The following is a 49,265-nucleotide window of genomic DNA, read 5'->3' as shown; positions in this document are numbered from 1 at the left end:
CTCCTGCAATTGGGCTACAAGTGCAGGGTTATCAATAGCAGGGGATGTATCGGGTAAGATGCTAACTCTGGTAAAGCCGCCAGCAGTAGCAGCGTGTAAAAAAGACAATAGGGTTTCCCGTTCTTCAAATCCTGGTTCACCGGAGTGGCTGTACAAATCCACTAACCCAGGGCCGAGAACTAATCCCTGACAATTTCTAATTTGAGTATTGGGATGAATATCAGCAATGTGCGAAGCCACTTCTTGGATATAACCATCAGCAATCAGCACATCAAAGAGTTCATCGATTTCAGAAACTGGGTCAATCACCCGTACTTTTTGCAGCAGTTCAGTCATAAAACTTTTTAGTTAGGAGTTAAGAATAAAGTTAGGAATTAGGAGTTATAAGTTATGAGTTAGGAGTTATCAGTTATTTGTTCCTTGCTCATCATTTTTAACTTTATTCATCACTCATATTTATCACTCCTAACTTTATTCGTTACTCTTGTACAGATGCGATTAATCGCGTCTGTACTCCTCACTTCTTTACAATGCTCCTGCTGCTGTTTTATCTAGTACGCCTCCACCAAAGTGAGCGGTGATGTTCATGGCTTGCAATACTGGTAAACCATCGATTCCAGAAGGGTAGTCGATAACGCTGACTGCGCCATTACCCTGACGGAAATTCCAAAAATTTTCTAGCGATAAACCCAGAATGTGACAAAGTAGAGTTTTATTTGTAGCATCATGAGCTACTACTAATACAGTTTTGAATTGATTGGTTAATGCTGCTTCTACAATTGATTGCCAAGCTGCAACACTGCGTTCCCAAACCTCTTGTAAATTTTCCCCTTCAGGCATTTGCACTTGAGCGGGTACTAAGCGCCAGCGCTGCAACTCTCCGGGAAATTCTTGTTCTATTTCTGTTTCTAATTTTCCTTCCCAGAGTCCGTGGCTGATTTCTCTTAAACCATCTTGCAAGTCTAACTTTACATTAGGATGCTGTTTTAAGATAATTTCTGCTGTTTCTTTTGGGCGTAGCATTGTGCTACTTACAGCAAAATCAATCGCTACCTCTTGAAGAAATTTGCCTGCTTTTTGCGACTGTTCTCTACCGTTGTCATTGAGGGGGACATCAATTTGTCCTTGAAACCGGGTTTGGCGATTCCAGTCGGTTTCGCCGTGACGCACTAATAACAACCGGACTCCTTGATGATCTGGTCGCAATGAGGGTAAAGTTTCTCCAGTATGTTGCGTCTGATTTAAAGATTCTAGCTGGACTGGTTCGCCCAATCCTCCAGCAAAATTAAGTACGCTGATGCCACAGTTAGATTGCTGGATTGAATGGTAGCGACTTGCAGGGATTCCCAAAGCTGTACTAATCAGGGCGCGATTAATGCCGTTATGTCCAACTATCAGAATAGTTTCGCCTTGATGTTGAGACAAAGTTTCTTGCCAAAACTGCCGTGCTTGTTCGTATAAAGCAAGAACAGGAAAATGTTCTCTTGTTCCCTCTGCATCATTTAGCAGCATCCGCAGTTCGTCGGGGCGTTGATGCCAAGTGCGGTAGTCTTCGGCAAACTTCTGCTTGACTTCGGCAGTTACCAGCCCTGCCCATAAAGGGAGGTCGATTTCTAGTAGCAAATCAGAAACTTGAATTACAGCAGATTGTTCGGGATGAGTAGCTAACTCACTATGGATAATATCTGCTGTGTGTTTTGCTCGTTGCAGGGGACTGCTGTAAATAGCATTAAATAAAATATTGCTGAGGGCTTTGCCAGCTTTACTGGCATCGTTACGACCTTTCTCGGTTAATGTTGACGCATCAGTGCGTCCCTGAATACGCCGCTCGGTGTTATAACCACTTTGACCGTGGCGCACAATGATGACACGAGTCATCTCAAAGCCCTCCTGTATCTAGACGATTAATTTTACTGCAAAATGATTGCAGAATTACCGACTCAGGAAAGCCGATTTAGTTAAAAGGGTAGTTAGGAATCGCAACTATACACTCAAAACCCACCTCTGTGGGTTTCAAACCCTCAGTTATTTCCCTAATCAAGCTAGTGGTTCATGTCATTAAGGTGTTCAGATTCCCCACTTCTTAAAAAAGCCCAGGATCTCGAACCCAGTGCATTAAAGGTAGGTTGGGTGAAGCGGAGCGCAACCCAACATAATATAGGACTTACGCAAATTATCTCTCAAACTCTGATTTCTCTGTGCCCTCTGTGGTTCGTTATTCCGTAACTCGTGCGTAAGTCCTCATATATCAGAATGTTGGGTTACGCAAAGCCTCCACCCAACCTACTAGCGCGGCAAGCTCAACTTTATACCTGATTATTCTCTCCCTAAATCTAACTGTACTTGCAATCCATCATTGTCATTGCCAGACTGAGCAGGTGTTAAAAAAACAGAAGTGTCTGGCTGTGATAATGTCTCGTTAAAGCGGATTTTGACTGGAGTTTTGTCTGTTCTATTATTGTTAGAGATTGTTGATGGATTAGTTTGCTCAAAAAACTTTCCAAAGTCATCTTGGGCTGTTCTATTATCAATTCCGACTAGAGAATCACCAGTTAATCTGTATTGTCCTGGATTTAAGCTTGATGCTGGTGACTGGGCGTACACCTGGCTTCCTAAGCTTGTAAAAGCTGTGGTAATTCCCAACAAAGCAATAATTTTGGCGTTCATTTTTTTGTCCAAATTATCTTTAATATTGCTTGTCTTTATTCTCTGGGCAAATTATTTTAATTAACTCTATCGTTAGGTTCTACTACAATAATTGTATTGCGTATATACTTGACTCGTCAATTATTTCTGCTCTATGTTGATAGTAATACATTTTAAGTTAAGTAAGTTGGCGTAAATAATTGTCGTTGGGATTGGGCAATAGGCAATAGGCTAGTTCATTTTTTTTTACATAGTTATGATTTTATTGTGCAAACTTACTTAATTATTCAGGAGGTGTGTTAAGTGTGTGGTTCTGGTCAAAAGATTCAGGTGAATATGAGATATTCAAGCAATACGAACGAGCATTAGTAGCCATTGGGGTAAATTTTTCCCTTGATGGAGTCCAAACTGCCCTTGAAGGCTGCACTTATGGGCTAGAAGATGCTTTGAGAAGAACAATTGAATACATAGTGTGGTTACAAGAACAGGAAAGAGAGGTTTTCCCAAACGCTATTTTAATTCGAGCTTTGCAGGAGCAATGGAAACCTGTGGCATGGCGTGATGAATACATGGAACTACCACTATTGCAATCGGCAGGTCAAAGGTGGTGGAATGCCGCAGTTTCCAAATGGGGGTATGATGTGCGTAATCGGCTAGTTGCTGATGTTTTTTATGACAACGGGCAAGAATTTATTCAATTCACCAACGGCAAAGAAATATTGGTAGAGACTGCTTGGCATTGGGAGTGGGAACGATTGCTGGAATATGCTCTTTAGTTGAAGTGCGATATCTACGACGGGCTGCGCCCACGCAATTTCTTTCAAGCAGCTAGCTTTCACTAATTAACTGTAACAAGGCTTCTGTTGATATCTTGCCACTCATCTCGGTACCTTCCAATAGGCTATCTGCCAAATCTCGTTTGTGGTGATGTAATTCTACAATTTTTTCTTCGATAGTATCCTTTGCTACTAAGCGATAAATTGTCACCGGGCGTTGTTGCCCAATGCGATGGGCGCGGTCTGAGGCTTGGTCTTCCACTGCGGGATTCCACCAAGGATCTGTATGAATCACATAATCAGCAGCAGTTAGATTAAGTCCTGTACCCCCTGCCTTGAGACTAATGAGAAAGACATCTCCTGAACCAGCTTGAAATGCGTCTACCCGTTTTTTGCGCTCTGCCACGGAAGTACTGCCATCTAGATATTGATAATTAATACCTTGTTGTTCCAGATAATCGCGGATGATGTGCAAATGGTCAACAAACTGACTAAACACTAACGCTTTATGACGATTTTCCAGCAGTTCACCCAGCACCTCACCAAAAAGTTGCAACTTAGAACTGGGTAATTCAGTACCAGGCATAACGAGGCTGGGATTACAGCAAGCACGACGCAGCTTCATAATCTCAGCTAAAACCTGCAAATGTTTTTTTCCTGCTTCTGCATCACTTTCGGTAAGTTTAGATATGGCCTGACGGCGCAACGCTTCATAGAATGCTTTTTCCTCTCGACTTAACTCTACATGAAGGAGAATTTCGGTACGAGATGGCAACTCTTCTAATACTTGATTTTTTGTCCGCCGCAACAGAAATGGTTGAATAAGTTTTTTGAGTTTATTACGTGCAAGTTTATCTTGATATTTTTCAATGGGGGTAGCAAAGCGTTGATTGAAGCTTTCAAAAGAACCCAATAACCCAGGATTAATAAAGCGGAACAAATTCCACAACTCACCCAGGTGATTCTCAATGGGAGTCCCAGTAGTCAGCAACTTAAAATTAGATTTTAGGTTCATGGCTGCCTGAGAACGTTTAGTAGTCATATTTTTAATCGCCTGGGCTTCATCTAGGACAATAGTTTGCCACTGTACCTGAGAAAGCATTTGCGCTACTTCTTCCTGCTGTAATAAACCATAACTGCATACCAACATATCTAAAGGTTGTAACCCATCCAATAATTTTTGGCGGTTAGCACCAGAAAATTGAATAATATTGAGAGTTGGGGCAAACTTCTGGGCTTCACTCACCCAATTCATACACACAGAAGTGGGGGCAATAATTAGGGTTGGTCCTTCATGGGCATTTCTGAGAATGACCGCCAATGCTTGCAAGGTCTTACCGAGTCCCATTTGGTCTGCTAAACAAGCACCCACACCCCAATGTGCTAGCCGCGCCAGCCAACAAAAACCCTCCATCTGGTAGTCACGTAGTTCTGCTTGAAGGGTAGATGGCAGTTCCGGCTGGAGGTTCTTCACCTCATGGAGACGCTGGATATGTGTTTTCCAGTGTTTATCTGCTTTTACCTTACCTACCTCATCGACAAAATCTTCTAACCCTAATGTTGCCAAGGGGTGAAAACGAATACCTTTACTATGTTTTTCCGAAAACATCCGCAATTCGTCGAGGCGTTTCCGAAAAGCTTGAGTTAAAGCCAAAAATTGACCATCACCAAGGGGGATAAAACGGCTGGGGGTTTTTTCCAATAGTTCTAGTAGCTGCTGCATATCCAGTACTAAGTCATTATTCAATTTCAACTCCCCAGTGGCTGCAAACCAGTCTTGCTGACGTTGAATTGATAAATTAAAGTCTTTCAAGCCGGCATTGTGGCTAACACGCAGTTTTTCTCCTTGTGGCCATTCGATGACTACGTTACTTCCCAGTTCTTGCAGTTCTAGCAGCAGTTCTAAACAGTCTTCGGGATCGTCTATAATCCATTCACCGTCTTGTTCTTCAGTTCGAGTCAAGGTGGCGCAGGCGGCTACAGCGTCGGCGGCAAGTTGCTTCTCTTCAGACAGATTTCGTCTGGTTTGGAGACGTTTACCGTCAATCTCGGCAATTACAGTTTCACCACCTGCACCAGGACGGTAGTAGGGACCACCTTGGGCAAAGGGGCGCGACAAAAGGCTGATTTTCAAGCCGGCATTGGCAGGTAAGAGGTGAATATGCGGTAGAGTCTGGGCGGGTACTTCTTCTGCACCTTCTGAACCGCCACCAATGTCAGAATGTACGGTGACGATGCCAGAGACGGCATTAATGGCTGCCAAAACTTGTTTCTCTGCGATCGCAGGTACATTTAATTTATTATCTATACCAATAATCTCCGCAATGCGTCTGTGTTCGGCAGTAATTTCAATGACTTTGATGCGGGTTGGGGTTTCTTTGATATGCAGAATATTCTGTGATTCTGGTAACTTGGGAGAGAATTCCAAGGTGAGACGGCCAAGTTTTTCTTTTTTAACCAGTAGTTCTGGTTCTCCTTTAACAATTTCTACACGGATAGTGGGTGTATCTTCCCAAAAAACCAACGGGTGTCCAATTAAAACAGAGATGGCTTTTTCACCGAAAGTATAATCCACTTTGCCGTAATAGCCTTCACTATATACCTCAATACAACTACATACCCGCATATCTTGGGGGGTGATGTAATCAAACTCAGATAATGCACTGCTTAGACGCTTGAGGGCTATGGGGCGACCTTTACTCCATTCCCCTTTGGCATTAACTTTTTGTTCCTTTGGTTGCAAGACACATCTGCTGGGATAGAAGGTTATGAACCATGCTAAACGCAGTTCAGATTCTGGTTTTCCTGGTGTTTGTGGTTCTTTTTGAAGATTTGCCAGGGCATTGAGGCACATTTCCCAAGCTTCTTGGGGCCGAATTAAGTCTACGATGGTTTGGATATTGCTATCTTCTCGCAGTGCCTCTGCAAGTTGTTTATAGTTACTACTTGGTTTGAGCCTGGATAGGAGTTCTGCGGTTTCCATTGCTAACCAGTGATAACCGGAGGCGAGCGATCGCCGATACAATGGTTCTAATAAATTAGGTAAGCGTTTTTTAGCACTCTCAGCATCCATCCAGTAAAGGCATAGCGAACAAAACAATGTTTGTAAGCTATTTTCTTCTTCGATGGAAGAAATATGACCGCTGACTACAAATTGTTTTTGAGTAATATCGCCTTGGTGGACTTGCAGTACCATTTTCAGTCTGCCATAAGTGAACCTGAGCCAATGATCTGATTGACGGGACATCAAACTGGTATACTCTTCTGCTTCTTTGAGGCGTTGTGCTGAACCATCTTTTAAAAGTGCGAGGATGAAAAATAAGCCCCCAATGGTATTGAAATATATTTGGCGTTTGCCTGTAGCTTTTTTGATGGCTTTCAGGGCATCTTTATAATATTTGATGGCTTGTTCATTATCACCCCGCAGAAAACTTAACCAACCCCAAAAGATCGCAGCGTTATTTTGATATTCATTTGATATCCGCTCCAGACTTTCTTGTGCTTCTTGGGTACAACCCTGTAACAACAGTTGTTCTGTCAAAATCAGATGTAGATAATCTGAACAATGTTTTCCAGGTGTAGAGCATTCGTCTTCTAGCAGCATCAACGCATCTTCCGAAGCAGATAATTTTAAGGCTGAATTGAAGAGGATACTTGATATGCCACTTTCATATAATTCTTGTGGTAGGGTGTTAAACCAATCTGCATCAAATGGATTATTGTATATCTGCTCAAAGATATTTTCTATTACTATTTTTTCTTCGCTATCACTGTACTTCTGGTAAGCTTCAATTTGCTGACTAATAAAACTAGGATCTTGACGATAAATACCAATGCGGATTTCTCTGATACACTGGCGCAGACTGGAGAAAATCCGATAATCCCTATTCCAGTGAGTATGTATGGGTAGCTTTTCCTCTACTGCTATGACGAGGATTTCAAACTGTCCGGTTTGTACAGCATGGCGAGTAACAATTTCTGTGAGTAACGGATGACATTCAGCACCTTGCCTGTTTTCCTGTATTAACAAGCCTGCTTTTAACAATTTATCAATTTGGGGACTAAGGGTTTTAGTACCCCAAGGTTTATTGTTTTCATCTAAAGCGTCAATTTTACTAAGACAACTTACGAATGAATTTTTATCTATCGGTGCATAAATTACCGAAAATAACTGAATAATCTTTTGTATGGAAGGATGTAACTCGAAATATTTCCTTGCGAGTAGTGCTTGTTGTATTATGGGATTAGGCTCGAAAATAGGCATATTATTTATTCAGTTCTTTAAATAATTCCATTAATTTGCGTTTACGTCCATGAGCCGCTTCTAGTTGTGAGCGATAAGCAGACCATTCAGTTTTTTGCCCAAGTTGAATATAAGCAGCTTTTGCTTTTTTAAGCCAATTAACCGCAGCATCATAACGGTCAGCTTTTCCTTGTTCTATAATTGGTTCTGCCCGTCTGCGAGCGTTATCAATTACCCAATTTGGACGATGAGAAACTGCTGCATCCATGACTCGATGAACCAATTCTGAAGCATAATAAATATCTCTTTCTACTGTTTTAATTGCATCATCAATTAATCCTTCATGGAGGAAAATATCAACTTGAGCTTCTCTTATTCCCCAATCTGGCTGCTCTCGTAGTGTTTGCAGTAAATCTTGTTTGAGCGTCAACCAAGTTTCTCCTGCATAGTCTTGAATTTTACCATAGTCTCGAAACGATGGTCTGATTTTAAAAGCAATGATGCTGGCAGTTAAGGCAGTGGCATTATCTTCTAATCCTTTGGCTAAATCACTTGTCCAAGTAGCAAATTCATATAAACAGTTACCTGTTAAATTGATACCTGCTTGGCATATTTCTAACGCTTCAACTAAATACCCATCTTCCCGCAATATTTTTGCTAGGGCAAAACCCTCTTCTGCTCTTTCCATGAGGATTTTAGCCGCAGATATGGCTTCTTCTACTCTTCCTAAAGCTGCTAATTGCGTCAGGTATTGCAGAGTCATTTCTTCTGCTAAAGCTAGATTTAAATACTCTGTGTAACGATTTTGACGTTCAAGAATTTGCAAGCGAATCAATGCTAAATCATCAGCAAAGCTTGGTCGTTCATTTTCCCAAAGTTCTGCGGTATCATCTCCTTGCATAATTTGTTGCAGTGGTTCATAATCCCAACCTTGACGCAATGCTTCTAAACTCATACTAAAGTCTGCACTGATTTCGTCTTGCCATGATTCCAACATCAACTGCAAATCTACTATTTCTCCTGTAGACATTTCTGCACACAAAATTGCTTCTGTCCACGCGCTATTAAGAGGTTCTGCGATGGAATAACTGTCTCCACCGTAATCTAGTAACTCGTCCCATTCTTGGGCATAAGTTTCGGTAATAGTTTCGAGAATTGCGATCGCATTATTGCCATCTCCATTTTCTGCTAACTCTCGCGCTTTCTCAATTACAGCCAGCAAATCATCTGTAAATGGGTCTTCTTCTGAACCATACTCTAATTCTTTCAATCCATCCCGCAAAATCCGCTTGACATGAGAGCGAAAAGGTGATGTGTCAATTTTGGTTTGGCGGGTAGAAGGCTGTTTTGTTTGCGGTTTTGGCAAGTCTATCAAACTGACAAACTCATCAATATCATCAATTAGTTCTGGTCTATTTTCCACCAGTTCTTGTAATAATCGCTGAGTTTGAAGAATATCGAGGCGATTTAATAATTGTTCTAGTGTTGGACGTTCTTCAATGATCTCTGATTGACGCGAACAGCTTAATAAGGTGGCAACGATATGTTTGCACCAACCATCATAATCATAAGGACAAGTACAACAAGCTGAGGTAATTCCACCTGCATCAAAACGAATACTGACTTGATATGGTGTAATTTCGCCACCTTCTACTTCTGCTTGAATCAGATTACCGCGTTTTTTGAGATCGGCGATCGCACCCCTGCGGTAATATTCTTCACCACGACTGTAGGATGAAGCGTTGGAGTTATGGCGGATTATTGCTTCAGAAATTCCTGGAATTGACATAGCACCCAAGTCTTTTATTTTTAGCTTACGCTTAAACTGCCTTTATTTTCTCTTGTGTCTGCATTCCACTAAAATCCCAAGCTGTCTCAATACCGTTCGGTTAAGGAATTTTTTGGTTGAGGTAGGGGGGTAGAGGGAAAAGAAAAGCTGTTCTTGAGAGAAGAATTACTGAACAATAACCCTCTTTCCTTCCCTGCTTCCCCTGCTTATCCGAACCGTATTGAACCTACTCCACATTAGAGTGCTTACAGCTTTAAATATAAAATTATGCGTTTCATCAACAAACTCATGCGTTTCATCAACAAAATCGTTCTGTTCATCAACAAACTCATGCGTTTCATCAACAAAATCATTCTGTTCATCAACAAACTCATGCGTTTCATCAACAAAATTGTTCTGTTCATCAACAAACCCATGCGTTTCATCAACAAAACCATAATTTTTGTAAGAAATACTGATATTTATATCATATTAGACACCAAGCTGTGAGGATTTTACTGAACTAAAACACGGCTTTAGTAAGGCAAACTAGCTCTAAAGCAATAAAAAGGATACATTTATGCCTGCTCAAAAACGTACATACCGCGTTTTAGAAAAAGCTGAATTAAGAGTGGCTGGACTTAAAGCAATTGATCCCAGCATGGATTTTGGGGATGCTCGCAACTTGCAAAACATGACACAACTAATTGAGCAGTACCGTAGCAAAATAAATGCTTATAATACTGCTCTAGCCGTGATTGATTCTTCTAGAACTGAGATGGAAGAATTGGACAAAGCTTTAAGTGACCTCACGGAGAAAATGCTGATTGGAGTTGCTTTTAAATATGGCAAAGATAGCCGTGAATATGAAATGGCGGGTGCTGTTCGTAAAAGCGATCGCATCCGTAAAAGCAGAGCAACACGCTTAAGGGCGACTCCAAAAGAATTAGCCAGTGAAAATCCTAAAACTGCATATCTTAATGGACTGAATGGAGCGATCGCAGAATAAATTCATTCTCGTATAAAGTATGGAAACGAGTAAATAGTTAATTTTTACTCTCCACTCCCTACTCTCCAACCTTTTTCCACGGTAGTTTGACTGTAAATCGACTCCCTTTGCCTAACTGACTTTCGGCGTGGACAGTACCACCATGCAACTCGACGATTTTTTGTACCATCACCAATCCTAAACCCGTACCTGCGGAACGACGGGTAGAGGCATTTTCAACTTGGATAAAAGGTTGAAATAATCGGAAAAGGTCATCGGAAAGCATACCAATACCCGTATCTACCACGCTAAAAAAGATATACTCGTTTGTGGAATTTGGCTGAACTTCAATCCAAACTTTGCCTCCGTCGTGAGTAAACTTGATAGCGTTGCTCAATAGGTTGATAAATACCTGGCGGATGCGGCGCTCATCAACTTGGATGGGTTCGAGTTCTTCAGGGATTTGTACACTCAGTTGAATATTTTTCTGTAACGCTAAATTTTTGACGAAACTGAGACTAGAGTCACATAATTCTGGAATGGAAGTAGCCACTAGTTGCAGTTCTATCTTGCTGGATTCAATGTCGGTAAGCTCAAGGATTTGGTTAATTAATTCTAGTAAGTTCTTACCGCTCGATTCGAGGGTATTTAGAAACTGGCGCTGTTCTTCGGTTACAGTACCGTAAACTTCATTTTGGAGTGCTTCTGCAATCTCAAGAATGGAGCTTAAGGGAGTCCTCAACTCATGGCTCATATTTACCAAAAAGGTCTTTTTGGCCCGATTTGCAACTTCGGCAGCTTCTTTCGCCTCACGCAGAGCGGATTCTGCACTTTTGCGATCGCAGACTTCTAAAGTTAGAGCAACAAATTCAGCTATTGAGCTAACAAAGTTTTGCTCACTCAATTCCCATGTCCGAGGAATCTCAATCTGTTCATACAATACCGTTCCCACCACTTCGCCCCCAACCCAAATGGAGGTATTAATTAGGGATACAATATTCTTTGTTTCTAGCAATTCATCCCATAATTCTTGTATCCGTAAATCGGTGCGAGTATCGGTAACGGCAATGATTCGGGCAGATGTTAGGGATTTAAAGTAGATGGGATAATCTGCGCGATCGCGTTCTAAACCTGCTGAATGTTTTTGATTGCTACGTTCGTAGAGACTTATACATTGTAGTTTAGTACGTTGACGCTGCCTGCCGTCGTCATCGCTATTGAATAACCACACACTTACTCGTTCTACTTCTAAAGCATTCGCGGCTTTCTCGGTAATAACTTTGAATGCTGTTTCTAGATTTCCTTCAGAAATTGCCCTGTGATTTGCCAATTCTGCCAACGCCAGATTATGCTTTTCTAGCTTTTGCTGACTATTAATACTTTTTTGAATCTCTTGCTGTAATTCTTCAGTTTGCTGTTTAACTTGCAATTCTAACTCTTCATTTTTTGTAATTTGTGCAGTAAAGGTTTTACGTAAATGCTGCATCATCTCATTGAAAGATTCACCCAGCACCTCTACTTCTTTAATGCCTTGTACAATTATCACCGAGTCTTCAACCTTGGTGAAATCGGCTAAATCTTTTGTCGCCGTGCTGAAGTACAAAATTGGCTGAGTTATCCAACGGGCGGTAACAATTCCTAGTAAAATAGCTAATCCCAACGCTCCCAGACAGAGAAAAATTGTAGTTTGAGTGTTGCGATCGATTTGCCCCATAAAATCTGCTTCTGGGACAGCTACTACAATTAACCAATTGACATTTGGTTCGCCTTGCAACGGTCTAATTTCTAAAAATTGTCGTTTGCCGTCAAAAGAAAAATCTAGTTGCTGTAAACTCTTAATTTGGTCAAAGTTACTAAATTTAGTTTCTAAATACTTAGCGCTTGCTTGAGTAAAAGCATTCCCACTTTGGGAAGCTGCTAACCGAATCGGTTTACCATTTTGGAGACGGAATGGTTCTTCCGTTGTGGAACTTGCGACTAATAGCCCCGATCGCTCGATAATAAAAACTTGCCCAGACTTGCCAACTTTAATATTTTGTAGCAAATCGCCAATTTGTGATACATGAGTTAGGGTGCTGTTGACTCCGAGTAACTCACCTTGAGAGTTATATATCGGTTGAGATGCACTAATTAGCAGCGTTGGTTCGGTGATGGAAGTAAAAATCTGACTAAAGCTGAATTTTTTGGCCGTAACTGCTGCTTGATAACTAGGACGCGATCGCGCATCATAGTTTTTGATTACTTCTGGTAGTTGAGTACGTTGACCAAGAGAGTCAATTTTGTAGGTGTAGAGGTCGGAACCAGTTGACTTATCGGCTTTTCTGAGTAAATATTGGCGATCGTTGAGCTTTTCTACCGCTAAGTGTTCTTGCTGTTCATTGCTTGCTGTTAAAGCAACAGCATCAGGAAAAATCTCTAACTGCTTGATTAAATATGGCTCCCAAGTTGCCAGATTTCCCATCTTCAGCAACCCGATATCAATGACATTTTGATTACCGCGCAGTACTTGACGCGGGGTTGAGAGATAAGCCTGTAAATTTTGCTCTACTCGATTAGCGACTTCATAACGCAACTCGCTAGCTACCTCATTGATAGCCATTTGCCCATTGCGGATTGATAAGTATGCAGTCAATCCCACAGCTAGCAAGATTTGCAGCACAAACAACGCTACGAGAATGCGACGTAGGGGTACACCTTTAAATAACGTAAAAACACCATTTTGCCCAATATTTTTGTTCATAAGCCCACTCTCCCTTCCTATCCTATAGTAGTGAGTACAACACCTCGACTTCTCTGGTCTGCGGGCTTATACATAGTTTGTACTCGGTCGGATCAAGTGCCAATATACCACTTTTGGCAAAAGAACAAAACTTTAAGTAACCTGAGTTCGGGATAAGAAATCCTCAAAAGCCTTGAATTATCGTTGTTCGGTCTAAAGCTCTGTTTTCATCTATTGTCAATAAGACATATTGCTGAGATTAGTTTCATTTGTGAACCTTATTGACAAAATGATTCCACTTTTATCCCTGCTTTGACCAATTCCAGTTTTATTCAATCCTGACAGAATAAGCTTTTTAGCTTCTGGCTTAACCCGAACTCAGGTTAAGTACTTCCAATTAAAAAAATACTCTTAACCCACGGAGGTGGGTTTTGTCTATATAGCCGCGACTTCTAGTCGCCAGGGCGAGTAATAAATAGATCAACCCTTAACCCAAACGCATTGCATTACCACAACGAAAAATTTAGTTATCTTCTACCCAAGAATTGCTGCTTTAATCTTCTTACAGATATCCACCCAAGCTTTATTCTCTTGCGCTGAGTTCAGGCTGTCTAAAGGTTGATTGGGAGGGTGGGCTGACTGATACTTTTCAATTTCTGTTTCGTCATAGCCGCTAGAACTCAACGGTATCCAAATAATCGTGAGTCCTTTAGCTTCAGCTGCATCCAACAATGGGGGTAACTCATTATCAGCAATAAAGTCTGATGCTAAAAAATCTGGGCTAACCAACAATACTGCCACTTTTGCTGCTGCTAAAGCATTTTTAATTTCTTCGCGCCATTTAGCACCAGGTTGAATCTTAGTATCGTCCCACACGAGCAGCTTTTGGTTACGAATCATTGGTTTGAGGTGTTTCTGGAGTTTGGTAAGCCACTCCTGATCTTGATGACTATAGCTGATGAAAACTTGATTTCTCGTTACGGGTTCAGACATGGATTTTTCCAAATTGGGTGAAGTCGGTAAAACATCGTCAATCAGTCTTTGGACATCTACCATATCACTGCTATCCTGGCACTGGATTTGGTAGCGATTATTGTCCCTGAATTTGTACAACACGTCTCGGTTATAAAAATAAGGATTTTGACTATCATTACAGCTTTTACAGTTACAAGGAACAAGTGTTTGATATTGCAGACGTTCGTAAGACTTATGGATTTTTTCTAGTTCATTGTTAATAACTACTAGCAGTTCTTTCTTGCGCTTGCCTGCAACGCGGACTTGAATTTCTCGTTGATTGTAGTATTCAATTACTTCAGCACGGCTTTCGTATTTGGCAAGAACAACGCCTGTTTTCCAAACTAGGGTTTGTTGTTCAATATCAGAGTGCATTTCGACTATAAAGCGGGTGAGAATACCTTTCGGCATGAAGTCATATTTATAGCGTAAGATTAGGTTATTAGATTCATCCCAATTGAAATCAGGTTGATTGACAGAGAGTAATTGAGGTGCAATATAAGTGCCAGGACGACTAGGAATTTCATAGGACAGTTTAAATTTCATCATTAACCGCAACAGTTCTGGTCGCATATCGGCATATTTGTCTTCATGCCAAATGTTTGCTAAATCATTGCGCTCAAATTTACCCAGCTTTTCAATCACTTGGGGATTATCTAACACTTTGTAAACGGCATCTGTACCCCAAGTAGGTTTGAGAATAACGGTTTTTATTAAAAAGTCATCATCTTGGAAGTGAAGGCATACACCTAAATCATGCAGATAGCCACTGAGTTGGAGTTTATCCTCCTGTTTAGTAAAACCATGTTTCTGACAGATATTCATATATTCTTCCAAGCTAATATATTCGCGGGAGTCCCCTTCTAAAGCTTCCCGCACTTTAACCCAGGTTTTGGGGAGTTCTATTCCTACATGAGGTAAGTTAGTAATATAATGCTTAATTTTATTTAAGATTTCTGGGAGACCGCGATCAGTGGCTAAGTTTGTAGTAAGTGTTTCCTTAAAATTAGTGAACTCGCGCCGTAACTCCCGCTCGTCTATTTCTCGCTTGCGCTCCTGCTTTTCATTTTTGACAATTAACAAAGGACTATTACCACTCAGTAATTCAACCGCATTTAACCAGTAATAAAAATCTGTGTCTTCTTTGCGAGTATCAGCAACCAAGGCATAAAGCGAGCGTTTTGTGAGGAAAAATTGGTGGGTAGCATGGTAAATTTCTTGACCACCAAAGTCCCAAATATTGACCTGAAATTCTCTGTTATTGTCAAGCAAGAACTTCCATTGAATAACATCTATACCTTCAGTGGTATTTTCATCTTGTTGTAACGTATATTTATTGTCTTGAATTTTTTTAGCTAGCGTAGTTTTACCTGCACCACCTTCTCCGACAATGATTAATTTAGCTTCATAAAGGCGATCAGTTTCTTGTTCTAGTTGTTGTCTGCAAAAGTCAAGAATTGCTTTCAACCCTTTCGTGATAATTTCTGGTGGAGGTGATTTTAAAGGATTATTGTTGAGGTCGAGGGTTCGCAGGTTGGTGAGTTGGCCAATTTCCGGTGGCAGACTGCTCAGTTGATTATTGTTGAGGTTGAGCGATAGCAGATTGGTGAGTTGGCCAATTTCCGGTGGCAGACTGCTCAGTTGATTGTAGCTGAGGTAGAGGGTTCGCAGGTTGGTGAGTTGGACAATTTCCGGTGGCAGACTGCTCAGTTGATTGTAACTGAGGTAGAGGGATTGCAGGTTGGTGAGTTGGACAATTTCCGATGGCAGACTGCTCAGTTGATTACTGTAGAGGTAGAGGGTTTGCAGGTTGGTGAGTTGGCCAATTTCCGATGGCAGACTGCTCAGTTGATTACTGTAGAGGTAGAGGGTTTGCAGGTTGGTGAGTTGGCCAATTTCCGATGGCAGTTTTTTTAAGTCTTTGCCAGAAAGGTATAATGTTGTCACATTGTCTCTGACAGCTTGTTCAATAATTTGCAGCAGTTCTTCGTTAGTCATTTCGGGTTTTACAGAGGCGATGCCTGACGACGAGTTGCTGCTTAGACGCGCAGCAGAGAAATTGAGCTAATTAATAATGTACCCTGTATCAAGGATTGCATTGAGGCAAGGTGAAATCACAAGTTAAAAGGGCGCTTAAAAACCGCGTCTACACAGGCAAAACTCACCTTTCCTTGCGGAACGCTACGCGAACGTGGCTTAAGGAGAATCCTTGATTTTGTATTAGTCCGCGCAGGCGGACTTCGTTTGTATAGCCGCGATTTCTAATCGCCTAGTATATTTGTTTCAGATAATAAATCTGAACACAGCAAAATATCTAACTTTTTGTATTTGATTTTAATATTGTTGTGTCATCCTATGTAACTTGATGGCTATAGCTTTCCACGTTGCCCAGATTCCATCCAATATATAAATATGCCAGAAACTAAATCAAGTTCTCATACACATACAAACACGTCAACTAAATCTGATACCTTACCTGCATCTGTTATCTCCACTTCTACCTCTCAAGAAATCTACGATGTTGTAGTGATTGGCGCTGGGCCTATTGGGTTAGCAACTGCCATTGGCTTACGTAAATGTGGTATTGAAAATGTTCTTGTCATCGATCAAACTCGCGCCTTTCGTCAAATTGGACAAACATTGGATCTTCTCCCCAATGGATTAAAAGCTCTCAAATATTTAGATCCTAACGCTTACGAAGAAGTCAAAAATGCTGGACTTGGTTTATTGAATCCCAAGCAATCTAATAGCCAGGGAACTGTCGAACCTACTCAAAAGCAACAACCTCCAAAGGCTTCACCCCAATGGGTTTACAAAAATTTGCAGGGAGAGATAATTCGGTCAATATCGCTTAGTTTTGATGACTGGTTTAAAGATTATGGTGAGGGTCGAGTATCAATTTCTTGGTACAATTTGCAGACAACCCTTAGACAGTTGCTCCCTCAAGACCAAGTTAAAGCTAATCACCGTTGTATTAATGTTGTGAATGAGCCGGAAAAAGGTTGTGTCCGCATAGATTGTGTAAGTGATACACGAATAGAAGCCAACCCTTATGCGTATTGGACAGATGGGCAGAAAGATAATGATAAGCAGCCCCGAAACTCGGATATTTCCCCCCAAAAATTAGCAACAAAATCGATTAGAGCTAAACTCATTGTTGCAGCAGACGGGATTAATTCTACAGTTCGTAGTCTGCTTTACACAGATACTCAATATGATGATTTTGCCCGACCTGAATACTCGGGGTTTGCAGCTATATTTTGTAGAGAAATAGCTGAAGTACCAAAGGAACTATGGACAAAACTAGAAGAACATTTCTTGCAAGGCTCAAGAATTGTAACAATTACTAATGATGAAATAACTGGAAATTCTGTTTTTATAAATAACATCAGGATAATGTTATTTCGCAGACAAACTGGTGAATTTGGGTACATAATACATCTTGCTTTGCCTTTAGACTCGTTGCAAGAAAAATCAGAAAGTTCTTTAATTGACTTAGCTTTGCAGGAGTTGGAAAAAGCAGGTTTTCCTGATGCGCTCAAGCAATTAGTAAGTCTGTCTCCTCCTGCCAAAATGCAGCAGCGTCCATACTACGTTCACCGCGCTAGCATTTCGGATTCTCTACAAGTTTCTAACCCAACTGACCCCAATCCTGAAGCTAATCCTGCCAAAATTCCACCAGCCTGGAGTGTAGGGCGAATCGTCTTAGTTGGCGATGCTGCACATGGAATGCCTCCCTTCATGGCTCAAGGGGCTAATCAAGGATTGGAAGATGCACTAATAGTTACAACACTCATCGCTAAAATTGCTGAGGAGAATAACTGGGATAACCTGCAAGCTATAGCCAAAGCCTTCGAGAAATATGAACATCTTCGTCGCCCATTAATGGCATACGTCCAAGAAGCAACATTAAAGCGATCGCCCCATTCGTCAGATAAAGAGTGGGAGGACTACAGCCAACAGATGTATTGCCGCAATTTCGACCAAGTAATAGAGGCGTTGTAGTTTACCGCCTGTGAAAAATTTTGATTAGAATGCAGATGTCCACTAGGCGGCGTGCTGCGTAGGTTTTGAGTCGATCCCCCCAACCCCCCTTAAAAAGGGGGGCTAAGAATGTCTTATTTTCTCCCTTTTTAAGAGGGATTAAGGGGGATCTGCAATGACTATGCACCTTAACGCACTAGGCGGCGTGCTGTCTATCCACGTAAATCCAGAAGATAATCGATGAGTAATCAACTACAAGACTACAATCCTAGCGGCGTAGGTGAAATAAATGGCAACCTCTTAGGTTTGCCTGGCGATTATGAGTCTGCAAACCTGATTGTCTTTGGTGTGCCGTGGGAAGTCACTGTTTCTTATGGCGCAGGTACAGCTAATGGCCCCCAGCGAATTCTCGATGCTTCAACTCAATTAGATTTGTTCGATTTCGATAACCCTAACGGTTGGAAGCAAGGAATTTTCATGGTAGAAATTCCCCAAGATATTTTAGAGAAGAATACATACTACCGCGCCTTGGCAGCAAAAATTATTGAGCGATTAGCCCAAGGTAAAGAACTCTCAGATACACCAGATTTAACATCTGTACTCACAGAAATTAATCAGGCTGGCGAACAGGTAAATCAATGGCTGTTTGAAAATTGCCAAGAAGCAATTAACAAGGGTAAGGGAGTCGCAGTTATTGGTGGAGATCACAGTTCGCCGTTAGGTTATTTCCAAGCATTAGCAGCTAACTACCCCAACTATGGCATTTTGCACATTGATGCCCACGCAGATTTACGCGATGCCTACGAGGGATTTGAGTTTTCCCATGCGTCGATTATGTTTAATGCGATGAAAATACCGCAAATTTCCAAGCTAGTGCAAGTGGGTTTGCGTGATATTAGTCATGATGAAGTGCAGATGATAGACCAATCTGATCGTCGCATTATTGCATATTACGACCCAGCCATTAAACAAAAGCTTTACTCTGGAACAACTTGGCTTGATTTATGCCGAGAAATTATCAGTCATTTACCTGAGTATGTTTACATTAGCTTTGATGTCGATGGTCTAGATCCAAAACTTTGCCCAAGTACAGGTACTCCTGTTCCAGGTGGATTGGAATTAGAGCAAACATTTTTTCTGTTCCGGGAATTAGTCAAGAGTGGTAGAAAAATTATTGGCTTTGATATTTGTGAAGTCGGTGATGCCGAGTGGGATGGTAATGTTGGAGCGCGGGTGGTTTACAAGCTGGCAAATTTGATGGATTTGTCAAAACAGAATTCGTAATTCGTAATTCGTAATTGGAAGAGGTATTGTTGAGTTACTAAAATTGTTCGACTGAGACGTTTTGCGATCGCTCAGTCGAGCTACCTTCACTCTTTTCGCGTAGTGTTCCCCGGGAAAGTCCAAAATCTAAAATTAAATAATAAGCCCCTGACTTGATTGCTGGAGTCAATCTAAAATCTAAAATTCCAAATTTAAAATTTTAAGATAAAGAATAGCCCGTTGCCTTGTGAACGTATTGCACAACTTTTTGATATGATTCTGGATTACTCACAGGATTAATGATGATGGGGATAGTGCCATCTGGCAACCAGAAAGTTATCCTGCCATTTGGTTCATGACAAAAGGAACTGATGCAGTTGAGATTAATTACATATTCATTTTTTTCGTAAAGGATCTTCACCCAGTGGGCGTGATCTAATTCTAAACTTGTCACACATTCTAAATAATCGAGAATCTTTTGATAATCTTCTAGGTTACTTTGTGGATTAATGACTATTGGAATGGCACTATCGGGTAGCCAAAAAGTAACCCTGCCATTCACTTCATAACAAAAAGCATGGACACGTTCAAAATTCACCACATATTCTCTCCTCTCGTAAAGGATTTTCACCCAGTACGCCACAACATCTCCTCAAGTCCGAAATTTACGAATGATGCACCCTGTATGTCCAAGTCTACTGAAGCCTTAAGTTTATGTTGCCGTGTACCAATTCAAAATCAAATTAATTTGTTTGAATTATGAATTGCTAAGAAACCTCCAATGGTGTTGGTGTACCTGAAGTTGACAGAGAAAGAGCGATCGCTGCTTGAATAAACCCTTTAAATAAAGGATGAGGGCTACTAGGACGCGATTGAAATTCTGGATGAAATTGGCAAGCCAGAAAGAATGGGTGCTTGGGTAATTCCACAATTTCAACTAACTGTCCATCAGGAGAAGTCCCACTGATCACATAGCCGGACTTTAATAAGAGATCGCGGTAAGCATTGTTGAACTCATAGCGATGTCGATGTCGTTCATAAATTACATCTTCTTGATAAAGCTTGAAAGCCAATGTATCAGGAAGAACACGACAAGGATATAGCCCCAAGCGCATTGTACCCCCTAAATCGACAACTTCCTGCTGTCCTGGCAATAAATTAATTACCGGATTCGTTGTATGAGGGTCAAATTCAGCACTATTGGCATCTGTTAATCCCCCTATGTGCCTAGCCCATTCAATTACAGAACATTGCATTCCCAGGCATAAACCCAAAAAGGGAATTTGGCGATCGCGGGCGTATTTAATGGCGGCAATTTTGCCATCCACTCCCCGAACCCCAAAACCTCCTGGTACAACTACCCCATCGACACCCCCAAGATGAGTTTCGGCTGATTCATTTTCCAAATCTTCTGAGTTCACCCAACGCAGGCGCAGTTTGCCATAAGTGGAAATTGCAGCATGGTTTAGTGCTTCCACTACAGATAAATAGGCATCACTTAACTGCACATATTTGCCGACAATGGCAATTTCTAGCTCGTGCTTGGGAGTATGTAACCGTTGTACCAAAGTTTGCCACTGCGTCAAATCTGGTTGGCGTTGTTCCATTTGCAGCAAGTTCAGCACTTGTTCTGCCATTCCTTCCCGTTCGAGATTTAGGGGTACTTCATAGATACTTTTGGCATCTTGAGAAGTAATGACGCATTCTTCGGGCACATCGCAAAATCCCGACAATTTTTGCTTTAATCCCTTGGGTAAGGGGCGATCGCTCCGACAAACTAAAATATCTGGTTGAATACCAATGGATCTCAGTTCTTTAACTGAATGCTGCGTTGGTTTAGTTTTCATCTCACCCGCAGAAGCAATCCACGGTACCAACGTTACGTGCATATACAGTACATATTGCCGTCCCACCTCTTTACGGAACTGGCGAATCGCTTCTAAAAACGGCAGTGATTCAATATCTCCCACCGTCCCGCCAATTTCTGTAATTACTACGGACGGATTTGTACTTTTAGCAACTCGCAGAATCCGCTCTTTTATTTCATTGGTAATATGAGGAATAACCTGTACAGTGCCGCCATTGTAGTCTCCGCGTCGCTCTTTATTAATGACTGCCTGGTAAATTGAACCAGTAGTCACACAGTTCAAGCGCGACATTGAAGTATCGGTGAAGCGTTCGTAATGCCCCAAGTCCAAATCTGTCTCCGCACCATCCTGGGTAACGAATACTTCCCCATGCTGAAAAGGGCTCATTGTGCCAGGATCGATATTGATATAAGGGTCGAGTTTGAGAATCGACACCGAATATCCGCGCGACTTGAGCAAACGCCCTAGACTTGCTGCTACAATGCCCTTACCAATACTGGAAACTACGCCTCCAGTTACGAAGATAAACTTAGTCATAGTAGTTTGAATTTCTAACAACTTCTAAAAATACATCCCGTCATTGTGCCACAGTTATTGTGGTGTAATCTTCTATGATTTGCTGTGAAAAACCTTTTAGGATTAGTAATATTAGGCTGTATTCTCACATCCTCCGTAGCATTGGCAGAACCATCTCTTATAGTCGTTTTTCCTGAGACAAACTACCAGACGAGTTCCCAAAAAATCTTTTTTCTGGGGACTGCACCACCAGATGGTGAGGTTTTGATCAATAGTAAGCCAATTAACCGCAGCAAAGCTGGTCATTTTTCCCCTAGTTTCCCCTTGCAGTTGGGAGAGAATCTTTTTACTGTGCGTCGCCAGAATCAAGAACTTAAGATTAAGGTGATAAGGGTTAACACTAGCCCTGAACTACCACAGGGGATAGCCTTTGCTAAAGATTCCTTGACTCCCGCAGCTGACATTGCCAGACTACCAGGAGAACTAATTTGTTTTAGCGCGATCGCACCCCCTAACGCCAATGTCTCTGTAATCCTGGCTAATCAAACGATTGCCCTTTCACCCCAACCCCAACAGGCACAACTACCAAATAATTTGGCAGCACTGACAGGGCAAAATCAGCCTTATGCCCAGTCTAGCGTAGGCAATTATAAAGGTTGCACCACAGTGGCTACAGCCGCCGATCTGGGAAAACCTCAGTTTCAACTAACACTCAATGGCAAGACGATAACTCAACCAGGGACTGGTAAAATTCAAATCCTCTCAAGAGCAGAGTTGCCGATTTCTGAGGTTACAGTAGAGTCAGGCGTTGCTCGCACTGGCCCAAGCACCGATTATTCTCGACTCACACCACTGCCTAAAGGCACACGCGCAACAGTAACAGGTAAGGAAGGTGAATGGTTGCGCCTAGACTATGGCGCTTGGATTAATAGTCAGGAAACTCGCATTCTACCTGGTGCAATTCCGCCACAAACAATAATTCGCAGTGTCGGATACCGTCAACTCCCTGGTGCGACAGAGATATTTTTCCCCTTACAAGTTCCCGTACCTGTGAGCGTGCAACAAAGTGAGAAAGCTCTCGCTCTCACTCTCTACAATACTACTGCCCAAACGGACATTATTCGTCTGGATGATGACCCTCTAATTTCTCGGCTAGATTGGCAACAGGAGGCTCCAGAACAAGTAAAATACACCTTTAACCTCAAAAAAGCTCAACAGTGGGGATATAAGCTGAGATACGACGGTACAACCCTGGTTTTGGCTTTGCGTCATCCGCCTAATATTGGGAACACAAGACGCAAGCCTTTAGCTAATCTCAAGATTGTACTCGATCCAGGGCATGGCGGTAAAGAATCTGGTGCCAGTGGCCCAACTGGATATTTAGAAAAAGATGTGAATTTGGTGGTATCTAAGTTGCTGCGGGACGATTTGGTGAAGCGAGGAGCAACGGTAGTGATGACGCGGGAAGATGATAGGGAGGTTTCTCTAGCAGAACGTCAGGCAATTATTAGTAAAGAAGAACCTGCGATCGCTCTTTCCATACACCACAATTCTTTACCCGATGACGGAGATGCCGAGAAAACCAAGGGATTCGCCACTTTTTGGTATCAACCCCAAGCCCACAGCCTGGCAATATTTTTACAGACCTATGTTGTTAAAAAACTCGGCAAACCTTCTTATGGTGTGTTTTGGGACAACCTAGCGCTGACACGCCCAGCAGCTGCGCCATCGGTGTTACTGGAATTGGGTTTTATGAGCAATCCTGATGAATTTGAGCAGGTAGTAAACCCAAAAGAACAGAAGAAAATGGCTGATGCGATCGCTCAGGGGATTACTGAGTGGTTTCGGAGTGTGAGATAAATTTGGAGGTACAACACTAGTTGTACCTTCGTGGAGTGCGATCGCTATTTTTAGCTGGTTTCTGCTCAATGTTGCGATCAGTCTTTGTTCAAGCTTTTTGACTTTTGTAGTGCGATCGTCAAAACCATTCCTACTGTATCAATCAAGTAAAATGAAAGTTCACTCGTTCCTGCGAGGTGTTCGATGACTATCTTTGACCGTCGCCGTCAACTTCAACAACAGATTGCTCAACTTCCAGATGACCAACTAACTCAGGTTGAGCAATATATAGCATTTCTTAGTTTTCAGAAAACAGTTCCATCTCAATCAGAAGTGACCAAATCACCTTCCACTGGAGCTTCGATTCTGGCATCTTTAGAGCAAGCACAAACTCCGCCCGATTCTCCTCTGGAGGATGATATCCTAGCACAACCACCTGAAGATTTTGCCGCTAAGATTGCTGAAATCAAACAACGTGGCGATCGTTCTCAATCTGTGATTCGACGAGGTTCTACAGGTCAAGATTTGCTCAAATTTGCTGGTACTTGGCATGGAGACGACCTAGATGAGTGCCTAGCATTTCTTGATGCAACCCGCTCAAAAGCGAAGTTTTAAACCAATAATTTATGTATTTGCTGGATACGAATCACTGTAGTTATCTCATTAACAACAATCCTCAAGTTGTCGCAACTGCTCAAAACTATGCTCAAGATCCTTTTGGGATTAGCATCATTAGCTATGGTGAGTTGCTCTACATGACGGAAAAATCAGAGCGTCGAGAGATGAACTTACAAGTGGTTCAAGCATTCCTGACAGAGATTGATATCTATCTGATTAACAAAGAAATAGCTGAGATATACAGTCAACTGAAGAACTGCATTTTTCGTCAATTTGCCCCAAAAGAAAAAAACAAACACCGCAGTACCCGCATTCAGGATCTCGGTTTTGATGATAATGATATATGGATCGCCGCAACAGCAATTTATCATAATATTACTCTCGTCTCTGCTGACAGCGACTTCACTAGGATTCAGCAAGTTTACAGCTTTTCACTCGAATCCTGGATTTAATTGCTTTACCTAGTATGCTGAACTAATAAATTAAGTGCCAATTTACTAAACATCACTATTTTTTAGCTAGTTCCTGCTCAATATTGCGATAAGTCTTTTTATTACTTTTATAACGAAAGGCTTTCTGTTAGAGGCTGAACGTCAAGTTGGTTGAATAGACTGGGAACTATAAGGGTAAGACAGTCGATGAATCAAAGTGGTGCTACAAGAATTCAGTACTTTACCAAACCTAAAATTATCAGAGATGTAAAGATTGCCAGAGTGTTCTGCGATTTACTTTGCGATCGCTCTCCTAATAAACTCAAAAATGCTTATCTAAACCAGCTTGTTTCAATACTCCATTTGCAGTATGACGTGATTTTATTTTACTATCAACTACAAAGTTATTATCTGTAATTGGGCTATACCAAATTTCATGATCTCCTTCCCTTGCCTTTTAAAATAACATCCGGCTTCTGTTAAAAGCTTTTTAACTTCAGGAGTAAAGGAAACACTCATTAGCCAGCCACTTTCATTGATTCATGACGATGCGTTGTTAAGTATAAATCAATGTAATCTTTGTTGCCAAATTCAACTCTATTTAATTCAATAAGTTCTGGAATTATAGCTTTGAGTTTTGCTGTTAACATCTCAATAGTAGAAGCTTCTGTAACCAACCCAGGTAGATTATCACTGCTAGCTACCCACACATCAACTTCAGAATCCCAAAAAGCGCTTACTTTGATAATAAAAGTATTCATAACTCGCTTTTTTAGCTATCACACGTATGTAAACAATTTTAATTCAGAACTTTGAAAATTTTGCAAGTAACTTACAAAATCAGCAGCAATTGAGTCTGTCAAAATGACGGTTTGGGGATGCTCCTGAAAATTTTTCACAAACGCACCATCAGACTCTGGTAGCTGAGTGTGATCGGGAAACTGGGGCGGTATGGCAATATCAGCAAGTGTTTCACTCATGCTTTGAAAAGTATTGCAGCCATTTATTTAGTGCTTGACGCTTCCCATAAAGTGTTACTAACTAGTATAACGCCTTGCTCTGTCTTGATTTCAGTACTTCTACCCTGCTAGAACCGCTTTGATTGCGGATAAAAATATATGAAATCTTATATTTTGAAAGCGTATGTGTTTTAAAATCGGCGGTATGGTGGGAGCGATCGCTATTTTATTGAGCAATGGTAGTGCGTTTGCCGAAGGCGTTGGCACAGCGATCGCCCAAGACGCACAAAGGTATATTACTGTGGGGCATGATAAATTAGGAAATAGCGTAGCTTTAGATACAAAAACTATTCAGGGTACAACATACAAGCTTTACGGTATGTACGGAGATGGCATCTTCGAGACTACATTCGATGCATCATGTTCTGAATCGCGGCTTTTTCGGAATCACATTGCCATTTACAGTTCAGAGGGACAGCTACTTCAAGAGGATAAGGAGAAAGGAGAAATACCTTTTGTCGCTAATTCTTCACCAGGCAAAGGAATGAAAATTGTTTGTCAAAAGATTGGGGCCCTTGGTTGGTAGGTTAAGTAGGGAATGCCCCATGCCCATTGGTGTCAACTTAAGCCTTGGCGCATGGAATAGAGCCTCCGGCACGCTGACGCGTTAAGCGAAGCTATGCCGTTGGTGCAGCCTCTCGTAGAGAAGGCTTTACGCAGCTATAGAAGCAAAGTCAGCCTGCGCGGACTAAGGCCAAATCAAGGTTTTGAAACCCACGGAGGTGGGTTTTGTTTGTGTAGACGCGGTTTCTAACCGCCCATTTCGCGTTAAGTTGACACCAATGACCCATGCCCAATTTCCAATTCCCAATTCCAGTAGAAAATACTAAGGACAAAACAACGTGTCACGCGTATCTCTTCCTGTGGTTGGATTAGTCCCTTTGGCAAGTTTGCACAATTTTTTTTGCTCATCCGAACGCAGCAGCGTATCGGTAAAATCTGCCCCGTCAATGATTGCGCCATCAAATCTGGCGTTAGCAGCAAAAGCACCCTCTAACAGCGCATTTGTCAAATTTGCCCTAACTAAACGAGCCGAGTCTAAAGTGGAATTTCTCAAGTCAGCTGCCTCTAAATTTGCAGACTCCAAATTTGCTGCAAAGAAACTGACACCGTTCAAATTAGCATGGCTGAAGTTGCTCTGGCGAAGATTAGCTTTGGTAAAGCTGGAATCTGTTAAATCACGTCCTGAAAAATCAGCCTCGACCAAAATCTCTTTATTATATTCGAGTGCCAAAGCTGTTGGAGCAAAACCGAGCGTTGCAGTGATGCCAATTATTCCCCACAAGAATAAGCTGAGTATATTTGTCCAAAAGTGATAGGCTGTCTTACGCTTCAACCCGAAATGTGTTCGGGATGAGTCGAGTTTAGAACCTGCTGTGCGTAGGCGTAGCCCGCCGCAAGCATCGCTTAATCTAGAATTCATAGAATTTATGATATTTTTCGTCAATGACTAACCTTCCTCCATCTCATTATCCAGATATTGGTCATTTAGGAGAAGACCTAGTTGCCCAATGGTTGCAATCTACAGGTTGGATAATTCTGCATCGTCGCTTTTCTAGCCGTTATGGAGAAATCGATATTATTGCTCAATATGATGGACAAACTGGGGAAAAACTCCTTACTCAGCAATCATTATTGGCATTTGTTGAAGTCAAAACGCGCAGTTCAGGGAGTTGGGATGCAGGGGGAAGAAGCGCCATCACCCCACAAAAGCAAGCAAAAATATTACGGACAGCTGGAATATTCTTAGCCCAGTACCCTGAAAAGGCGGATTATGCTTGCCGATTTGATGTTGCTATTGTCTACTGTCAAAGGATATCAAAAAATCAGACTGCGGTTATAGCAACTCAGGAAGCTCTTGCTACTTCATCAGCAGCCGAATATAAGTTTAAGCTGCAAGAATACATTCTGGCAGCTTTCGACTCTTCAATTGATAATGGTTAATTGGTAATGGATAAAATATCCTGATTACCAATAATTATGTACTGGCGTTACAACCAAACGGTATTACGCCAAAGTTTCTGGACAGTAGCCTAAGCCCCTGACAAACTGTTGCCGGAAAGCTTCGATTTCGTCTCTCTCTGGACTACCATGAGAAACGATCGCTACCTGATAGCGACGCATCACGTCCACAGGGCATTGTCCCGCTTCTAAACTCCAAAGTGCCATTTGCACCCTCATTGGTGGCTCATAGCTAATTCCTAATTCATTTAGAAAAGCGCGAAAGTCGCCATCTTCTTGGGGCGAGACTTGACCTCTGAGTTTGATCCTAACCACCCAGCCATCAATTTGATGAATTACGGTGACGAACGAAACTGGTGTCTGGGGTCTAGCGTGCAGGTGTTGAACGACCCTCAGGGTTAGACTGGCATTTGCCAGATAGTACAAGTATTCCATGTTTGTTGGTGCTTGGGATCAAAGCCAATCCTACATATCTATATTCGTCAATCAGTGCCTGTTCCCGGTAGGGTAAAAGCCCCCGTTTTTAGATGGGGAGGTTTACCCAATTTTTATGTTAATTTTTCCGTGTTACTTAATAGTAACAATCTTATAGCCTCGCGACAAAATTGGGCAAAGATGCCTTAAAGTTCCTTTAGAAGGGAAAGCTAAAAACAGCTTTTTGTCAGAGAGTATAAATACTAAATAAAGCAAAAACTAGTAGAAGCCAAGTTGAAAGATACATCTAGCCCCAAAGAAAAAAATTTTGAATTAGATTGCTCGGTAGCAGGCTATGACTACACACTACCTCCAGAACTCATTGCCCAAAACCCAGCAGTTCCTAGAGATAGTTCCCGGTTACTGGTAGTTGATTCTCCGACTACAGGCGCTGAAACAGAAGCATCTCACCATATTTTCCATGATTTGCCTGCACTGCTACGCTCTGGTGATTTGTTGGTCATGAACAATACAAGGGTTATTCCAGCTCGGCTTTATGGTCATAAAACCACTGGTGCTAAAATCCAGGTGTTGCTGTTGGAAGAACGGCAGTATAACTGTTGGTTAGCTTTAGTTAAGCCCGGAAAAAGCTTCAAACAGGGAACGAAGATTATTTTTGAAGCAAAGCAGGGGATTGGGCATTCAAAAGATGCAGAGGGGCAGGGTGCTGGGGGCAGAGGGGAAAACTCTTCTCCCTGCTCCCTTGATTTTTCCTCAGTAACCAGTCAACAACTCACCGCTACAGTTTTAGAAACAGATGCAGCAACTGGGGGGCGTTTGTTGCAATTTGATGTGCCAGAGGGAAAGCCTTTGGTGCAACTGTTAGAGGTATTTGGTGAAGTACCGTTACCACCCTACATTACTACCTCTTCAGCTGCTGATGAGCAGTATCAGACAGTTTATGCCGAACAGCCAGGAGCGATCGCAGCACCGACAGCAGGATTACACTTTACCCCAGAATTATTACAAAAGCTGCGCGATCGCAATATCAATCAAGCTTTTGTCACGCTACACGTTGGTGTCGGCACTTTTCGCCCTGTGGAAGTGGAAGACGTAACTACTCACCAGATGCATGAAGAATGGATTGAAGTTCCCGCCGCCACAGTAGAGCAAATTCGCGCTACCAAAGCAGCTGGCGGTCGAATTATTGCTGTGGGAACAACAGCAGTAAGGGCTTTGGAAGGGGCGGCGAAATCTGGGAATTTACAACCCTTTTGCGGTAAAACAGACTTGTTTATTTATCCCAGCTACCAATGGCGGGTGGTGGATGGTTTGATTACCAATTTTCATTTACCACGTTCCAGTTTGCTGATGTTGGTAAGTGCGCTAATTGGCAGGCAACGGCTATTGAATATATACAACGAAGCGATCGCTTCCAAGTATCGTTTCTATTCTTTTGGTGATGCTATGCTAATTTTGCCGGAAGCCATAAAGTCTTAAGTCAAGTGTGAGGGCAATAAGATTCATTAAATTTTAATCCCTCCACTTCTTATTTGTCGTTTTCTAAAAATGCTCATGGAGCTTAAACTGCTATGAAAAACAATAAACTTTAGTCAACAAGGAAAATGAGATTACCTAAATCTGTATATTCTATTTGCTCTTATTTTTTTGTTGCAGAATTGCAATATTCAAGACAATTAATTTTATGCATTATTTCATAATTAAATTTGTCAAATATAGTCAAGAAAGATGGCATGAAAATAAAAGAACAGTTAGTTTAAATTTGCTTATTAGCAGATTATAAAACCTGTAGAATATTGCACTAACTACGGTATGCAGAGCAACTGAGCAAGGACAAGGGTGTTTTCACAAAAGTCGGATGCTCCCAGAGTGAGAAATTCTTAATTTTTTGATTTGCAATTTTTCATGCTGTGGTGGGTATTCTGACTTATAAAGATATGAGCATAAGTACATCTATGTCACTCCTGTCTAGAAAAAGTCAAACTCAGCCGTGGTTACACTTCTTATTTCACCAAAACTCTGTTCAGAAAAAGCCCCTGTTCAGACTTCTGTTTGCTTCCTCTGCGTTTTTGGTCTTAGCTGCACCGGCAATTACTAATTTTCCAGGAAGCAAGCTGCTAGCAGAAACCGCAATTTCTCAGGATCTTGAAGCAGCTAGCTTTTTCCAGCAGGGAGTCACGCGCTATAACCGCAAAGACTTACAGGGTGCAGAATATGCATTTCGTCAAGCATTGCAGCGAGATCCTAACCTTGGGGCTGCGCTAAATTATCTAGGTAATATATTCATGGAGCAAAATCGCCTAGATGTAGCTTTACAAGAATATACAGAGGCGATTAGGATTAATCCTAATTTTAGTGAAGCTTATTACAACTTAGGGTTAGTGCTGCATCGTCAGGGACAAAAAGATGCCGCGATTACGGCTTATCGTCAAAGCCTTGTGATAGATCCCACGAAGGTAGCAGCGCTGTATAATCTGGGTTTGGTGCTGTATGAACAAGGACAGCTACCGGAAGCGATCGCAACATACCAGCAAGCAATTAATTTAGATAGCAGCAATGCCAACGCTTATTTTAATTTAGCGATCGCCTTGCAACAACAAGGTCAAACAGAGCAAGCGATCGCAACTTATCGTCAAGCCTTGCAGTCAGACCCTCAAAATGCCACAGCTTACAACAACATGGCAAATCTGCTAGCAATCCAAGGCCAAGCTTCTGAGGCTATTTCTGTTTATCGGCAAGCTATTCGCCTAAATCCTAAAAACGCCTCAGCTTACTATAATTTGGGAGTCACTTTATATAATCAAGGCGACATAAAGAAAGCGAATGGAGTCTTGAAACGTGCCCATACGGAGTATCGTGAACAAGGGAAGATTGAGCAAGCTGAAAAAATTGAACAGCTAATGCAGCAAATTGCTCAGAAAAGTGGGCAACAGCAGCCTCAAGCCAGTCAAACACCTACTCCCTCTCAGACTCTAGACAACACAAGTAATCTAATACAAACACCTGAGCCACAAACGCCAAATCAACTAGAAAACCCTGTCTCAGTTGAACAACAATCTACTTCAACGAGTTCCGGACAATAAAAAAGTCAGAGTTAGAAATAAATTAATAACTTCTAACTCTGCCAATTTTAGATTTTGAGTAGCAATTTTGGTGTGCTTACAGTGCAAATTGGATTGAAGGAAAAATCTAAAATTTAATGACTTCTAAATTTTTTAAATCGGCAAACGATTGATATCTTTATTGCAGCCAATAACTACCATTGCTGAACCACGTTCTAAACGTTTGGTTGGGTCAGGATTAATTTGAAATTTACCATCCTGGCTCACCGCTAACAAATTTAAACCGTAGCGGTTACGAAGTTGAAGCTCTGTGATTGTTCTGCCGTGAAATTCATCAGGCACAATCAACTCTACAATACTGTTATCTGGGTCTAGATCAAATCGATCTAAAATTGCTGGTTTAGTAAGTGTACGCGCTAGGGCGCAACCTGCTTCATACTCAGGAAAAACAACATGATCTGCTCCTACTCGCCGCAATAGTTTACGATGAACTTCACTAGAAGCTTTGGCAACTACATGGGGTACACCAGCCTCTTTCACATTTAGGGTGGTTATAATGCTTTCTTGAACGTAGTTGCCAATCGCTACGATTACAGTATCAAATTCAAAAATTCCAGCTTCTTTTAGTGCGGCTGGTTCTGTAGAATCTAATTGCAAAGCATGACCAACTATTCCCTCAGTTAATGCTTCGGAAACTCGTTTTTCATCAATATCTGTTGCCAGTACTTGATAACCGAAGTTATGCAGTGTAGAACAGACGGATCTACCAAAACGACCTAATCCAACTACAGCAAATTGTTGGTTATCTTTACGTAAACTGCGAAAAAAACTTAATGATGAAAGATTCACCCTTTTTATCCTTATAATGGCTCCCTGTATTTAGGGCAAAAAACGGTTATGATACTTGAATTAAAAATCTTATTTTTTGCCTTCCAATGTATATTTTATCAGTTTAGTCATTAGTCATTAGTGAGTTGTCAAGAATTATTATCCCCCCACTTCCGACTCCCTAACTATCCCACGAGGAGATTTTCTTCAGGATAGTGAATTCTGGTAGGGCGTGGATCTCCTAGTACTGCGGACATCAGTAGTAAAACACCTACTCGTCCAATGTACATAGTCATAATTAAGATGAGCTTTGCTGTTATAGAGATACTTCCTGTAATACCTGTAGAAAGTCCCACAGTAGCAAAGGCTGATACTACTTCAAACAAAATTTGAATAAAATCCAAAGTTGGATCTGTAAGGCTAATTAAGATAGTAGCTAAAATCACGGTTGCTACTGAAGCTACCAACACACCCACAGCTTTCAAAATTAAAGATATTGCTATCTTGCGATCGTACAATAAAACTTCTTCTTTCCCCTGAAGAATCGTTTTGGTGCAACTGGTCAAGACTCTGAGAGTTGTTGTTTTCATGCCTCCTCCCGTACCACCTGGACTTGCACCAATAAACATTAGCGCAATCGTAATAAATAGACCAGCATTGGTCATTTTGCCAATATCTATAGTGTTAAAGCCAGCAGTTCTAGGAGTAACTGATTGAAACCAAGCTAGTAATATCTGGTCACGAAAATTTAGAGAACCAAATGTTTCTGGATTTCTGATCTCTATACAAAAGAATGCAATTACTCCTATTACTAACAATATAATAGTTGTACTAGTTGCAACTTTAAAATCTAGAGAAAATATTTGTTTATGATTTTTTTTGAAAAGGCAATCGCGCAACCAAAGGTACATTTCCAAAATTACCTGATAGCCAATTCCCCCAAAGATAATTAACATTGTGATGGTAAAGACTACTAAGAAAGATGACTGATAGCCAATTAAGTTATCTTTAAATAAACTAAAACCAGCATTATTCCAAGCGTTGATACTATGAAAAATTGCTAACCAAAGTCCTTTACCCCATCCATACTCAGGAACAAAAGCTGGTAGAAGTAAGAATGTGCCTGTAATCTCAAAAATTAATGTTGTGGCAATAATTGAACGGATAACTTGGGCGCTACCACTCATCCCTGGTCGATCTAAAGCTTGTTGAATCGCTATTTTTTGCCGCATATCAAACCTACGGCCAATGAGCAAAATCAGAAATGTGGTAGTTGTCATGTAACCCAACCCGCCAATCTGAGCTAATAGTGCAATAAACAATTGACCCCAAAAGGAAAAATAAGTACCAGGGTCAACTACTGATAAACCTGTGACGCAAACTGCGGATGTCGAGGTGAATAGTGCCACAATCAGGTTATTCCAGCTACCAGCACTAGTTGAAAAAGGCATCATTAACAGGATAGTACCGACAGCAATGACAGCCAAAAATCCCAAACAAATTGTCCGAGCAACAGTCATAATTAATTCGTAATTCGCGATTCGTAATTAGTAGTTAAGAGCGTTAGATTTAAACTGGGTTTACGCCTCTTGGATATCGTATGTTTTTTGGATAGTTGGTATAATTTTGAGCAAGAACAGTTTGTTCGGGTAAAACTGAGAAATTTTTCTAAAGAGGATTAATTCCGGTTTAGCTTTCTTAAAACAAAAATACCCTTATTTAATTAAAAACATACATGGTAGTCTACCAGTATGTTTTTTTGAATTCTACTTCGTCTCAATACTACTTTTTCATGAGTGCAACACTTTATCAGCAAATTCAGCAATTTTACGATGCTTCATCTGGTCTGTGGGAACAGATATGGGGCGAACACATGCACCACGGCTATTATGGTGCCGATGGTACCCATAAAAAAGACCGCCGTCAGGCTCAAATTGATTTAATCGAAGAATTGCTTCATTGGGCAGAGATACAATCAGCAGAAAATATCCTAGATGTGGGTTGTGGAATTGGCGGTAGTTCTTTATACTTAGCACAAAAGTTTAATGCTAAGGCTACAGGGATTACATTGAGTCCTGTACAAGCAGCCAGAGCAACGGAACGCGCCTTGGAAGCTAATTTGAGTCTGAAAACACAGTTCCAAGTCGCAAATGCTCAAGCAATGCCCTTTGCTGATAATTCTTTTGACTTGGTTTGGTCGTTAGAAAGCGGTGAACACATGCCAGATAAGACCAAGTTTCTCCAGGAGTGTTATCGAGTATTGAAGCCTGGTGGTAAGTTAATTATGGTGACTTGGTGTCATCGACCAACTGATGAGTCTCCATTAACAGCAGATGAGGAAAAGCATTTGCAGGATATTTATCGGGTGTATTGTTTGCCTTATGTGATTTCTTTGCCACAGTATGAAGCGATCGCACACCAGCTACCATTACATAATATTCGCACTGCTGATTGGTCAACTGCTGTCGCCCCTTTCTGGAATGTGGTAATTGATTCTGCATTCACTCCCCAAGCGCTTTGGGGTCTACTAAATGCTGGTTGGACTACCATCCAAGGTGCATTATCACTGGGATTAATGCGTCGCGGTTATGAGCGTGGGTTAATTCGGTTTGGCTTATTGTGCGGCAATAAGTAGAATTCCACTTCAGCAAAAAGATGTAATCTAGGAGCATTGAAGTAGATGTTCCTAGTGATACATTATTATACTTAATACAAGATTAGGAGCGATCGCAAAGCTTGTAAATTCTCATGCAGATATCGGGGAAACCTTCTAAAATTAAGTTTCTTATTGTTAAATTCCTGAAATGCCACTCGAACTGCAAAATCTCACAGGCGGTTACACCACAGTACCAATTGTTCAAGACATTAACCTCACTCTACAAACAGGAGAATGGTTGAGTTTAGTTGGTGCTAATGGCTCAGGTAAATCTACTTTATTAAAATTGCTGAGTCGTATTCTTTCCCCACAGCAGGGAACAGTTCTACTTGATGGCAAAGCAATTCATTCCCAACCCCCAAATTTGGTTGCCCAGAAACTGGCATTATTACCGCAACAACAAACCGTTCCCGTGGGCTTAACAGTGCGACAATTAGTAAGTTTAGGACGCACGCCACATCAATCTTGGTGGCAATGGGAATTAAACGCTCAAGATTGGGTGAAAGTGGAAGCTGCAATTCAAAAGACGCAACTAGAAAAATTGAGCGATCGCTTAGTTGAAGAACTTTCCGGTGGTGAAAGACAACGCGCTTTTTTAGCTTTAGCACTAGCGCAAGAACCAAAAGTTTTATTATTAGACGAACCGACAACTTTTTTAGATATCAACTATCAATTACAATTATTGGAATTACTAAAAAATCTGAATCAACAGCAAGAATTAACTATTGTTACTGTTCTACACGAATTGAATCTAGCGGCACGATATAGTTCTCGCATTGCTTTGTTAAAACAAGGTCATCTTTGGGAAGTTGGTAAACCTGAAGAAGTTTTGACACCAAATGCGATCGCCCAAGTATTTGGTGTGGAATCTGTGATTATTCAGACACCTGTGGGTTTACAAGTTTGTGCAATTTCTGCTGTGTCAGCATAACTCTATTACTTTGCTAACCAGAATTAGATACACCCTTTTACTACTAAAGTTCTAGATAACACAACTCTTTACTTGGTTCGTGAGGAAGGTAAATCATGCAACTACGTCGATTCGATAACATTCAGGAATTCTGGCACTGCACTCAGGCTTACTTACTTCAGCATCAAGTAGAAAATAATGTTTTGCTCAGTATTTTGCATACCTTGTTGCATAACCCAGAACGTTATCTGGGTAAGCCTTATTTAGCAATTGTCCAAACAAGTGGAGAGATTCTGGCTGTCGCCATCCGCACCCCACCCCAAAAATTGCTCCTATCCAAAGCCCAGAATATGGATACTTTGCGATTGATTGCTCAAGATTTGCGTCAAGAGCAATTGCCAGGAAGCATCGGGCCAGCTGAAGAGGTAGAAATATTTTCGCAGGCTTGGCAAGCCCTGACAGGACAATTTTCTCAACGGTCGATGCTAATGAAAATTTACCAATTAACGGCAGTGCAAAGAGTCTCAACAGCCAGAGGATATCTCAGACTGGCAAAAGAGAGCGATCGCTCTCTTTTGATCGAGTGGCTTTCTGCATTTTTATCTGAGATAGATCAAGCGGAGAGCGAAGATATCGAACACCAAGTAGATAATCGGTTGAAACAGCAGAATACTTATTTTTGGGTTGATAGCACTCCAGTTTCAATTGCGTCTAGTAAACAAGTGTTACCTACAATTGGTCGGATCAATTTAGCTTATACACCACCAGAGTATCGTCGCAAAGGATATGCTACTGCCTGTGTCACAGCGTTAAGCCAAAAACTGCTAGACCAGGGATGCCGCCATTGTTTCCTCATAGCAGATTTAGCCAATCCCACAGCCAATCATATTTATCAAACGATTGGGTATCGCCCCATAAGCGATTGGCATGAATACTCATTCACACCAAACGAGTTAGCATAAAGCGATCGCTCCAATTAAATTACTTTCTATGGGAGAAGTTATGTAAACTGCGATCGCATCTCCATCTCCTAAAACACCAGAGTCAGCGCATCTCAAACCCTATTTAAAAAATAATAGGCTATCCAAGTGGGGAAATATCGAGAGGACTGAACACTCATCCTAAGATTTGGTTTCTTGGGTCTGTGCATCGATAATTACACTCCAGTCATCATTTGTCACAGCAGCTTCAAGTTGACGCTGACGTTCGGCTATACTCGCATCTATTGTTTCTGATTCTTTAGAGAGGCTTGTGTCAGCCATTGCTTTCCGCAGTTTTAACTTTTTCTCCTCATAAGCTTGACGTTCCGCCTCGGACATTACCGCCTTTGCAGCTTCACCTACTGTACTAGCCCACATTTCGCAATCTGTTGCATTACCAGGTGGTGTGGTTTCGAGTTCTGCTATCCACGCATCTCGCAAGTCTTCCATATCTTGACGCTTGGGAAACTTGAATGCTTGCACGCGCACAAAAGCACACTTTTCTTGACCATTTTGGGTGACATGACTATTTAAGGAAAGCAACACATTCCGAGAATAGCCAATGTACTGCACGCGGCGTTCTGCATCTAATACTGAGTAAACACCGGCAATTTTAGCGTTCTGAGCAGATGCACTCCAAGTCTCAAGTCCAATAATTTCAGTACCATTGTTTGCCATCTCAGGGGTTATACTCACCTCAATGGCAGTATGTTCGTCATCGGAACTATACAAAAATTCATGTAGCCCACGGTGGTTTATGGGGACATTTTGATGTTCAATTGGCGAGTTGTGCTGGGTTTCCATCGTAGTTGATCTCTGAGTTATTAATTAGCGACGCAAGCAAATATATGCCTTTAGAATATTGAAGCTTAAATCTACTCACATCCCCAAATTCTTGCTGACAAAGCGAAAACAACTATTAGACCTTATATGAATCAATTAACACCTAAAAATTGGATATTCATCAAACAGCGACTTACCCCTTATTTATTTTTACTACCCGCCTTGGTTCTTTTGGGGTTAACAGTCTTTTTGCCAGCGCTGCAAGCGTTTTACCTCAGCTTTACTAGCTATGAAGATATCGCCCAGCCGCCACAATGGATAGGTTTAGCCAACTTTCTTAAACTTTGGAAGGATGCAGTTTTTTGGAAAACCTTAGAAAACACTTTTTTATATCTTGTGGGCGTAGTCCCAATTTTGGTAATTGCTCCCTTATTGCTGGCAATTTTGGTAAATCAGAAACTGCGGGGGATGAATTGGTTTAGAGCAGCCTACTACACCCCAGTAGTAATTTCAATGGTGGTTGCAGGAATAGCTTGGAAATGGCTGTATGCAGAAAACGGATTACTGAATCAGTTCTTAAAAGCTTTGGGGCTTTTTCCAGAAGGTATTCCTTGGCTAACTAGCCCAGCAAAAATTTTTGGCATTATACCAATTTCTCTTGCCAGCGTTATGGCTGTCACCGTGTGGAAGGGACTAGGCTACTATATGGTGATTTATTTAGCGGGGTTGCAATCAATTCCTGCTGATGTATACGAAGCTGCTACGATCGATGGTTCCGATGGTATCAGCAAACATTGGGATATTACCATACCTTTGATGAAGCCATATTTAGCATTAGTAGCGGTGATTTCAGCTATTTCTGCAACCAAAGTTTTTGAAGAAGTATACATTATGACCCAAGGGGGCCCACTCAGTAGCTCAAAAACGATTGTTTATTACCTATATGAGCAAGCTTTTAGTAACTTAGAAATCAGCTATGCTTGCACAATTGGTTTAGTGCTATTTTTGATAATTTTAGGGTTATCAATTTTGCGATTAGTCATCAATCAAGAGGGTGGAGATAATATCACAATCTGAATATTTACTTAATTTCAGAAATATTGAAATTGATACAAAAATTTACATTTTTTGTTGTCAGTGCTTGACTACAAGCATTGTGCAGCAACCAATTACGAAAGGTTGACAGCTTGAATTACCTTTACTGGGTATGCAATTCATTTAGAGAAAGATAGTAGTAGAGAAATACTAATTTTGTATGTATGTGCGGAATCTTAGTAATTCCAGCATAAATATTATAGTGGCGAAAAATAAAGTGACATAATATACTTGTTGAATTGCCATCTGAACAGTCTATTAAACGCACATAACGACGCGCATCAAGACTAATTGAGATTTTCTACCAAATTGAGGATAAAGAGTGCGAAATCCATACTGGATTTGACTTGAGTAAAATACTTGTTTAGAGCGCGATGGGCTACACCCTAATACCGTTCAGTTAAGGAATTTTTTGGTTAAGGCAGGCAGGAGCAGGGGGAGAAGAAAAGCTGTTCTTGAGAGAAGAATTACTGAACAATAACCTCTTTCCTGCCCTGCTTCCGCTGCTTATCCAAACCGTATTGGACTACACCCCACCATAGGCGATCGCAATTTACTACGAAAAAGTAAGGGTTACAAAAACATTTCAATTAGTCAGCGAACCGGCAAAAGGAAACTTGACAACTATTTAAAAAATTTAGTTTATACCATAAGACCAAATATAAGAACGAAGGTTATAAATTTTAAGAAATTACTAATTATAGGCTATATTCAATTTTTACCTGATTAAAAATACTTTTAATATCAAAAGTTTGTCTAAGTAAGTTACTCTTTTTTGGGACAGAGGAGCTAAGAGAATGTACGGTCTAGTTAACAAAGCAATTCAAGATATGATTTGCAAATACCACGGTGAGGATACTTGGGAAACCATTAAACAAAAGGCTGCACTTGAAGATATTGACTTTTTTATTGGTATGGATGGTTATCCTGACGATGTTACCTACTGCTTAGTTGAAGCCGCTTGTGAGGTATTGAGTATGCCTGCACACGAAATTCTGAAAGCCTTTGGAGAATACTGGCTTACTTATACTGCCGAAGAAGGCTATGGAGAGCTTTTAGCCAGCGCTGGAAATTCCTTACCCCAGTTTATAGACAATCTTGACAACCTTCATGCTCGGGTGGGTTTGAGTTTTTCGGAACTTCGTCCCCCATCTTTTGAGTGTGAACATAAAAGTGATAAATCTATGGATCTCCACTACCAATCGACTCGGCAAGGATTATCTCCAATGGTGATTGGTCTACTCCACGGCTTGGCAAAACGCTTTGATACCAAGGTGGATGTTACCCAAATTAGTTTTTGTGAACAGGGAGATCCTCACGATATATTCTCTATTAAATATAAAGATTCTCAGTCTGATGACAAATAATAATGCTATGGGGTCAAAGCAATTCAGTCTTAGTGCTGACCAATTTGCAGCATTGTTTCCCTTCCATCTGGTCATAGATCGAGAGATGAACATTGTCCAGGCGGGTGAAGTGCTTCAGCGCATTTTAGAACCTATTACCATCCTCAATAGTTCCTTAGAAGAACATTTCCGCATCAATCGCCCCAACTGTCCAGTTAGTTTTGAAGCCATTTGTCAACAGACGCGATCGCTCTTTCTCCTGCAATCCCACCACAAAGATATGCAGCTAAAGGGACAGATAGTGTATGTAGAGGACGACAATCATGTGGTATTTCTTGGCTCTCCCTGGATTACTGATATTACCGCTCTAAAAAAGCTAGAACTAAGCATTGATGATTTTCCTCTATATGATTCAGTTTCAGATTATCTGTTTCTCTTACAAGCTAAGAATTCAGCTTTAGCAGATGCCAAAAAACTAACCGCGAAACTCACAGAACAACGGGTAGAATTAAGAACTACGGCTTCTCGACTGACAAAGCTGATTGAAAGTTTACAGGTTGGTATTTTGCTAGAAGATGAGAACCGACACGTTGTTCTAGCAAATCAAGAATTCTGCAATCTATTTAGTATTAACCTTGCTCCAGAAGTTTTACATGGATTGGATTGTCGAGAAGCATCCCAAATGAGTAAACAACTTTTTGTTGAGCCAGAACGATTTATCCAGCGCTTAGATGAGATATTGAGCCAAGGACAAATAGTTCTCAATCAGGAGTGGCAACTTCAAGATGGGCGAATCTTTGAACAAGACTATGTACCGATTGTGGTCGATCAGAAATTTTACGGTCATTTGTGGAAATATCGTGACATTACCCTCAGAAAAAAATCAGAAAATGCCCTGAGATCGAGTGAAGAGCAGTTGAAATTGGCGCTGGATGCAGTAGACGAAGGGCTTTGGGACTGGAATTTAGTAACTGGAGAAGTTTATCGTAGCCCACGCTGGTACACAATGCTGGGTTATGACCCAGAGGAACTGGAAGACAATATTAAAATTACTAATCAGTTGATCCATCCAGAAGACCGACGGTTAATGCAACAACGGCTGATAGCTCACCTCAGGGGTAAAACACCTTTCTATGAGGTGCAAGCACGCTTTCTAACGAAATCAGGAAAATGGAAGTGGATTTTGGATCGTGGTAAGTTGGTAAACCGTGATTCCCAAGGAAAATTTTTGAGAATAGTCGGGACTCATTTAGATATTACCGAACGCAAAAAGGCAGAAGAAGCTTTACAGGAGCAGTACCAACGCGCTCTTCTTCTCAAACAAATTACTGAAGAAATTCGTCAGTCCTTGCAACTAGAAAAAATTCTCCAGACAACAGTAACGGAAGTTCAGCGTCTTTTGCAGGCCGATCGCGTTCTAATTTTCCAAATTAAATCTGATGGTTCTGGTGAAATTGTTCAGGAAGCAGTAGTCCCGGAATGGTCAGTAATTTTAAACAAGGATATCTGTGATGTTTGTCTTCAGGATCGATACTTAGATTTGTATCGTGACGGACAGATTACAACCATTTCAGATTTAGGACTAACAGGATTTAAACCCTGCCAAACGGAGCAGTGTCAAGTGAAAGCTAATCTGATCGTACCAATTTTGGTGCGGAAAGATTTGTGGGGATTATTAATTCTCCATCAGCACAATCGCCCCAGGCAATGGACTGATTTAGAAATGGATCTCCTCAAGCACCTAGCAGATCAAATGGGTATTGCCCTCACCCAAGCACAATTGCTGGTTAAAGAAACCCGTCAAGCCGATTTGCTAGCACAACAAAATGAAGAGCTTAACCTTGCCAAGCAAGCAGCCGAGGCTGCCAATATGGCTAAGAGTAATTTCCTCGCCACCATGAGCCATGAAATTCGTACTCCGATGAATGCGGTCATCGGCATGACTGGATTACTTTTAGATACTCCTCTTAAACCAGAGCAACTCGATTATGTAGAGACTATCCGTAACAGTGGCGATGCCTTATTGACTATTATCAATGATATTCTCGACTTTTCTAAGATTGAGTCTGGCAATTTAGAGTTAGAAGAACAACCTTTTGACTTGCAAGTTTGTGTGGAAGAAGCCCTAGATTTGCTCGCTCCGCAAGCAGCTTTGAAAAGCATCGAACTGATGTATGAATTACAACCACATACACCAACTCTGATCATTGGTGATATTACCCGCTTGCGCCAGATTCTCTGGAATTTAGTGAGCAATGCTGTTAAGTTCACCAATGTTGGAGAAGTCGTTGTCACAATCACTGTACAGCAGCAAGTTCTCAAGCCGGAAGCCACAACTGCCGATCACGTATATTACGAATTTCTGTTTGCAGTCAGCGATACAGGTATTGGTATACCTAGCGATCGCCTAGATAGACTGTTTAAGCCCTTTAGCCAGATCGATGCCTCAATGACTCGGCGTTATGGCGGTACTGGCTTAGGATTAGCGATCAGCAAGCGTCTGAGCGAAATTATGGGGGGGAGAATGTGGGTCGAAAGTGAAACTGTTGGTTCTACCTTCTATTTCACACTAATGCTACAAGTCGATCCTTCTACCATTGATAATTCTTTGAGTATTTATCCAGAGCTTGTCGGTAAAAGATTACTCTTGGCAGTAGATAATGTCAGTTTGAGAAAATGCTTAACCTGGAAACTTGAGAGTTGGGGAATAAATGTCCAACCTATAGAATTGAGTGCTGTTGTCCCGTGCTTAATACAACGATATCCCTTTGACCTAATTATATTGGATATCGATAGCCCCCATCTGAATATCCTCGATCTGACGGCTCAAATCCGGGCTATACCAAAACGGCAAGATTTACCTTTGGTGATGTTGAGTTTTAAAGGCAAGCAAACTTTGGAGGTAAGGCAGGTAGCCTCTGAGTTTACTGCCTTTTTGCATAAACCTGTGCGACAGTACCAGTTACACAATACACTCTTAGAAATTGTGCGTGGTAGTTGGTCTACCCAACGAGTTGATTCTAAAATTAGCATTGCTTCTTATTCCCGCTTGCCTACAGCAAATCTCCCAACAATTGATGTCCAGCTTGCCCAAACTTTGCCACTCAAGATTCTCTTAGTTGAGGATGTGTTGGTAAACCAGAAAATTGCTCTCAAGATGCTGCAACGGTTGGGTTTTCGGGCGGATGTGGCTAATAATGGGTGTGAAGCTCTAGAAGCCTTGCAACGGCAACGCTACGATATTGTGTTTATGGACATCCAAATGCCGGAAATGGATGGCTGGGAAACAACTATTCGGATTCGTCAAGAATTCTCTCCTGATGCTCAACCCTGGATAACTGCCATGACTGCTCATGCTCGCCTGGAAGATCGTCAGGAGTGCTTAAGGGTAGGGATGGATGATTATATTAGTAAGCCGATTCGCATTGAAGCGCTCGAAGCGGTTCTGAAAAAGTTTGATATTCAGCAATGTCAAGATTCAGAGTCTCCCGATCTGATTGATTTATCTGAGTCTGCATTACTCTCTAAATCCTCAAATCCCTATCTACAAGAGGCAATTGACCAACGTCTTCTGCAAGAACTACAAAACATAGGAGGCAACGATGGTGAGCAGCTAGTTGCTGAACTGATCCAAATTTACTTAGAAGATACTCCTATTAGAATACAGACAATTAAAGAGGCTATTGCTGCTGAAGACCGAGCAAAGTTGCAAAAAGCTGCTCATGCTCTGCGATCGCCCAGTGTTAGTATTGGTGCTGTTAAGCTGGGCAATATCTGTGAAACCCTAGAAAATGCTGCTATAACTCAACCATTGGATCAAATCTCTGGGCTGATTAATCATCTAGAGAGTGAATATAAAAATGTTATTACGGCTCTTCAAAGCCTTTATTCTTCTTAAAGTTGGGTTTATGCAGCAAGTACGAAATGTAGGGACAATACCCTTCGGTTACTCTGTTGGAGAACTCGTAGAGTAGACGCTTTCTAGTTACATCAATTGCCCCTACGGGAAATCAAGTTGGGTTAACAGACCATTAATCTCTATAAAATATGGCTCAAATATCTAATTCCCAAGTAAAAATTTTAGTAATTGATGATGATCGCATTATCCAACTAGTTTTAAAACAGACTCTTCAAGCTCAGGGATATGAAGTAATTCTTGCATCAAGTGGGGCACAAGGATTAGAACAAGCTTATAAGTACCATCCGGCGATGATCATTTCTGATTGGCAAATGGATGAAATGGATGGCTTAGAGGTATGCCGCAAAATTAAATCTGAACCATCTCTATCAACAACATTTTTTATCCTGCTAACCTCACGGAAGGCTGTGGAAGATCGAGTTGAAGGTTTAGATACAGGTGCAGATGATTTCTTGAGCAAACCTATTGAGGTTAATGAGTTAAAAGCACGGGTGCGAGCGGGATTAAGATTATATCAGATGAATCAAGAACTTCAAAAATTAGCTCAAGATTTACAGATTCAAAAACACCTTTTAGAAACAGAGCTAAATGAAGCTGCGGATTATGTAAAATCTATTCTTCCCAAACCAATATCAGGATTAGTTACAATCAATTCCCGGTTCTTACCCTGCCACCAATTGGGTGGTGATTGTTTTGATTACTATTGGCTAGATGAAGATAATTTAGTAATTTACCTGCTTGATGTCTCCGGTCATGGATTGGCCGCGGCTCTACCTTCAATTTCAATACATAATCTATTGCGATCACAATCTCTCCCCCAAGCTAGTCTCTATAATCCATCTGAAGTTTTCCAAAGCTTAAATAATGTATTTAAAATGGAGCAACAAAATTATCAGTACTTTACTATCTGGTATGGAGTTTTTAACCGAAAATCTTCCCAGCTAACTTACGCTAGTGCTGGACATCCTCCCGCTTTATTATTGTCGCTTGCAACTGACTCTGAGTTACAGGTAAAACAATTAATTACCCGCAGCTTACCCATTGGGGTATATGCCACAAACGAATATTATAATGAGATATGTGATATTGAAGCTGGTAGCAAGCTGTATGTTTTTAGTGATGGAGTTTTTGAAGTTGAAAAGTCTGATGGTAGTCTGTGGGATTTAAACAGCTTTATCAATTTACTGACTGGATGTAATCAGTCATCTCAAACTGATTTAGACTCTATTTTAGAGAAAATCAAAAATGTCACAGGCAGCAAAATTTTTACCGATGACTGCTCCTTACTAGAAATTAGCTTTGGCATTGAGTAACTTTATTGATGAATGATTCTTGATCTGGAAAAACTTCAAATATTTTTATTGTATTACTAATATCTAAAATCATTGTAATCTGCTCATTGATTGAACAAATTACCAGTCTACTTTGTTTTTCTTGTACTACTCTTAATGTTAAAAGTAGAGTACCAAATCCAGAACTATCCATAAACTTAATAGATTGAAAATCAATCAAAAAGGTTTGAATACCTGATTCAATCAATTTGCTTATTTCTTCATTAATTTGTCTACCTTTTCTTCCATCAAAAATTCCACAGGGTTGAATAACTTTTACTTGATGATTCATGATCTTTGTTAAAAATCCTATTGCTGAGATAAGTAAATAAAGAATTGGGTACATGAAAAGATGTAAACTTTCAAGAAGTTATACCCCATATTCATGAGTAAAATTACTACTTAGTAAGTTATCTTTTTCTTAAGTAATAAGCAGTTTCTCTCGCCTGCTTTACGAGTATAACTAACATTCCAACCGTAGTCTTTTCTAAGCTTCAATAGAAAAATACAGCCCCAATGGGCTTCATGAGCCAAAGGGTTGAAATTACAATTGCTCGTTTTTTGATTGAGCTTATCTAATTCTGCTTCCAAATCGAAAATAGCACCTTGATCCCAGATAGAAATCTGAAAATATTCAGAGAAAATTGTCGCTGTTAACTGAATAGGTGTTTCTGGATTCAGTTGGCTATGAGCATGACGAACTACATTTGTAAAACCCTCAATCAATGCAGTTTGACCTTCTATCCACACTTGATAAGGTAGTTGTGGACAGTTGAATTGATCAAACCATTCTACTACTGTTGCCATTGCATCTAAATCGCTGGCAATATGCAGCGTAGAATTATAGCTCAATGAATCTGTTTGCAGTGACATTTAGACTGCCCCTGAATTTTTATTGAAAACAACAATAATTGTTTTTAACATTAACTTTAGATCATAAAGTAAACTCCAGTTCTTTTGATAACGTAAATCTAGTTCGATTACATCCTCAAAGTTACGGATTTTTGAGCGACCATTTACTTGCCATTCGCCACTTAGTCCTGGTCTGACATCCAGTCTTTGCCAATTTGCAACTTCATATTGTTCCATTTCATTTGGAGTTGGTGGACGAGTACCAATCAAACTCATATCTCCTGTAAGAATATTCCAAAATTGCGGAAATTCATCTAAGCTGGTTTTACGCAAAAAGCGCCCAACACGGGTAATTCGTGGGTCATTATCATTTTTAAAGAAAGCGCCAGAAGCTTTGTTAGGAATAGTGGCTTTGAGTGCTTCAGCATTTGTCACCATTGAACGAAACTTCCAAATGCGAAACCTTCGCCCCATCCAGCCACAGCGAGTTTGACTAAACAGTATAGGCCCAGGAGTATCAAGTTTGATTGCGATCGCAATCGGTACAAAGAGTACGCCAGTAACAGCCAAGCCAGCGATCGCCCCGACAACATCAATGGCCCGTTTCATCGGCGATCGCACCGATGGATGGGTTAAAGGTGGACGCTGTTCAAGTTTGCGAGTTGCTGTAGGGGCTATTGCCTCGGTATTGAGTTGGATATTAAATATTTTCTCTAAACCTACTAAGGCAAAAGCTAATTTCAATTGCGGATGGACACTCCAAAAGATGATTTGAATGTTTTTTGCCTGTGCAGATTTATGGTTACTAATCAATGACCCAACACCACTGCTATCGATAATCGTGGTTTGTCCACAATCGAAGATAATTTCTTTCAAACTAGGGTCTTCTATCCATTGTTGAAAATTCTCTCGGAAAGAAACAGCCTCAATTACAGTTAATCGTGGTGGTAACTGCACTAACAATTTTCCATTTATCCGAGTAATGACTAGAGAAATTTTAGTTTTGGCATTATGACTTGTCATTTGGATATACCTAGTGATAATTCTTCAAGAGTTGGATCAAAACGGGATTTTAGACTTTGGCAAAGAGCGATCGCTGAAGCATGGGAAACATCTGCAAGCGAGACTTTTCTAGGGTCATTAATAAATCGCACCAAATCAGCAGGCGACCAAGCAATAGGAACATTTATCTGTGATAGTGCTAAAGCAAGTTCTACTTGATGATCGTCAACGTGTTCTTGATATCTTTGGCTACGAGACACCAAAATATAAGGTTTATCTAGAGAATCCAGCAGTAATAAAGTCCCTTCTCCGCAATGTGCAATGACAATTCGCGCTTGATGAATCAACTCCTGAAATTTCTCTTCTTTGAGGAAACGATAAACTCTAGCGCCAGCAGGCAAAATTGTCGAGTTACCATACTGCACAATTATTTCTTCTTGAATTAATTCAGTTTCTAGCAATACCTCAATCCAAGACATGAGGCGATTAAAGGAATATTGTTCTGTACCAACTGTGACTAAAATCATAAACTTTCTTGGGGAATGATCAGTTCGGCTTTTGGATAATGGGCTTGCAGTTGCGGCCACTGCACATATAAAACACTCAAAAAAGGCAACACTAACTTTGCAGATAAACTCAAAGTATGAATCCGAGTCACCGATTCTAGAAATGCTGTTTGACTACCGAAGATTTTCCCCATAATTAAAAATGGAACAGCAACACCAGCACCCGTAGATAAAATTAGCTGTGGCCGGGTTTTACGGATTACCTGAAAAGCTAAAAGCAAATTTTTAAATAAATTGGGAAGATTTCGATTTGTGGGACTATGGGCCCAATAAACCATTTCTCCAGTTAAAGCAGCTTCTGTCGTAGCAGTCCGAAAAGTGACCCAAACTCGTTCATGATTTTCCCAAAAAGGATGCAATTGTTGGAGTCCTTTAAAATGCCCGCCAGAGGAGCAAACCAGTAAAACTTTCATAGATAATTTCCTTTACATTGATTGGTTGGCTATTTGTTCTTGTTGGATACGTCGTTTTTGACTTGTCCCGGTTATTTGCATTATCAGTTTCTCTAACTTTTGGTATGCAAATTGCGGCAGAACCCACAGCAGATATGCCGCGATGAAAGAGATGAAAGTGCGATGAGGTTCTTCTAAAAAAATCCGCCAATAGGTTTTTACAGCTTTGTGCAATAGGCTAACGGCAATTTCTGGCGATCGCCCTCTTGTCGCCCGACGAGCTAAATATCGTAGTTGATAGGCTCTAGCCTTATTGCCCCATAGTTCCACAAACTCAGGATTATAGACTTGGGTTTTCACCAGAATCCGCTCCCAAGATTCATACTGTTTGAGAATATTCGCCGATAAACCTCCCATATTGACGCGATAGAGGGTGAGGGCTTCGGGTATGCCTGCTATTTTCCAATTAGTTTGCAGAGCAATCCGCAGCCAACACTCAATATCTTCAGATTGACGAAAGCTGTCATCAAAGTAAAAATCTTCTACTTCCCCATAAAGATTGTCTTGAAACTTGATAGCTTGCAAAACAGCCCGACGAATCACCACCGATGAACCATTACTGATGGGATTGCGACAGAACAAATATTCTGGTGTAATGTCCGTCAATTTGGGCATCTGATAAATTCCTAGAGGCTTACCTTGGTCATCAATCAGACTAGAACGAGAAAAACTCACCCCGACTTCTGGCGATCGCTCAAAATGCTGCAAATGTTTTTCTAACTTCTCCGGTAGCCAAAGGTCATCGCCATCAACAAAGGCTAAATATTCACCTACCGCGTGGCGAATTCCCGTATTTCTCGCCCCCGCTAATCCTCGATTCCTCTGGTGGACAATCTTAATTCGAGAATCATGGAATTGCTTGCAGATATCAATACTTTTATCTATAGAACCATCATCAACAATGATAATTTCAAAGTCATGATATGTTTGCGCGACAACAGATTGCAGCGTTTTGGCAACAGAGTCTTCAGAATTGTAAACAGGAATAATTATAGACAGATTCATAATTCGTAGTTCGTAATACTTCGACTTCGCTCAGTACAAGTTCGTAATTCGTAATTCGTAATAGTTCAGTTAAGCATTTCTTTCTTCTCTCTGTGCCCTTTGCGTCTCTGTGGTTCGTAAAAAAAATTGAATTTGACCAAGAGTTTTAGCCTTAACTGAACCGTATTGCCCTATAGTTAAGCATTTATTCCTTCGCGTACTTTGCGTACTTTGCGGTTCGTTAAAAAAATCCTCTCAATCACCAACGCCCCAAATACCGCCACCAAAGTGAATAAAGTACGCTGCGGCTGGTGAAAAAACAACCGCCAATCTCAATACTGCTCGGTTAAGGGAAAATAGATAGTGGAATAAATCATAATTTGTTCGCGTGTGGCTTACGAGAACAAAAA

General features: G+C 41.0%; 39 protein-coding genes and 2 pseudogenes. 18 read left to right on the top strand and 23 right to left on the bottom strand.

The genetic code is table 11. From position 1 onward, the window contains the following. From GNF10_RS10440 to GNF10_RS10430, 3 genes and pseudogenes are all read right to left on the bottom strand, one after another. Window positions 1-336 (bottom strand): annotated as a pseudogene (locus GNF10_RS10440) (dihydroorotase); the annotation flags it as partial. 189 nt (window positions 337-525) lie between these two features. Beyond that, window positions 526-1,878 carry a histidine phosphatase family protein gene (locus tag GNF10_RS10435; protein ID WP_185584820.1) on the bottom strand — a complete coding sequence of 451 codons (1,353 nt, stop codon included), beginning with the start codon at window positions 1,876-1,878 and terminating at the stop codon, window positions 526-528. Window positions 1,879-2,316: 438 nt separating this feature from the next. Beyond that, entirely contained in the window at window positions 2,317-2,667 is a 351-nt protein-coding gene (locus GNF10_RS10430; protein WP_185584819.1) for a hypothetical protein, read from the bottom strand. A 284-nt stretch (window positions 2,668-2,951) separates the two neighbouring features. Here GNF10_RS10430 and GNF10_RS10425 point away from each other — a divergent pair, with 284 nt between their 5' ends. Beyond that, window positions 2,952-3,422: a hypothetical protein gene (locus GNF10_RS10425; protein WP_185584818.1), complete on the top strand. Its 471-nt coding sequence runs from the start codon at window positions 2,952-2,954 to the stop codon at window positions 3,420-3,422. Between the two features lie 52 nt (window positions 3,423-3,474). Here GNF10_RS10425 and GNF10_RS10420 read toward each other — a convergent pair whose 3' ends face one another. The 3 genes from GNF10_RS10420 to GNF10_RS10410 all read right to left on the bottom strand — a co-directional run bounded on the left by GNF10_RS10420 (window position 3,475) and on the right by GNF10_RS10410 (window position 9,858). Further along, on the bottom strand, window positions 3,475-7,686 hold the full coding sequence (locus tag GNF10_RS10420; protein ID WP_185584817.1) for a DEAD/DEAH box helicase: 4,212 nt from the start codon (window positions 7,684-7,686) through the stop codon (window positions 3,475-3,477). 1 nt (window position 7,687) lies between these two features. After that, window positions 7,688-9,454 carry an SWIM zinc finger domain-containing protein gene (locus GNF10_RS10415; RefSeq protein WP_185584816.1) on the bottom strand — a complete coding sequence of 589 codons (1,767 nt, stop codon included), beginning with the start codon at window positions 9,452-9,454 and terminating at the stop codon, window positions 7,688-7,690. A 245-nt stretch (window positions 9,455-9,699) separates the two neighbouring features. Then, on the bottom strand, window positions 9,700-9,858 hold the full coding sequence (locus GNF10_RS10410; protein WP_185591914.1) for a hypothetical protein: 159 nt from the start codon (window positions 9,856-9,858) through the stop codon (window positions 9,700-9,702). Between the two features lie 155 nt (window positions 9,859-10,013). Here GNF10_RS10410 and GNF10_RS10405 point away from each other — a divergent pair, with 155 nt between their 5' ends. Next, window positions 10,014-10,442, top strand: coding sequence for a hypothetical protein (locus GNF10_RS10405; RefSeq protein ID WP_185584815.1), 429 nt, complete (start codon window positions 10,014-10,016; stop codon window positions 10,440-10,442). Between the two features lie 58 nt (window positions 10,443-10,500). On the opposite strand, the gene GNF10_RS10400 is transcribed toward GNF10_RS10405, so the two are convergent. Both GNF10_RS10400 and GNF10_RS10395 read right to left on the bottom strand, forming a co-directional pair. Further along, a complete protein-coding gene (locus tag GNF10_RS10400) occupies window positions 10,501-13,161 on the bottom strand; it encodes an ATP-binding protein (protein WP_185584814.1) in 2,661 nt (886 codons plus the stop codon). Between the two features lie 513 nt (window positions 13,162-13,674). Continuing rightward, window positions 13,675-16,152 (bottom strand): COR domain-containing protein, encoded by a 2,478-nt coding sequence (locus GNF10_RS10395; RefSeq protein WP_185607149.1) that lies wholly within the window; start codon window positions 16,150-16,152, stop codon window positions 13,675-13,677. 414 nt (window positions 16,153-16,566) lie between these two features. Between GNF10_RS10395 and GNF10_RS10390 the strand changes: the two genes are divergently transcribed. Beyond that, a complete protein-coding gene (locus tag GNF10_RS10390) occupies window positions 16,567-18,159 on the top strand; it encodes an NAD(P)/FAD-dependent oxidoreductase (protein WP_185583986.1) in 1,593 nt (530 codons plus the stop codon). A gap of 219 nt (window positions 18,160-18,378) precedes the next feature. Further along, window positions 18,379-19,422, top strand: a complete 1,044-nt coding sequence (gene speB, locus GNF10_RS10385; protein ID WP_185583988.1) for an agmatinase SpeB — start codon at window positions 18,379-18,381, stop codon at window positions 19,420-19,422. A gap of 199 nt (window positions 19,423-19,621) precedes the next feature. Here the strand turns inward: speB and GNF10_RS10380 are convergent, their stop codons facing one another. Beyond that, entirely contained in the window at window positions 19,622-20,044 is a 423-nt protein-coding gene (locus tag GNF10_RS10380) for a hypothetical protein (protein ID WP_114084087.1), read from the bottom strand. A 124-nt stretch (window positions 20,045-20,168) separates the two neighbouring features. Beyond that, on the bottom strand, window positions 20,169-21,806 hold the full coding sequence (locus GNF10_RS10375; RefSeq protein WP_185583990.1) for a CTP synthase: 1,638 nt from the start codon (window positions 21,804-21,806) through the stop codon (window positions 20,169-20,171). 84 nt (window positions 21,807-21,890) lie between these two features. Here GNF10_RS10375 and GNF10_RS10370 point away from each other — a divergent pair, with 84 nt between their 5' ends. The 3 genes from GNF10_RS10370 to GNF10_RS10360 all read left to right on the top strand — a co-directional run bounded on the left by GNF10_RS10370 (window position 21,891) and on the right by GNF10_RS10360 (window position 24,694). Further along, window positions 21,891-23,645 (top strand): N-acetylmuramoyl-L-alanine amidase, encoded by a 1,755-nt coding sequence (locus tag GNF10_RS10370; protein ID WP_185583993.1) that lies wholly within the window; start codon window positions 21,891-21,893, stop codon window positions 23,643-23,645. 183 nt (window positions 23,646-23,828) lie between these two features. Further along, window positions 23,829-24,239 carry a hypothetical protein gene (locus GNF10_RS10365; RefSeq protein ID WP_185583995.1) on the top strand — a complete coding sequence of 137 codons (411 nt, stop codon included), beginning with the start codon at window positions 23,829-23,831 and terminating at the stop codon, window positions 24,237-24,239. 11 nt (window positions 24,240-24,250) lie between these two features. Further along, window positions 24,251-24,694, top strand: a complete 444-nt coding sequence (locus GNF10_RS10360; RefSeq protein ID WP_185583997.1) for a type II toxin-antitoxin system VapC family toxin — start codon at window positions 24,251-24,253, stop codon at window positions 24,692-24,694. Window positions 24,695-25,191: 497 nt separating this feature from the next. Here GNF10_RS10360 and GNF10_RS10355 read toward each other — a convergent pair whose 3' ends face one another. Together GNF10_RS10355 and GNF10_RS10350 are read right to left on the bottom strand one after the other, a co-directional pair. Next, window positions 25,192-25,434: a DUF1902 domain-containing protein gene (locus GNF10_RS10355; protein WP_185583999.1), complete on the bottom strand. Its 243-nt coding sequence runs from the start codon at window positions 25,432-25,434 to the stop codon at window positions 25,192-25,194. A gap of 87 nt (window positions 25,435-25,521) precedes the next feature. Then, window positions 25,522-25,653: pseudogene (locus GNF10_RS10350) on the bottom strand (Uma2 family endonuclease); the annotation flags it as partial. Between the two features lie 163 nt (window positions 25,654-25,816). Between GNF10_RS10350 and GNF10_RS10345 the strand changes: the two are divergent. Next, window positions 25,817-26,218, top strand: coding sequence for a hypothetical protein (locus GNF10_RS10345; protein WP_185584001.1), 402 nt, complete (start codon window positions 25,817-25,819; stop codon window positions 26,216-26,218). 300 nt (window positions 26,219-26,518) lie between these two features. Here the strand turns inward: GNF10_RS10345 and GNF10_RS10340 are convergent, their stop codons facing one another. Beyond that, window positions 26,519-27,115 (bottom strand): pentapeptide repeat-containing protein, encoded by a 597-nt coding sequence (locus tag GNF10_RS10340; RefSeq protein ID WP_260445808.1) that lies wholly within the window; start codon window positions 27,113-27,115, stop codon window positions 26,519-26,521. Window positions 27,116-27,138: 23 nt separating this feature from the next. Between GNF10_RS10340 and GNF10_RS10335 the strand changes: the two genes are divergently transcribed. Then, the gene (locus tag GNF10_RS10335) at window positions 27,139-27,636 is read left to right on the top strand and encodes a YraN family protein (RefSeq protein ID WP_185584003.1); all 498 of its coding nucleotides are present in this window, start codon (window positions 27,139-27,141) and stop codon (window positions 27,634-27,636) included. A gap of 63 nt (window positions 27,637-27,699) precedes the next feature. On the opposite strand, the gene GNF10_RS10330 is transcribed toward GNF10_RS10335, so the two are convergent. Continuing rightward, the gene (locus tag GNF10_RS10330; protein ID WP_069068139.1) at window positions 27,700-28,089 is read right to left on the bottom strand and encodes a hypothetical protein; all 390 of its coding nucleotides are present in this window, start codon (window positions 28,087-28,089) and stop codon (window positions 27,700-27,702) included. Between the two features lie 246 nt (window positions 28,090-28,335). On the opposite strand from GNF10_RS10330, the gene queA reads away from it, so the two are divergent. Together queA and GNF10_RS10320 are read left to right on the top strand one after the other, a co-directional pair. Further along, entirely contained in the window at window positions 28,336-29,568 is a 1,233-nt protein-coding gene (gene queA / locus GNF10_RS10325; protein ID WP_185584021.1) for a tRNA preQ1(34) S-adenosylmethionine ribosyltransferase-isomerase QueA, read from the top strand. Window positions 29,569-30,044: 476 nt separating this feature from the next. Continuing rightward, entirely contained in the window at window positions 30,045-31,172 is a 1,128-nt protein-coding gene (locus GNF10_RS10320) for a tetratricopeptide repeat protein (protein WP_260445924.1), read from the top strand. Between the two features lie 132 nt (window positions 31,173-31,304). On the opposite strand, the gene GNF10_RS10315 is transcribed toward GNF10_RS10320, so the two are convergent. Together GNF10_RS10315 and GNF10_RS10310 are read right to left on the bottom strand one after the other, a co-directional pair. Continuing rightward, window positions 31,305-32,000 (bottom strand): TrkA family potassium uptake protein, encoded by a 696-nt coding sequence (locus tag GNF10_RS10315; protein WP_012412256.1) that lies wholly within the window; start codon window positions 31,998-32,000, stop codon window positions 31,305-31,307. Window positions 32,001-32,164: 164 nt separating this feature from the next. Beyond that, a complete protein-coding gene (locus GNF10_RS10310; RefSeq protein ID WP_185584007.1) occupies window positions 32,165-33,499 on the bottom strand; it encodes a TrkH family potassium uptake protein in 1,335 nt (444 codons plus the stop codon). Window positions 33,500-33,771: 272 nt separating this feature from the next. On the opposite strand from GNF10_RS10310, the gene GNF10_RS10305 reads away from it, so the two are divergent. From GNF10_RS10305 to GNF10_RS10295, 3 genes are all read left to right on the top strand, one after another. After that, window positions 33,772-34,614 (top strand): methyltransferase domain-containing protein, encoded by an 843-nt coding sequence (locus GNF10_RS10305; RefSeq protein ID WP_185584009.1) that lies wholly within the window; start codon window positions 33,772-33,774, stop codon window positions 34,612-34,614. A gap of 169 nt (window positions 34,615-34,783) precedes the next feature. After that, window positions 34,784-35,566, top strand: a complete 783-nt coding sequence (locus GNF10_RS10300) for an ABC transporter ATP-binding protein (protein WP_185584010.1) — start codon at window positions 34,784-34,786, stop codon at window positions 35,564-35,566. A 95-nt stretch (window positions 35,567-35,661) separates the two neighbouring features. Next, a complete protein-coding gene (locus GNF10_RS10295) occupies window positions 35,662-36,507 on the top strand; it encodes a GNAT family N-acetyltransferase (RefSeq protein ID WP_185584013.1) in 846 nt (281 codons plus the stop codon). 159 nt (window positions 36,508-36,666) lie between these two features. Here the strand turns inward: GNF10_RS10295 and GNF10_RS10290 are convergent, their stop codons facing one another. Further along, on the bottom strand, window positions 36,667-37,329 hold the full coding sequence (locus GNF10_RS10290) for a GIY-YIG nuclease family protein (protein WP_185584015.1): 663 nt from the start codon (window positions 37,327-37,329) through the stop codon (window positions 36,667-36,669). Window positions 37,330-37,455: 126 nt separating this feature from the next. On the opposite strand from GNF10_RS10290, the gene GNF10_RS10285 reads away from it, so the two are divergent. From GNF10_RS10285 to GNF10_RS10270, 4 genes are all read left to right on the top strand, one after another. Next, a complete protein-coding gene (locus tag GNF10_RS10285; RefSeq protein ID WP_185592159.1) occupies window positions 37,456-38,385 on the top strand; it encodes a carbohydrate ABC transporter permease in 930 nt (309 codons plus the stop codon). An 815-nt stretch (window positions 38,386-39,200) separates the two neighbouring features. Beyond that, complete coding sequence (locus tag GNF10_RS10280) at window positions 39,201-39,770, top strand: heme NO-binding domain-containing protein (RefSeq protein WP_185580360.1); 570 nt, start codon at window positions 39,201-39,203, stop codon at window positions 39,768-39,770. After that, window positions 39,760-43,647: a response regulator gene (locus GNF10_RS10275; RefSeq protein WP_185580359.1), complete on the top strand. Its 3,888-nt coding sequence runs from the start codon at window positions 39,760-39,762 to the stop codon at window positions 43,645-43,647. Before GNF10_RS10280 ends, GNF10_RS10275 begins: the two co-directional genes overlap by 11 nt. Before the next feature lie 149 nt (window positions 43,648-43,796). Then, the gene (locus tag GNF10_RS10270) at window positions 43,797-44,981 is read left to right on the top strand and encodes a PP2C family protein-serine/threonine phosphatase (RefSeq protein ID WP_185580358.1); all 1,185 of its coding nucleotides are present in this window, start codon (window positions 43,797-43,799) and stop codon (window positions 44,979-44,981) included. Here the strand turns inward: GNF10_RS10270 and GNF10_RS10265 are convergent. The 6 genes from GNF10_RS10265 to GNF10_RS10240 all read right to left on the bottom strand — a co-directional run bounded on the left by GNF10_RS10265 (window position 44,962) and on the right by GNF10_RS10240 (window position 48,876). After that, on the bottom strand, window positions 44,962-45,291 hold the full coding sequence (locus GNF10_RS10265; protein ID WP_185580357.1) for an STAS domain-containing protein: 330 nt from the start codon (window positions 45,289-45,291) through the stop codon (window positions 44,962-44,964). The genes GNF10_RS10270 and GNF10_RS10265 overlap by 20 nt on opposite strands. 110 nt (window positions 45,292-45,401) lie before the next feature. Next, window positions 45,402-45,872, bottom strand: a complete 471-nt coding sequence (locus GNF10_RS10260) for an anti-sigma regulatory factor (RefSeq protein WP_185580356.1) — start codon at window positions 45,870-45,872, stop codon at window positions 45,402-45,404. Continuing rightward, window positions 45,873-46,874 (bottom strand): sugar transferase, encoded by a 1,002-nt coding sequence (locus tag GNF10_RS10255; protein ID WP_185580355.1) that lies wholly within the window; start codon window positions 46,872-46,874, stop codon window positions 45,873-45,875. Then, on the bottom strand, window positions 46,871-47,380 hold the full coding sequence (locus tag GNF10_RS10250; protein ID WP_185580354.1) for a glycosyltransferase: 510 nt from the start codon (window positions 47,378-47,380) through the stop codon (window positions 46,871-46,873). Before GNF10_RS10250 ends, GNF10_RS10255 begins: the two co-directional genes overlap by 4 nt. After that, the gene (pssD, locus tag GNF10_RS10245) at window positions 47,377-47,832 is read right to left on the bottom strand and encodes a PssD/Cps14F family polysaccharide biosynthesis glycosyltransferase (protein ID WP_185580353.1); all 456 of its coding nucleotides are present in this window, start codon (window positions 47,830-47,832) and stop codon (window positions 47,377-47,379) included. The genes GNF10_RS10250 and pssD overlap by 4 nt, the downstream gene beginning before the upstream one ends. A 12-nt stretch (window positions 47,833-47,844) precedes the next feature. Beyond that, window positions 47,845-48,876, bottom strand: a complete 1,032-nt coding sequence (locus tag GNF10_RS10240) for a glycosyltransferase family 2 protein (RefSeq protein WP_185580352.1) — start codon at window positions 48,874-48,876, stop codon at window positions 47,845-47,847. Window positions 48,877-49,265: the final 389 nt, after the last annotated feature.

This window comes from Nostoc sp. UCD121 (genome assembly GCF_014222285.1).
Classification (GTDB): Bacteria; Cyanobacteriota; Cyanobacteriia; order Cyanobacteriales; family Nostocaceae; genus Nostoc.
Note: the sequence above shows the minus strand (reverse complement) of the source record. Positions and strands in the feature narration are given on the sequence as shown.

Excerpts from the sequence above, each read along its gene's own strand:
- GNF10_RS10375 (WP_185583990.1), bottom strand. The coding sequence starts at position 21,806 with ATGACTAAGTTTATCTTCGTAACTGGAGGCGTAGTTTCCAGTATTGGT.
- GNF10_RS10430 (WP_185584819.1), bottom strand. The coding sequence starts at position 2,667 with ATGAACGCCAAAATTATTGCTTTGTTGGGAATTACCACAGCTTTTACA.
- speB (WP_185583988.1), top strand. The coding sequence starts at position 18,379 with ATGAGTAATCAACTACAAGACTACAATCCTAGCGGCGTAGGTGAAATA.
- GNF10_RS10310 (WP_185584007.1), bottom strand. The coding sequence starts at position 33,499 with ATGACTGTTGCTCGGACAATTTGTTTGGGATTTTTGGCTGTCATTGCT.
- GNF10_RS10340 (WP_260445808.1), bottom strand. The coding sequence starts at position 27,115 with ATGAATTCTAGATTAAGCGATGCTTGCGGCGGGCTACGCCTACGCACA.
- GNF10_RS10405 (WP_185584815.1), top strand. The coding sequence starts at position 10,014 with ATGCCTGCTCAAAAACGTACATACCGCGTTTTAGAAAAAGCTGAATTA.
- GNF10_RS10330 (WP_069068139.1), bottom strand. The coding sequence starts at position 28,089 with ATGGAATACTTGTACTATCTGGCAAATGCCAGTCTAACCCTGAGGGTC.
- GNF10_RS10305 (WP_185584009.1), top strand. The coding sequence starts at position 33,772 with ATGAGTGCAACACTTTATCAGCAAATTCAGCAATTTTACGATGCTTCA.
- GNF10_RS10335 (WP_185584003.1), top strand. The coding sequence starts at position 27,139 with ATGACTAACCTTCCTCCATCTCATTATCCAGATATTGGTCATTTAGGA.
- GNF10_RS10435 (WP_185584820.1), bottom strand. The coding sequence starts at position 1,878 with ATGACTCGTGTCATCATTGTGCGCCACGGTCAAAGTGGTTATAACACC.
- GNF10_RS10365 (WP_185583995.1), top strand. The coding sequence starts at position 23,829 with ATGACTATCTTTGACCGTCGCCGTCAACTTCAACAACAGATTGCTCAA.
- GNF10_RS10410 (WP_185591914.1), bottom strand. The coding sequence starts at position 9,858 with ATGAACAGAACAATTTTGTTGATGAAACGCATGAGTTTGTTGATGAAC.
- GNF10_RS10260 (WP_185580356.1), bottom strand. The coding sequence starts at position 45,872 with ATGTCACTGCAAACAGATTCATTGAGCTATAATTCTACGCTGCATATT.
- GNF10_RS10320 (WP_260445924.1), top strand. The coding sequence starts at position 30,045 with ATGTCACTCCTGTCTAGAAAAAGTCAAACTCAGCCGTGGTTACACTTC.
- GNF10_RS10285 (WP_185592159.1), top strand. The coding sequence starts at position 37,456 with ATGAATCAATTAACACCTAAAAATTGGATATTCATCAAACAGCGACTT.
- GNF10_RS10275 (WP_185580359.1), top strand. The coding sequence starts at position 39,760 with ATGACAAATAATAATGCTATGGGGTCAAAGCAATTCAGTCTTAGTGCT.
- GNF10_RS10300 (WP_185584010.1), top strand. The coding sequence starts at position 34,784 with ATGCCACTCGAACTGCAAAATCTCACAGGCGGTTACACCACAGTACCA.
- GNF10_RS10345 (WP_185584001.1), top strand. The coding sequence starts at position 25,817 with ATGTGTTTTAAAATCGGCGGTATGGTGGGAGCGATCGCTATTTTATTG.
- GNF10_RS10400 (WP_185584814.1), bottom strand. The coding sequence starts at position 13,161 with ATGAACAAAAATATTGGGCAAAATGGTGTTTTTACGTTATTTAAAGGT.
- GNF10_RS10295 (WP_185584013.1), top strand. The coding sequence starts at position 35,662 with ATGCAACTACGTCGATTCGATAACATTCAGGAATTCTGGCACTGCACT.
- GNF10_RS10390 (WP_185583986.1), top strand. The coding sequence starts at position 16,567 with ATGCCAGAAACTAAATCAAGTTCTCATACACATACAAACACGTCAACT.
- GNF10_RS10415 (WP_185584816.1), bottom strand. The coding sequence starts at position 9,454 with ATGTCAATTCCAGGAATTTCTGAAGCAATAATCCGCCATAACTCCAAC.
- pssD (WP_185580353.1), bottom strand. The coding sequence starts at position 47,832 with ATGAAAGTTTTACTGGTTTGCTCCTCTGGCGGGCATTTTAAAGGACTC.
- GNF10_RS10360 (WP_185583997.1), top strand. The coding sequence starts at position 24,251 with ATGTATTTGCTGGATACGAATCACTGTAGTTATCTCATTAACAACAAT.
- GNF10_RS10265 (WP_185580357.1), bottom strand. The coding sequence starts at position 45,291 with ATGAATCATCAAGTAAAAGTTATTCAACCCTGTGGAATTTTTGATGGA.
- GNF10_RS10395 (WP_185607149.1), bottom strand. The coding sequence starts at position 16,152 with ATGACTAACGAAGAACTGCTGCAAATTATTGAACAAGCTGTCAGAGAC.
- GNF10_RS10250 (WP_185580354.1), bottom strand. The coding sequence starts at position 47,380 with ATGATTTTAGTCACAGTTGGTACAGAACAATATTCCTTTAATCGCCTC.
- GNF10_RS10355 (WP_185583999.1), bottom strand. The coding sequence starts at position 25,434 with ATGAATACTTTTATTATCAAAGTAAGCGCTTTTTGGGATTCTGAAGTT.
- GNF10_RS10240 (WP_185580352.1), bottom strand. The coding sequence starts at position 48,876 with ATGAATCTGTCTATAATTATTCCTGTTTACAATTCTGAAGACTCTGTT.
- GNF10_RS10290 (WP_185584015.1), bottom strand. The coding sequence starts at position 37,329 with ATGGAAACCCAGCACAACTCGCCAATTGAACATCAAAATGTCCCCATA.
- GNF10_RS10280 (WP_185580360.1), top strand. The coding sequence starts at position 39,201 with ATGTACGGTCTAGTTAACAAAGCAATTCAAGATATGATTTGCAAATAC.
- GNF10_RS10270 (WP_185580358.1), top strand. The coding sequence starts at position 43,797 with ATGGCTCAAATATCTAATTCCCAAGTAAAAATTTTAGTAATTGATGAT.
- GNF10_RS10255 (WP_185580355.1), bottom strand. The coding sequence starts at position 46,874 with ATGACAAGTCATAATGCCAAAACTAAAATTTCTCTAGTCATTACTCGG.
- GNF10_RS10420 (WP_185584817.1), bottom strand. The coding sequence starts at position 7,686 with ATGCCTATTTTCGAGCCTAATCCCATAATACAACAAGCACTACTCGCA.